Below are 57,671 nucleotides of genomic sequence, written 5' to 3'. Positions count from 1 at the left end.
GGCCAAATAATATGACACCTAAGCCGTTACCAGTAGGGTGTGAACAACTACCTGATACTGATGGCAATTTTAAAGAACTTAATACAAACATGAAGGCGCCGGATATAGCTAATAATGGTTTAGCTTCAGGATTATTTTTAAGAACTTTGTTTAAATTCATTATACCGTATCCTACAACAATAGCAGATATGATGTACCACACTATTGCCCATTCTACAGGTAAATAACCTTCCATAATGTGCAAAATTTCACCTCATTAATCTATATGCTTATTGCCCAAAAATAAAAGTTTAATATTAATTAGTTAATTAATTAACTAATTAACTTAAATTATTGATATTTTTTGGTATTTTTTATGTTATGTTGGTAATTAGGTTAGTTTGGTAACTATAGTCTATTTTATTCAATTCTATTTAAGTTTATAATATTTAACTTATCTTTAATACATTACTAGTATATAAATATTATTAATTAAATTTAATTAGAATACTATTAAAGTTAATTTTAATAACTATATAGTTTACTAAAAAAGTGAGAGTAAGACATATCGAATAAAAAATAGAAATAAAAAAATAAAAATAAAAATATAAAAATAAAGGATATACCCCTTATAATTAGTATTTTTCATGTTCATTGGTAATATAACCTTTGATGGCACTCATAGCAGCCACTGCAGGGGAAGAAAGATAAACATCTGAATTTAAATTACCCATTCTACCCTTAAAGTTTCTGTTTGTGGTAGATAATGCAACTTCGCCATCCCCTAAAACTCCTTGATGGGCACCCAAACAAGGTCCACATCCTGGCGTACATATCATTGCACCAGCATCTACGAAAGTATTTAATAATCCTTCTGCTATCGCCTGATTAAATATTGCTTTAGAGGCAGGTATTACTATCAATCTAACATTTCTATGAACTTCATTATTTTTTAAGTACTTTGCAGCAACCCTAAGGTCATTTATCTTACCATTGGTACAGGAACCGATAAATACTTGATTTATTTCAAGACCTTTAATATTTGAAACATCTGTGACGTTATCAGGGTGATGTGGGCAAGCTACCTGCTCTTCCATATCTGTTATATCAAATTCTACAACATCATGGTATGTATCATTTTGAATCTGTTCGTCATAATAATCGGAGGTTAACCTTTCTTTTTTTAATTCCGCTATTTTTGAATTATTAACTCCGGCATGAGCTAAATATTCATACGTGGTATCATCAGCCTCAATTAAACCAGTTTTACCGCCCATTTCTATTGCCATATTACTTAAGGTCATTCTGTCGTCCATATCTAAATTTTTAACAGCGTTTCCCCCGTATTCAAGAGCCATATAGGTTGCTCCACTTCTACCGATTTCTTTACACGTTTTTAAAATGATATCTTTTCCGTATATGCGTTCATTAAACCCTGAAACTTCCACACGTATGGTTTCAGGAACTTTTAGCCAGGTTTTACCCATTGCATAGATATAACCCATATCTGTTGCACCAAAACCTGTAGCAAACGCTCCAAACGCTCCATGAGTACATGTGTGGCTATCTCCACCTGCTATAACTGTATTTGGTAATACGTGACCTTTTTCAGGTAATAATTGATGGCAAATTCCTTCCCCGCCCTTGTAATAGTTCTTAATGCCTTGTTCATTTACAAAGTTTCGAGTCAATACCTGCATATTTGCAGCTTTTGAGGTATTTGCAGGTATATTATGGTCGAATACAATAACAACTTTTTCAGGATTCCAGACCTTATCTGCAATTTTTTCGAAGGTTTTAACGGTTAAGGGGGTAGTTCCGTCATGAGTCATCGCAATATCTACGTCAACTTCTACAGTTTCCCCCGCCACAACTTCTCTACCCATTTTTTTAGATATTATTTTTTCCGCAAGTGTCATAATTTCACCATACTCTATTAAAATAAATTTTAAATCTTAGAAATCTTAGATAACATTATTTATCAAAAATTAAATCTTTTTTAAACGATAAGTTATAAAATTTAAATTATAAGCCGTAACCTACAGATTTTTAGATTTTATAATTAATTGGATAATCTTTACAATGTTTATTATTTTATATTTGTTATATATTTATCGATTGATAATAAAATAGTATGCAGTTTAAACAGATTTAAAATTAGAATTTAAAGTCAGATTAAATCAAAAGATAATACTCAAAAAATTATGAAATACTTAAAATAAGTATAACCTAATTATAAAATAATTATAAAATAATTATAAAATAATTATAAAATAATTATAAAATAGTTATAAGATAAGTATAAATACACATACTTATTAAGAATTAGGCTTAAATTCAGCTAGTATTTCTCCATTATCGAATACACGTACTATTCCACCACTAGCGGATAATGTGATTGCCACACAATCTATATATTTGGTAATTGTTGCAGCAGAATAGTGCCTAGCGCCTAAACCATGGGGTAAATTAATTGTAGCACCACCACAATTTATATACCGCCCGCCTCCGAATACATTTCCAATATAATCTATTAAAAAAGCCCCATCGATTGTAGATAGTTCTTTTAACGTACCTTTGACTTTTTTATCAAATATTATTGCATCATGACATTCAAACGGATTTAATATTAATGGAGTAGTCATTTTTAATAATTCAGTTTTTTCACCAATTAAAAATGTGGTGCCAACTGGTTTACCTTCCCTGCCTTCAACAGAAAGTTCTATGCCAATATTTAAAGCTTCTAATATTACTTTTCTTTTTATGTCGTCTAATGAGCTGATATATTTATAAAATCTTACAAAATCGGGATAATCATCTACTTCTAAGACTGAAATGTTGTTACTTAGCGATATCTTGGAAGTTCCAAAAATTGATACAATTAGCTCCCCCATATTTAGTAGTCCATTTTCTAACAAAACAATCATAGCTTGATTAACCGTTGAGACCCTGCTATTTTTCCCATAATTCATTAATATTGGAATTATAGGTTCATTTTTAAGTTTAAAATACGTATCTTTATTTGGGGTAGCCACTATAACTTTAGAACCTGTTTTTACCAATTTGGGGTTTTCTAGTATAATTTTTTTATACTGTTCGTACGAAGAACCAGATTCAGTGAATATTAACACAGTATCTGCATTTAAATCATTAGATAGTTCCAAACCATGCCTTATAACATATTTAATTTTATCCATCAAAAAACACCAATTAATAGTTAAAATATTATTTGGAAGTTGCAATTTAACATTATAACCCATATTTAACTATTTACTAACCTATTTCTAACTATTTCTAACTATTTCTAACCTATTTACGAATTTAATTAATTAAATTATATTGTAATCTATATCCTATTTTTAATAAATTTGTCAATACATTGTATGAAATATATATTTAGTCCAATATAACCTTTATATTTGCAGATATATGTATTTTTTGATATAAATTAGTAAATAAGTTAATTTGTAATATCTAAAATAAAAAAATAAGAATTATTAAATGTAATTGACGAGTGAACTAGCAAAATATGGATTTCCAACGCAATGCTGGTGTGCATAGCCACCTAAAACTGTTTTATCTTCATTTAAAAGCCCGTCAAGATTATTGGCTATACCAACTCCACGATTAATTTTGTATGCAAATTTTGAATTTTCACCAATATTTACTAATTTGGAATAGTGGAATTCGTGCGCTCTGAATTTGAACCCTGATTTGCCAATAGGGCAATCTTCAGTAAATTCTCCTTTGACATAACTTAATCCTTGCACATTTTTAGTAGTCACTGCCTCACAATCTAACAATCCAAGTGATTCGTAGCCATCTACAGCTTTTGAAGCATACATTAAACCACCGCATTCTGCATAAATCTTGGATTCTTTGTTTTCAACACGTTGGCGAATTGAATTTAGCATATTTTTGTTATCACTGAGTTCTTTTGCAAATATCTCTGGATAACCGCCCCCTATATATATTATATCTGAGTCAGGCACTTCGTCATCATGTAACGGGCTAAAGAATTCTATTTTAGCTCCATTATCCCCTAAAGCATCTAAATTATCCCAGTAGTAGAAGTTAAAGGCTTCATCATGAGCAATAGCTACCTTACAACTATTTTTGTTTACATCCCATAATCCATTTTCTAAATTATAATACTCATCAGTTTCCATATTTTCCATATTTTCTGTATTTGTATCTATATTTTCATTCGCGTCTATTTCAAAATCTGCATCGCTTAACTCTTTTAAGAGATCCAAATCTAGGCTATTTTCAATAGTTTCAGCCCAAAGCTGTATTTGACAGGTCATTTCGTTTTTCTTTTCAGGGGTTGGCACTAATCCCAAATGCCTCTGTGAAACTGTTAATTCTTCGCTTCTAGGAATCGCACCAATTATTTTTATATCCTTATCGTAGTATTCTACTGCATCTTTTAGTTTTGCGTAGTGTTTTTCTCCCCTTACTTTATTAAATATAACGCCTTGAATATCTACATCACTATCAAAGCTTTTAAAACCTTTAATTATTGCAGCGGCGCTTCTAGTAAGGCTTCGTGCATCCATTAATAAAATTACTGGACTTTTTAAGCTTTTAGCAACTGATGCAGTACTTCCAATATCATTGTATGGCGATAATCCTTCGTAAAGTCCTCTGACTCCTTCAATTACACTTATATCAGCTTTCTTTGAGTTTTTAGCAAATAATTTTTTAATCTGAAAATCGTTCATAAAAAAGCTATCTAAATTTCTTGAGTGGTTTTCAGTGGCTGTAGTATGATATGTAGGGTCTATGTAATCAGGACCTATCTTATACGGTTGCACATTTAATTTCTTGCTAAGTGCTGCCATAATTCCTGTTGATACTGTAGTTTTACCCACCATTGAAGAAGTGCCTGCAATAACTAATCGTTTCATGTTTTTCACGCAATCATAGTGTTATAGTGTTATTATGAATAATATTAAGTTTAATCAATTATAATTTAAGTTATAAGTTCGATATTTCTATATTATTTTCCTACATCTATATCTTGTATTACTATTATAAAAAATTATAATACTAAATATTCATATATCCAAATTATATATTATTAATATCTATAAAAGTCATAGTTATTAATATGTTTAAGTAGTAATTAATGTTTAAAATAGTAAAATAATAAAGCAATATAATAATAAACTAATAGTTAAATAATATTTAAATAATAATTAAATAGCAATTAAAAGCTAGTATTATAATTTAAAAAGACACAAATAAGGGGAAATATTGTTAAAAAACACTTATAATTACGTAATTAATCAATATATAAAATTTTTGGATTTATCCTTCTCAAAAAAGTTTTTTGTGACCTATATTTTATGTATTGTGGGATATCTCTCAATAACCTTATTAGGAATGTATGTAAATTCGTTGTATTCTTTAAAAAACGCAGATTTTATTGCCACTAAAAAATTTGAAATTGTATCTAGTGCAGTAGTAGCTCATACCGGTCCTGAAGTGTCCTATTTATCATTGGCCCTTACTTATATAGTTAATAATTTTATAGCATGTTTTACAATATCTTCTGCAATAATTGCAGTAGCATTGCTATACAGACATGATATTAAGAAAGAAAATGATACTAATATATCTTATTTAAATGCTTTATTTATATTTTACCTACTAACAATTATAAATCCATTTACTGGACTTTCAGGTGCTAAATTAAGATATTTAGATTTAATAGCTGTTATACCACATGGTATTTTTGAATTTGGAGCTGTAGCTTTATCCATATCATTAGGAATACATTATGCTTTAAAGATATTACCTTTATCTTACACATTAAACTTAAATTCCAAAAAAGAAAACGTTTCAAATGAATTATTGGACAATAATGCTAATGGTGCAAATAATGAAAATAATGCCGATAATAACAATAAAAGTACGAATATATCGAATATCAAAAATCTTCCAAAGCTAAAATTAAGGGATTATATAAATTATATAATTTTACTGGCAACTATATTAACTCTTGTAAGTATTGCAGGCATATTGGAGCCATTAGATTGGGCTTTAAGAAATTATTCAATAGCCAATAACATAAATATGATTGATTTATTTATCGAATCTTATAAAAATCTTATATATTATATAATTCCTGGTTTAATTGGTGATTTATTGTCTAAATTTTAATAGTCCTTTCTATATAATATAAATATCTTAATAAGCAATATATTGAATAATATATTGAATAATACGTAGATAACATATCTATAATTAATAATTATAATTACTAGTTATAATTAATAATTTTTATTTTTTTTAAGGTGATGCTATTATGTTAATTGATAGTCATATTCATTCTGATACTCGCTCATTTGAAGATTTAGAAGCTTTATCGAAATTTTTAGATGCTGTAATTACGCATGCTCATGACCCTATGCCAGTTTACTCATTTGAAGTCTCTAGGGCTCATTTTGACAAATTGCTAATGTTTGAACCAAAGAGATTTGAAAAGGTAGGTTTAATATATTACGTTTGTATTGGAATTCACCCAAGAGCCATACCTCAAAAGATAGACGATATTGATTACCAGGTATTAAAAGAATATCTAAAAAATGAGAAAGTTGTAGGTTTGGGCGAAGTAGGGCTGGAATTAGCTACTGAAACTGAAATAACAATTTTAAAAAAGCAAATGGCTTTAGCAGAGAGTTTACAAAAGCCTATTGTACTTCATACGCCAAGAACTAATAAAAGAGAGATTACCAAAGAATTATTGGATGTACTAGATGAGAGCGATTTAAAAACCAATATTATTATAGAACACGTTGATTATGAAAATATTGATTTAATATTAGATTACATTGTAAAAACAAACGATTTAAAGCTTTCTGAAAATCTAGATTATAAAAACAACATTCATATGGGTTTCACAGTACAACCTCAAAAATTAACTCCTGAATCAGCAATGGACTTAATCAAATACGTATATGGGCGAGAAGATTTAAAAGCGCTTAGAGAGTCAAATAATTTAAAAATAATGATAAACAGTGACATTTCAAGTGCCCCTTCTGACATATACAGTCTTTTAAAGATGAAATTCATTTTAGAAAAAAATTCAGGATATTTAAAATCTGTAAATTATAGTGCAAATGATTTAATAAATAAAATGTTAGGGGATAATGCAAAAGAAGTATTTAATTTATAAATATACCCTTTATAGCGTATAATTTGTATTATTTTATTATATTTTATTATATTTTAGTACATTTCGTATATTATTTAATTTCTATTTTTATAATTCTCTTTCAATATTTTCAGCTTTTTTTTCAACTTTTTCAAGTTCTAAACCGTACATTAGTACATTATTTTCTTTTAATTTAGTCCTATAATTTATAATATTATTCATTTGACCCATACTAAGTTTAGCATACTCTAAATTAGAAATGGTTGTTAAAAAACTTCTCAAATTTTCCGGAGATTTTATTTGATACATATTTTTGGCACCCGTCGATATAGTAAACGGCGTATTGTATTTTTTGGCAAGTTTAATGTTTCTTTGGTATGAATTTACTAATCTAGCTATTTCGTAGCCTTTTTTTACCAAAAGATCTGAAAAATTTAAATTCAGACCCACTCTGTGTACACTACCTAATCTAGCGGTTATGTGGTCTATCCCAGAATCTAAACGTCTAAATGCAGGAGATGATAATAGATCGACATCATCTTTTTCGAGTGCAAACCTGTTAATGTCTAAATCTCCACCTTTTACCATTAATACGTCACATTTTCCCCTATATTTTCTTATATTCTTTTCTAAATCCTTAACACTAGAAGCATGCAATAAAATTCCTGAATAAACATTCAAACCTGCGTTATTGCCTAATTCTTTACATTCTAAATATTTTTCTTTACTATAATCCGTTTTTTCTGCTTCAACTTTATCCAATTTTCCAGCCATATTTTTTTCAGCTTTTTTTGACAGGTATACATTTTGGGTAAAAACAAAGCCTTTCCATCCGATTTTTTTTAAATATTCAATTCCTTCGGATGTATTGATGTAGTTTATATCAATATACTCTTTTTCGTCCTTTTTGAATTCGTTTTTAGTATTTTTAGTCATATTTGTCCTTTTTGAATTTTTATAACTTGTAAAACGTTATTATTGAATTTAATTTCAATGTTAAACACTATAAAATTAATATAATAAATTATGATTACTTTAAACTATTATAGAATATTATACTAGCCTGTATTTTAAATTTTAAAAATAATAATAATAATAATAATAAAATTAATATAAATTATTTATCTATCTTGGGGGGTTTTAACTTCGTCTACAATTTTAGTACCCGCAGCTACTTCGTCGATACTATGTATAACACCGTTCATTGTTTCAATTACGTCTTTTATAATGTCGTAATCTAAATCGTAGCCTTCTATGGTAATTTTAACACTTTCCGTGGATTTATCGATTTCATGTACTGTAATATTTACGCCATCAATCCCTTCCAAAGCACAAATTTCAAGTGCTAAATCTGTTAATTTGGGTTCGTGTGTTTTTAATACGTCAAGAACTACTCTTCTAAGTTTTGTCACGCTTTTCTTCCTCCAAAGCACGTTTTCATATTTTCATATTTTCATATTTTTGTCGTAATTATAAGTATGGGTATAACTTAATATATATAGTATATTTTATATTTCAAGCCACGCTTTTAAATGCTGTAACTAAGTTAATCTAAATTTAAATGTCTAACTAATAATATTGACTCTATAAATTTTAATATATCTTATAATATATAAAATATATTATATATCCCAAATCATCTTAGGAATTAATATTAAAATACTGAAAAAATCGTATAAAAATTATAAAATTATAAAATTATAGATATTTTAATGCAATGATAATTATTGATAAAATATTAATAGTGCATAACTGATATTATTACTAATAATAAATTTAATAATATTCTAGATTATGGTCTATATTATATTTTATTAAATCAAATTTAAATCAAATATTATAATAATTACAATAATACTAATGCTAATAATAATAACAATATTAAAAAATAGGAATATTAAAAAATAAAATAAAATAAAAATAGTAAAATAAAAAATAATAAATATAGCATTTATAAAAATACGAGTGATAACGTGATATTACACCCTAGACCTTCTCCAATAGCCGCAACAATGTACCAATTAAGAGATATGGGCGTAGATGCCATAATAATGCACGGACCTAGTGGTTGCTGTTTTAGAACTGCAAGACTTTTGGAAATAGATGGCATAAGGGTATTTACAACGGCCATGAATGAAAATGACTTCATATTCGGTGCAACTGAAAAATTAAAGAACGTAATTGATGACGTTATATCTTATTTGCGTGAGCAAGATTCAAAAGACTCTAAAAACTCTAAAAACCCCGATGAATCTAGGCAATTAAAAATAGGGGTTGTAGGAACTTGTGCTAGTATGATAATCGGTGAAGATATAACTGGTTTAAATGATGAATATGGGGATAATGAATTAATACTTGCTGTAGATATCCACAGTGGACTTACAGACAATACCATAGGAGCTATTAGGGCAATGGAAAGTGCTTTAGATGTAAATTTAATTTCTGAAGAAGAATTTACTAGGCAAGTTGAATTATTAAATAAAGCCACTGAAGTAGAAAAGACCAAAGGCATGGCAAAGAAAAAATATTTAAAGCCAACTTACGATGATGATATTGATGAAGTGATAAAAATATTCAAGGAAAAAATAAGAAATTTGGATACTTCAAATAATGTAAATAAGGTAAATAATTCTAAATCAAAACCTGTAATAGCTTGCGTTTTAAATGCAAAAAAAGAAACATCGTACTTATTTTCACATCCGATTGTGGAAATAAACAAAGCTTTCAAAGATGACGTAACTATAATAAATATTGCAAATTTAGATAGTAGTGTGGGATTCGAAAAGGTAAAAAACGATGCAAAAAATGTATTGTCCGAATTTAAGGAAAATGGTATACATATAGATTACATAACTGGAGGATTGGATGAATACCCAATTACAGGTTCTAAAGCTTCCGAAATATTGAATAAGTTGTCTAATTCAAACAATATTGACGAAATTCCGGACATAATCTTTGTTTCGGGAGTACCGCACGCTTTAGATGATAAAGTACTTAGTCAGATTAAGGAAAAAAATCCAAAAGTGGTTACAATTGGTATAAGTGACGGTCCTAGGCTTTATTATCCAATAAAAGACATGTTTGATTATGGAATTATTGAATTAGATGCCCACGCTAAAGTTTTGGGTAAGAAAAATATTGTAAAATCTCGCTTTGGGGAATTAGTAAAATATACATTTTCTAAAGAATAACTAAAATAACTAAAAAATAATCATATATTATACAAATACTTTAAATTAATTTATAATACGATATATTAAGCTATGATTATCTTATAATTAATTTATAAATATATAAATAAATCTTAAAAGATATTAGATATTATTTAACATTCTATAACGATTATAGCGTTATCTTTAATGTATTTCAAAAATTAATCTTTTAGTAATCGAGGGAAAACATGCAAAAGCCATGGGTTGAAAAATACAGGCCAAATACTTTAAGTGAAATTGTAGGTCAAAAAGAAATAATAGAAAGACTTAAAAATTATGTTGAAAAGCAATCAATGCCACACTTGCTATTTAGTGGTTCCCCAGGTGTTGGAAAAACTACTGCAGCGTTATGTTTAGCAAAGGACCTTTATGGTGAAGATTGGAGAGAAAACTTTTTAGAATTAAACAGTTCTGACGAGAGAGGTATCGACGTAATAAGGACAAAAGTAAAGGATTTTGCAAGGACAAAACCAATCGGAGACGCGCCATTTAAAGTCATTTTTCTTGATGAAAGTGACGCTTTAACATCTGATGCTCAAAATGCTTTAAGACGTACAATGGAGAAATATTCAGATATTTGTAGATTTATTTTAAGTTGCAACTATCCAAGTAAAATTATTCCTCCAATTCAATCAAGGTGTGCAATATTCAGATTTTCACCATTAAAAACAGAAGATGTTTTAGAATACATGGAACGCATTGCAAAAAGTGAAAATATAACACTAGAAAAAAGCGGTAGCGATGCAATAATTTACGTATCAGAAGGCGATATGAGAAAATCAATAAATGTTTTGCAGACTGCAGCGGCAGTTTCCAATGAAGTCACTGAAGATATTGTTTACAAAGTATCTTCAAGAGCTAGACCTGATGAAATCAAGAAAATGGTAGATTTGGCATTAAACGCAAGATTTATGGAATCCAGAGAACAACTTTACAAACTAATGATTGATTGGGGAATGGGTGGACAAGATATCCTTACTCAAATCTTTAGAGAAGTTCCATATTTAGATATTGAAGAACATGAAAAAGTATCGTTAATTGAAGCTATAGCAGAATGTGATTTTAGGATTGTAGAAGGCGGAAACGATAGAATTCAGTTATCGGCATTGTTGGCCAAATTAGGGACATTATAAGTTAATTTTACAATAAGTATAAATTAATTTCAAATAAATATATATCGTAGTAAGTCATAGTTTTGATTAACTTTTAGGATGTAATATTTAGACAATGTAACAATAAATGGTGTGAAAAAAATGGATGCAAAAAATAGCGAAAATAACGAATTTAACAACCCTGAATTTGAGATTATGGAAGTAAAAATCCCTGCAGGCTTACCTCAATCAGTAATTGGTAGATTATTATCAAACTATGAAGTTCAACATGAAATTAAAAAAGATGAAATAACACAACAAGAATATCCCGTATTATTTGGTTTTAAGAAAAATGTTGAAGAAGCTATGTCTAATGTGGTATTATACGCCGAAGTGAGATTTGCATTAAGAGATATTGCAAGATTATCAAAATTCCACAAATTACCTGTTAAATTATATTCAAAAGATGAAACTGTTCAACATATTTTAAGTGTAGCAATACAAGACTGTTTAAAAGCTGATATTGAAGTAATTAACAATGAATTAGAACAGGAATCTGAAATTATAAAAGTTTTAGATAATGAAATATATGTTTATATTTAATCTAATTCAAAAAATGAATTTTTACTTTTTTCATCATAATTTTTGTTTTTATGTATGGTTCCATTTTTTTATATTCAAAGATATTATTAACTAATTTAAAATTAATTTCCATATCTATTTATAATATTATTATTTTATAGTACTATAATAAATTAAACAATAATATAATTAAACATAACTTTAATATACACATGTGAAATGTAGTACAACCCCGATATAAATTTTAAAGTATAAACCTTTAGATAGCTGGTGAAATAATGTTTATGGGAGCAATTACGAAAGATGGATTAGATATTGCTGAAAAATCAAGGGAAATAGTAAAATTAAAGATAAAAGATGTTTTAGGGGAAAAATACGGAGATTATACTGAAGAACAAATGGGCATAATTGAAAGAGTTGTTCACGCTACCGCTGACCCCGAGTATGCAAAATTAATGGACTTTACCGATGATGCAGTAAAAAACGGCGTTGAAGCAATAAAAAATGGAAAACCCATAATTGTGGATATTTCAATGGTTGAAGCAGGAATTAGGTATGAAAATATTTACAACAATATAAAAAGTGAAGAAACAATCGAATTGGCAAAAAAAGAACAAATAACAAGAGCAGAAGCTGCAATGAGGTTATTGAAGGATAAAATTGATGGCGGAGTTGTTGTAATAGGTAATGCACCAACCGCATTAATCGAAATTGTTAGATTGACAAAAGAAGAAAATATAAAACCTGCTTTAGTTGTAGGAGCACCAGTGGGCTTTGTAAAAGCTGCAGAATCTAAAGAATTATTGAGGAATTCGGAAAATAGCGCTATTTCAACAATAGGTCCAAAAGGCGGAACTCCGGTGGCTGTTTCAGTTGCAAATGGGATAATTGCATTAAGTAGAAACGAAAAAGCATAATTAATTTAAATATACAAATATAATACATATTATCACAATATGACATATAATATACATTATATCTTTTTTTTTATTAAATTATTTATTTTAAATTTTAAGTTTTAAATATCTCAAAAAATGAAAAAAGTATTTTATTATTTTATTATTATTTTTAATACCTTATCTGAATATTGGTTGTACAGAACATTTAATAGGCAATGGCAATGGTCTAACCGGACAATCTTCAGTTTCTGATTTTATATTGCTTATTAACTCATCTAAGGTCATTACTTCTTTAACTGGTTTTTTGGTTGAAGATTTAGCTCTAATGGTTACGTTTAAGTTACCATTTTCCATTTCCTCGTCACCAATAACTACAACGTACATAGACCAGTCTTTACCAGCATTTCTGATTTTTTTACCGATACTTTCTTCTCTATCATCATAATCAGCTCTTATTCCGTTAGCTCTTAACGTTTCAGCAACTGAAAGTGCATATTCTTGATGTTTGTCTGAAACTGGTATAACTCTAACTTGAATAGGTGCTAACCAAGTAGGTAACATTGGAGGCACATCTTCTAGGGTGTTTAAGTAAGCTCCTTCTAATAAACCACATAATACTCTCTCAACACTACCTGTAGGTGAACAGTGTAAGATAATAGGGTTTATTTTCTTATCTCCGTCATTTACTGTGATATCGAATCTTTTAGCACTTTCTACATCGATTTGAACTGTAGGGTTCTCAATAGGTCTTCCAAAGCTATCTACAACAGCCATATCAACTTTACCAATCCAGTAGTGTTTTCTTGCAGGTAAAATCTCTAAAACTACGTCTTTTCCATATTTAGCTCTGTATTCTGTGATTATGTTGTATAACCAATCTTTGTGTTCATCGTAGAAGTCTTGTGTAAATCTAAATATGATTGAATAAGGTGTTTTTAAATCATCACCTGTTTTTAAGCCCATCCAGAACTGTTCTTCAAATGCTTGTTTTGCTTGTTCCATATCCATACAAACAGTGTGCATATCAGGCATTGTGAATGCTCTCAATCTTTTTAAACCTACTAATTCTCCTCTTTGTTCGTATCTGAAGCTGTATGTTGATAATTCGTACAATTTTAAAGGTAAGTGCTTAGGTAATAAGTACATGTCTTTTTTCATCATAAATTGACCAAAGCAAGCAGCAAATCTTAACATTAAGTCTTTATTGCTTTGTCTGAACCTATATTGTCTTTCTCCAAATTTATCAGCATGCTCTTTAATTGCTTTGTTTCCTAAATCGTACATTACAGGAGTTTCAACAGGCATAGCTCCGTATTTAACAACTAAATCGTAAACATAGTCTGATAATAAATCTCTGATTAATTTACCTTTTGGGTACCATCTAAAGTGACCTGCGTCTGAACTTGGTTCGTAATCGCAAATTTCTTTCTCTTTAATGTATGTAACGTGAGGAGGTTCGCTTTCACTTTTCTTTTTGCTTTTTTTATCTTCTTTATTTTCTTTAATTCCCAATTCGTGTTTTAATAATGCTTTTAAACCATCATCTTCAACGGTTTTAACACTTTCTTCATTCATTTCGATTAAATTAAAGTCTTTGTCTACAACATAGAAAGTGGTTTTTGATTTTTCCTTTTCCTCAGCGTCTTCCTTTCTTTCAGCACTGATTTGTCTTGAAAGTTCACTCAATGGGTGACCTTTACAGCTAATTTTAAATGCTTTGTACCATCCAAATGGTGACCTTAAAACATTGTATTCAGGTGCTAAAACTTCTTCAACATCTTTTAAAATCTTTTTAGCAACATCAGGGGAGCCCAAATTGCTTGAAAGGTGAGCATATGGGTATATTACAATATTTTCAACTTTTAAATTTTCAGCAGTTTTCTTTATTTCGTCAACAACGTTTTTAACAACAGCTTCAGGGTCAGATTCATCATCTCTTTCAACAGCTATAAAAACGGTTAAACATTCGTCCATTTTTCCGCTTAATTTTTCGGTTTCTTCAGCCATTTTGGTTTTTTGTTTAGCTTCATATTCTAAATAATCAGAGTGTATCATTAAAGTTTTCATTATGTCCCTCATTATGAATTTGAATTATAATTTTATTTTACTATTTTTTAATATTTGATTAATTGATACTAATATCATCGATATAATATTGTTATAGTTACTCGAAATATGATTTTTTCTATTCTGAGTTATGAAATTATAAATTGATATAATTCACATACTTATTTACTTACATATTATAAATATTTAATTTAAATAGTTAATTAACATATCAATATTATGATATTTTAGAATGATATTAGAATGATATTAGAATGATATTTTAGAATAATATTTTAGATAATATGAAGTTGAGAATTATGAATCAAAAAAGTAAAAAATTAGTTTGTTTGGGTTTAGAGGGGACTGCCGAAAAAACAGGTGTGGGTATAATCACCGAGGATGGTGAAGTATTGTATAATAATACAATAATCTACAAACCACCATTACAAGGCATAAATCCTCGTGAAGCTGCAGATCATCACGCGGAAACATTTGTAAAACTTTTAAAAGACGCATTTAAAACTGTGGATCCAAAAGATATTGATTTGGTGGCTTTTTCTCAAGGTCCGGGTTTAGGTCCAAGTTTAAGAGTTACTGCAACAGCAGGGAGAGCTTTGGCTCTTTCATTAAATAAGCCCATAATCGGTGTTAATCATTGTGTAGGTCACGTAGAGATCGGAAAATTGAAAACTCCTGCAAAAGACCCTTTAACATTATATGTAAGTGGTGGAAATACTCAAATTTTAGCTTATGTGGGTGATAAATATAGGGTAATCGGTGAAACTCACGATATAGCCATAGGAAACTGTTTGGATCAATTTGCAAGAAGTTGTGGATTACCGCACCCTGGTGGCGTGTATATTGAACAAATGGCAAAAAAATCAAACGATAACTCAAAAGATTATGGAAACTATCTAAAATTGCCATATACTATAAAAGGTATGGATTTATCCCTTTCAGGGTTGCTAACTGCTGCAATTAAGAAGTCAAAGGATACTACCAAAGATTATAACTTAGAAGATGTATGCTACTCTTTGCAAGAAACGGCTTTCGCAATGTTAACCGAGATAACAGAAAGAGCTTTAGCACACACCAATAAGTCAGAAGTAATGTTGGTTGGTGGAGTTGCTGCAAACGATCGTTTAAAAGAAATGCTACAAAAAATGTGTGATGAGCAAAATGTTGACTTTTATGTGCCTGAAAAACAATATTGTGGCGATAATGGAGCTATGATAGGCTGGTTAGGGATTTTACAATATATAAATGGAAAAAGAACTGATTTAAACGATACAAAAATCATGCCAAATTACCGTGCAGATATGGTAAGTGTAAATTGGATCGTTAAAAATGAAAAAATGAATGAAGCTCAACGATTAATTCCTGAAAATTTAATTGGAAAAGGTGCTGAGGCAGATATTGAAATTATTGATTATTTGGGTAATAAATCTATTAAGAAGACTAGAATTGTTAAAGGTTACCGTGTAAGTGATTTAGATACTCTTATAAGGCAAAGAAGGACTGTAAAAGAAGCAAGGTTTTTAAATAACGTTAAAAATTTAGGAATTTGCACTCCTGCAGTATATGATATAAATAAAGATGAAAATAGCATAATAATGGAATTCATTGATGGAGTATCTTTAAAAGATTTCATATTGAGCAATTACACTCCTAACAATCCTAATTTAAAAAATTTATTAATTAAAGTCGGCGAATCAATTGCTAAAATGCACAATGAAAACATAATTCACAATGATTTAACTACCTCTAATTTTATGGTTAGTCAAGACAATGATTTATGTAAATTATACGTGTTAGATTTTGGATTGGCAAAGTATACTGACGTTTTCGAGGATAAGGCAATTGATTTAATTGTTTTGAAAAAAGCGCTAATAAGTACGCATTACAAACAATTTGATGAAATTTGGAATAATATTCTCGAAGGCTACAAAATTTCTAAAGATTATGATAAAACTTTAAAAATGATTGATAAAGTTGAAAAAAAGGGTAGATATTTATAATTTTTAATTAAATGCAATAATTATCTTACCAATGGATGTAATAATGTAATTAAAATTTATAAGAATACGTCCGTATAAATGAATAATAATATAATTATATAAAATGTATTTTGATATGTATTAAAATTATAATGGAATTGTATTAAAATTTTAGATGGTGAAACTGATGTATATTATACCAGCTGTGGATATGAAAGAAGGCAAATGCGTGCAGTTAATACAAGGAGACCCTACAAAGAGACATGTGGAGTATGATAACCCTGACGAAATAGCTAAAATGTGGGTAGAAAATGGTGCAGAGATGCTGCACTTGGTAGATTTGGATGGTGCAATTGATGGAGAGCGCGTAAATTTACCCTGTGTTAAAAAAATAATTCAAGAGTCACAAGTACCTGTCCAAATGGGTGGCGGTATAAGGACTATGGAAGATGTGGAAGAATTAGTAGATTTAGGAATTAATAAAGTTATTATAGGTACTGTAGCAGTTCAAAACCCTGATTTTGTTGAAGAACTTGCTAAAAAAGTAGGTAGTGAAAAAATAATGGTTGCATTAGATGCAAAAGATGGTAAAGTAGTTATAAAAGGATGGAAAGAAAAAACAGAGTACACGCCCGTCCAAATGGGTAAAATTTTAGAAGAAAAAGGTGCTGGTAGTATATTATTTACAAACGTGGACTCTGAAGGTCTTTTAAATGGTATAAACATCACACCTACAAAAGAACTCGTTGATAACTTAAAAATACCAATTATAGCATCTGGTGGAGTAACAACAATCGAAGATTTAATTGAATTCAAAAAAATAGGCGTAGCTGGTGTTGTTGTAGGTTCTGCACTTTATAAAAATAATTTTAAATTACAGGACGCCATAACTGCAGTGAATAATTTTAAAATTTAATAATTTAATTTATTACAAAATATAGAATAAGATTTTGATATATATAATATTATAATACGAATAATATTTTTAATTATTATTTTTATTTTTTTTAGTAATTTACTTTTTTAATTATAAGTCCACTCGAACGGTAATTGTACCAAAAGTCCTTTTACTATCTTCAAATAACGCAAAGTCTGTAATAACTCTTTGTATTGCTGATTTTTCATTTACCATTGTGACGTGGTCAGTAATAACGATTTCTTCAAATTTTTCTTTTTCAATCGTTTTCATCATTTCTTTAATAACTTTAATACTCATAATATCCAATAATTTGGTGTCAATAGATATATGAGATAATTCTCCGTTATTATTTTTAACCAATTTAGCAAATGCGTCCCAATCTCTTGATTTTACTTCTACGTAATCTTCTTTTTCGGAAATTATATATCCTCTAGCACTCATAAGTATTATTATGCTATCTTTAAGCCTTTCAAGCTTTGTAATGTCTGTATCATAGAAGTAAAGGTTTGTAATATGCTTACAATCTTTTATTTTTGTATTTTTTTTACTGTATATTTCATTGGTTTTTAAAATATCGGTTTTACTTATAATGCCCAATATATTGTTTTCTTCATCTAAAACTATTAATCTACCAACTTTACTTCTTATCATTAATTTTTGAGCAGCTAAAGCAGATTCATCGCATCTTATAGTTACCAAATCCTTAGATTTGGTCATAATATCCTTTATTTTTGTTTTTCCCAGCACTGATTTCTTTTCAAGATCATTGAATGTAACAATTCCAACAAGTTCTTTGTCAGAATCTACGACGGGATAGCCCAAATGTTTATGCTTCCGTATCACACTATTTAAAAAATCTACAGAATCATTTTCATTAACTGTAACAACTCTTGAAGACATTATTTGACTTACACTAAGCTTATTTAATATTTTTAAGTCGTACAATTTTATTAAATCGCTTTCACTTTCCAATATAAATTTGTTTATGTAATTAAACAAATATTCTATTGAATCATGTTCTAATCCTATGTTGTATACTCTTTCTATTGTAGATAATTTATTAAAATACATATAATATCACCAAAATTCATTACTATTCTAAATATACCCAATTATTGTATTTATTCGCAATAAGGGCTAATAACAGAGTTATTGAAAATATTTCTATATATTATACTATATTTATTTATCTAATTGAATTTAGGTAGAATGATAACTATTAAAAATAACGAAATTACAAATAAAGAAATTAAAATAAGTTATATATGGATTAAATAATTTTACTAAATTTAACTCAAATATCCATACTTTAAAAATTAAAAATATTTAAAAAAAGTATATTATGAAATTAATGTAGTATAATACATTATTTAATCATAATTTTATATTTCGCGGTTACTTAGATTTTTTCTTCCTTTTTCAATACTTCTTTTGCAATTTCTTTAAATCTATCGTAGTTGAAACTGTCCCAGTCTTGAATTTTTTCCTTCCAAGGTACTGCAGTACATATGATTGAACCCAAAAGCATAGTGGGAATAACTGCAGCACCTAATGCTACAAATATGCTTTCATATCCGCCGTATCCTGTTGTAATTAAACTGTGAATGTGGAATCCTAAGAATACTAATAAGGATGCTGGTGTAATTATACCTGCAAATACTTTCCATAATGAACCCATTTTAATTGGGGACAATCTGTCGATGTATTCAACAAGTTTTTCACCTTTGAATAACCATATTGCAGCAATAGCTTCTAATATACCAACTAATGGTAATGTTACGTTTGAAATGAAGTTATCTACGATATCTAACCAGTATAAACCAGATTGAGTTACGAATATTAAACTTCCTAAAATACCTAATATTGTAACAATGAATGAAGTCTTTTTCCTATCGATTTGGAATTTATCGATAATTGCAGATGAAAATGACTCCATTAAGGACAATGCTGATGATATACCTGCAATAACGAAGCTTAAGAAGAATATAATACCAAATTCTCTTCCGAAAGGCATCAATGAAATTGCTGTAGGGAATGTAACGAATGCCAAAGTAATGGATTGTTGAACAACTTCAGTTATTGGTATGTTTTGTTGGAATGCCATGTATCCTAATGTTCCGAATACTGCAAGACCTACAATTAATGAGTAGAATGAGTTTGACAAAGCTACGATAAGTGAACTTTTTGTCAAATCGGTTTTTTCAGGTAAGTAACTTGAGTATGCTATCATAATACCAAATCCTAAACTTAAGGAGAAGAATATTTGACAGAATGCGTCAACCCAAATTTTTAAGTTGGTTATTTTTGAGAAATCCGGAGTTACATAGAGTAATATACCATCGATACCACCAGGTAATGTAAATCCTCTTATAACTAATGCAACAGTCATAAGGAATAATATGGGCATAAATATCTTGTTTGCTCTTTCCAAACCTTTTTTAACGCCTGAATTGATAATAACATAGGTTACAACCCACGCAAGAACAACTGATACTAACGATAATAATGGGAATGTACCTATTTCAGCAGGTCCACTTGAGATTTGTAATATCTCGTTGAAGAAGAATCCTCCAATATCTGCAGGTATTCCGATAAATAAAAGCTGGTATAAGTATGCAATACCCCAACCAAGGATTGCCATATAATAAGTAGTAATTACAAACGCAGTAAATACGGAAAGCCAACCTAGCCATTCAAATTTACCGTTTAATCTTTTCCAAGCAAGGGGTGCAGAACCCTTTGTAGAATGTCCTATAACGAACTCTAACGCTAAAACAGTAACACCAACAACAAATAAACCAATTAAATAAGGTATAAGGAAAGCCCCTCCACCATTTTCATAAGCCATGTATGGAAACCGCCATATGTTTCCTAAACCTACCGCAGAACCAATGGCTGCGATTATGAAGCCTAAATTAGAGCCCCATTGTTCTCTTGCACTCACAATATCTCCTCACAATATGATTTGATGTATTTAGTTTATATACAATATCACCACATCAGTTTTGTAAAAACATTAAGTAACATTATATTTTTGATGTAATTTATTTATTTTATTTAATTTATTTTATTTCATTTTATATTTTGTTAATATCATTATTTATAATTATAAATGTAATTTTTTCATTATTTATATATTTATATTCATATTCGTATTTCGATATATTATTTGTAATACGTAATATATATTTATTGAGATTTAAGTGACATTTCGCTTAATAATGTGCAATAAACCTTATATTAAAAATAATTTCTTAAACAATATAATAAAAGTATATCAATCGCTTAGAAGATATAATTTAAAAAAAATAATATAATTAAAAATATGTTAGATTAAACTATAATAATTTGAACTTAGATTATATTAATTTTGAAATAAATCTGATTATATCTCCATCAGAAATTATACCAATCAATTTTCCATCATCGTCAACTACAGGAAGCTGATTTATAATTTCTGAAGCAGTTCCGTTTATATCCATTTTTTGTAAGGCTTGTTTAATTGTCTCAGAAGGTTTAACAGATATTACATCTTTTGTCATTACTTCTTCAAGGGTAGTTTCTAAAGTGTAAACATCTTTTATTAAATTGTAGCCCACATCTGTGGTTGTTATAATACCCATTAAAACCTTATCGTCGTTTACTATAGGTAAACAACTTACTTTGTTTTTAAGCATATTTTCAAATGCGTCAACAACAGATTCGCTGGTTTTTGCAGATACTACATTTTTAATCATTATTTCTTCAATAGTGCTATTTAATTGCTCCATATTATCCCTATTTTTAGTATTATAATAAATATCTAGATATTTATTACCCTAACTTGAATTTAATTGTTTATTTCAATTTTATGTAAGTATATTACTATTATATCGATTTTATAAAGATTTTAAATATACTTATTTGCGTATGTCACCAAGTAATTAGTATATAATTATTAAATAATTATCAAATAATTATTATATTTTAGTTTAATTATTAACTAATAATTAAATACGACTTCATATTAAAATAACATTCATGATTATATCAAAATTCAAATTTATATATAAGACTATTGTTATTAAATAGAAAACTTTATATACTATTATTTTATCAACTGCTTAAAAAGTCTCCAATATTAAAATAAGCTCTTCAAACCCCATATTTTTAAAATACAATTTATTAGGGGTATTTTAGTTAACTATGAAAAAGTATTTAATTGAAAACTTTAGATATATGATAAAATAATAACTTGATATTTAATTGAAAAATAAAATAACAAGTAATTAGTTAATAACTACTAACTATAAAAATAAATGATAATAACTAATCAAAAACTATAAAAAACTATAAAAAAACTATATTTTATCGTAAAATACGGATAAAATAAATATATCTTTGATATCATAAGAAGGATAATTATGAAAAATGAGCAAGTAAAATTATCACACAATAACAAAGTGGCAGACGGAATAAAATTATTTGGATTTGTAAATATAGTCGATATAGAATTTAATGACTTTACAAAGGACATAAATACTAAAAATAAGGATAATAACACGAACAATAGCATCAATACTAATAATACTGATGACGGTAATACTAAAAAGGATTACACTTGTTTTATTTGGAATAAAGAGATATTGGATGATGAAGAATTACTTATTTGGGAAAAAACAATATCAAATGAGATTAAAAAAGGAAAGAAAATATTAAACATGGCAAGGTTGCAAAGAATCGAAAATAACGAAAGTTTGATTACACTTGCAAAAAAGCACAACGTATCAGTGAGAGATATTTCAGACCCTGAAATATATAAAAAAGTCGAAGATTACGCTTATAAAGGTTTAGAGGGTATAAAACCGAAAGTCCTTACAATAGTGGGTACTGGTAGACAATCAGGTAAATTTACCGCATGTATGACTTTAAAAAATGAGCTAACAAACAAAGGAATTAATTTGGGCGTTTTAGGTACTGAACCTCAATCTATGATATGTGGTGCAGATGAAATGGTTATCCCCCAACCAATACCAATATGTCATGTGGCACCTACCATATTGGGAGTTATGAAAAAAATAGAGATGGAAAATAACTTAACGGAAAATGATTTAATGATAGTTTCCGGGCAAACGGGTATTTTTGCAAATCCCTTGGAAGTTGGAACTGGAAGGGGTGGAAGTGTAATAAGTATTGCTCTTCTATTGGGGTCTAATCCGGATTACGTACTATTAGCTTCTGATTTGCTAGATTTAGAAGATATAAACAAGCATATCGTGGCTACAGAATTATTAACTGGTAAAAAAGTAATTGGGGTTACTGTAAATTCTAAAAAATTATTTGATTCTGAAAGTGACGAGGAAATATCTTTAATTTTACGAGATATCTCTAAAAAATTAAATCTACCAGTAACTGACGTAATTGGAAGGATTAACTTAGATGAATTACTCGAAGAAATCATAAAGTTATTAAAAAATAGCTAAATATTTAAAAATGCCAAATATTTAAAATACAAAAGAATAGAAATTAAATATTTTATTTAATTTTATTATTATAATTATTAATATATCTGTTTTATGATTTTTTATGGATTTTACAACTCTTTTAACGTGTAATTTAATTTTTCAGATAATCTATCGGTAATTTTATCCCATTTTGGCAAGTTTGTCTGACAACCTACTTTTTCAACCACATAAGATGCTACACAGGCTCCAACATAACCGCAATTTTCTAAAGAGTATCCTTTTAAGTAAGCAGATAAGAAGCCTGCCCTATAGCTGTCGCCTGCACCAGTGGGGTCCATAGCTTCAACCATAATTGCAGGAACTTTTATTTCTTTCCCATTGTGGTATATATGGCTACCATCTTTATTGTAAGTTACAATTAAGTAATTTAGTTTATTTTTCATATCTTCAGGTGTTTTATTTATTGTTTCCATTATTCTTCTAAATTCGTGATGGTTCATAAATAGGAAATCTACATAGTTGATTATTTCCTCTAAATTTTCAGCACTATATAATGTTAAATCTTGACCTGGATCAAAAGAAACCAGTTTGTTTAATTCTTTAGCTTTTTTAGCACATTTGATGTTATATTCTGGGTCTCCTGTTGATAAGTGTACGATATCCCCGTCAAAATCTGGTACAACTATCTCTTTGTAATGTTTAGCAGCTCCCCATAAAAAATATGTAATTTGATTAGCATCAGGATCGGTAAATATCCAAGCTTTTGGTGTTTCTTCTTCGGTTGATGTATATACAAAGTCTAAAGAGACTCCTAATTCTTTTAAATACTCTTCATATCCTGAAGTGATAAAATCAGTACCTACGCAAGATATTAATGATGAATTTACACCCATGTTCGCTATTTGTGCTGCCACGTTACTTGCAGCGCCCCCATAGTATTTTTTAGCACTAGGAATTTGCACTGACGTATTTAATTCTGGAAATTTATCTAAATCAAAAATATAATCAATTGCAGCGTGTCCAACAACGTTTATTTTACCATTGCCATTTAAATTGTTATTATTTTTTATATTCTCCAAATTATCACCAAATAGTATATAAAATAACAAGCATTTTTATCTTTAATTTTTATGTTATTATTTCTAATTACGATTTAAATCTATTAAAATTATTTGTTTGTTATTTTACATGTATTTTGTATCTCATAAAGATTATTATTTTAAATATATAAATTATTTTAGTCAACATTAAAACATTACTTTAATAAACGACTATAGATATAATTATACCCTTTACATTTGAATGTAATTTGATATATATTATAAATTACAAATATAATTATAAATTGTTTTATAGTATGGATTAACAAATAATATCATAAAATATTATAAAAATATTATAAAATATTATAAATATATACAAGTATAATAAAAAAAATGCAATATGTTGATTACACGTAATAAGCATAATTTATGATAGTTACAGTACGGTGATTATATGTATCAAATAGTTAGGTATGAAGGCGGAGTTTACAAACACAACGAGCTAAAAGAATGGATTGAAGACGTGGGCGGGTTTATAATTCAAGAGCACGTTATGCAATTGGATGTTTTTATGACTGTCGCATTTCCAGAAGATGAAATAGCGGAATTCAAAAACCTTTCAAAAAATTATAAGGGTAAGGTTGTAGAAACTCCATTGGCAGGAATAGAAATTGCAGTGGTTGCACCAAGTTTGTCTCGTCACCATTTGCCCCATATAGCTTGTGACGTTTCCGAATACGTCCGTAAATTTGGAGCTAAACCTAATATGATAGGATTATCACACGGTGCAGGAAAATCAATAAGTCAAATTAAGGAAAAGGAAAAAAGACTTATCGAAGAGCATGATCTTGCTATATACGTGATGGGTAATTTTAAAAGCTGTATTGAGGATAAAATCCACTTGTTTGATGTGGATATCCCAGTAATTGTCACAGGAGGTCCGGAACACATTGAAGTTGGTAAGACCTACATTGGAAATTTGGGTAGACGTAGCCAACGTTTAAGAAGGGGCTCTGAAATTAAAGCACTAGACAATATGATAGAGAATATCACTGAGAAAATCGGTGAAAAAAGGCTAGAATTATCCTACGACCCTCCTATAATACCGCCAGTGGTTTTAAAAGATGAAATAGAAAAAAATATTGCAGATGTGCACGGTATATTCGCACCTATGCCAATTGTGACTCAATTAGACGGTTTAAGAATAAAATTGGATTATGACAGGTCACACGAAAGAATTGAAAATTTAAAAATAGATAATTATGTATTAAAAGATATTGCATATATCTCTAAATCATTAATTAAGAATTATATTCTTGTAAAATTAAAATCAAAGTCCGAAGTACTTGAAGAATCTGAAAATAATATTTAAAATTATATTAATATTATATTAATATTATATTAACATTAAAATTTTCAGTTTCTTATCCTTCTATTTTACCATTACAATGTTTATTTTAAGAATAAATCTTTTAAAACATCTACTATAACGGTATCCACGCTTACAAAGCTAACTTCTGACGCATAAGTGTCGGTTCCTATTACTTTATTTGCACCGCCGTTGTATAACTTGTTTAAAGCGTCATTGATTAATACAGGGTGGACGCATGAAGCAATTACTTTATTTGCACCTTGCTCTTTTAACATACTTATTGCTGTAGCCATTGTACCACCAGTGGATATGATATCGTCCACGATTAATACATCCCTACCGTTTACATCTAAGTTTTTAGGTGCGATATTTACTTCTGTTGGGGAGTACCTAACTTTTTCTAAATAATCGTATTCGCAACCTATTATTTTTGAAGCTTCTTTTGCTAATTCTATAGCTCCTTTATCGGGGGATAATACAACAGGGTTGTTTAACTCTTCTTTAACTGATTCAGCTAGTTTAGGAATTGCATTTCCATATATGAATGGTATTTCAAAGAATTGTTCAATATGTGTTTCGTGAGGGTTAATTGTAACTATTCTATCACAGAATTGTGAGTAAATCTTAGCAAAAGCAATTATGCTGACAGGTTCACCCTTGTTGAACTTTTTGTCTTGTCTTGCATATGCTAAATAAGGAACAACTAAAGTTATGCTCTTAGCTTTTTCTTCTTTTAAAGCTTGGCATAGTAAAATAGATTCTATAATTGCTTCTTGGGTATTTTGTGTTTGAATTATAATTGCGTCTTCATTTTCCACATCGCTGTGAATTCTTACATATTTTTCCCCATCCGGGAAGCTTTTTGCTTCAGTTCTTGATAACTGCCAGCCTAATAGTTCAGAAACATTTTTAGCCAATTTTTGAGATTTTGAACCTGGAATTATAATCATATTATCACCATATTTTTTTATTCGAATTTCACACATACTGCCATTTTAAGCAATATCGTCTGATATTAAGTTAATTTCCACTGAAAGTATATTACTCCAAATTAAATAAAAATAATATTATAGGGTTTAACATATAATATATTATATAATATTGCTATTAATTTCAAAAACATTGATAAGTTTATTATAAAATTACCTATTTAAAATTATGCAATATCTAATATAAATTATCAATGCGGAAATATAAAAATAAAACAAAGAATAAAAATTAAAAAATAGAAAAGGGACATCATGACAAATTTAAAAAGGAATAGGAATATTCATAAAAATTGTGACGTAACCAAAAATAATATGCTGCTAAAATACGACGTTTTAATCATAGGGGCTGGCGTATCTGGAAGTTCAGTATATAACGAACTCAAAAAACAATTAAAAAATAATAGTACTAACAAAAACGATCTAAAAATAGGCATTGTAGAAATGGGTGGTTTAAAACCCGAATATGTAATCGAAAAAGAAGAAAATAATGTAGAAACTATATATGCTAAAGGAATTGGGGGTGCAGGTTCTTATTTCGTAGGAAATGCTTTAGAAGTTAGTATCGAAGGTTTAAACTTAGAAGAAGAATATGAAGAACTTAAAAAAGAACTTAACATATCCGTAGTTCCTGAAGAGTGTTTATCACGCTACGAGGTTGAATTAATAAATAAAGGATTTAAACAAACCCCTAAACTAATAAACTTCGATAAATGTGTAAATTGTGGACTTTGCGCCCATAAAGGTTGTGAAGCAAGAGCATATTTTTATGAATTTTTAGATGTAACCAATGATGAAGTTAAAGAATCTGAAATTATTTTGAATTCAAAAGTAATTGATGTATCGTTAAATGAGCAAAAAAATTATAAATTCGAAGTTATTTTGGAAAATAATGTTAATATTACCAATAATAATACAAATAGTAATAATAATACCAATAATAATAATAATAATAATAATAATAATTTTAGCATTTTAGCGAAAAACATAGTACTCTGTGCAGGTGGAGTTAATAGCCCTAGGATATTATCAAAGTTATATGCTAAAGAAAATATAACTAGTGAAGATTTGGGAAAAAATTTATTTATTGATAGTTTTGTAACAGTTGGGGGGGTTTTGATTGATAGCAACATCAATAAAGAAGTTCCAATGGCAATTTACAAAGATTATGGCAATTACATCTTAAGTAGCCACTATTCCGAGCTATTATATAATAGAATACTGGAAGAAAGTGAAAAGGATATAAAAATCAAAAAATCAGACGTATTTGGCTTTATGATAAAAATAAAAGATAGTGAAAATGGCACGGTGTCTGAAAATTCTATATACAAACCAATGTCTGAAAAAGACGTTCAAACTTTTATGGAGGCAATGGCTACTGCAACCCCCATATTAAGAGATTTGGGTATTAATAAAGTATATTCTACTATACCAAGAGGTTCTCATCCATCGGGTACTTGTAAACTTGGCAAAGTGGTAAATAAAAAATTTGAAACACCTATAAAAAATTTGTACATATGTGATGCTTCCATATTGCCCGAAAGTATTGGAAAACCTCCCATATTGGCTTTAATGGCACTATCTAAAAAATTATCCAAAAGTTTAATTAATAACTTAAAAAATTAAAAATAATATTAAAAATAATATTAAACATATATTATAACTTATTCCTCTTTAAATTATCTTAACTGCAGCAAATATGGCAAATAATCCCCCTGCGAGTGTAGCAATGAAATTAACGTACTCATTATTTAATAAATGTCTGCGTTCAAATGTAGCACCTACAAGACTATCTACAAAGTTACCAAATATCCCAGATAGTGTACAAATACCTAAATATTCTATTTTTCCGAATAATAGCATAGCAATTAACCCTATCGTAAAAGAACCAATCAAACCAAAGAATGTACCTCCAAAGGTTATACCACCATCGGTTCCAACATCTACTTTTTGAAATGTTGTAATTAATCTAGGACTTCCTCCAAATACCATGCCCAATTCTGATGAAAATGTATCCGAGTTAGCTGCAGCAATCGAACCTAAGTATCCTAAAAGTGCAGTTGGATAATCCAATATTCCAACAATGTACAATATAACGAATATTAAGGGCATTAACCCATTTGCAAGTACGTTTTTTAATGAACGGGTTTTTTCGCCCATTTTTAATTTATCTTTTTTCCCATATCCTACTTTGCTCATAAGACTACCTAAAATTAGGAAGCTAATTAATACTAAAAGCCAAGTTATATCAGTACCCATTATTATAATAAAAGCCATAGTCGAAGAGCCAATTATCCCTTTTGTATCCAAAAATTTCTTTTTGTGACTCATATATGCTATTAAACCAATTATAACTACTGATATGATAAATTTATACACTAATATCATTTTTACACCGATTTGATTAATATAAATTAGATATACTAGTATATAAAAGTATATTTAGTCGTTTTGTGTATTACTTAATGTTTTAAAATTATATATAAAATTATATAAAATAGTAAATTTAATAATAATAAGGAATGAATAACAAAAGAAAATGCTGGAAACATACTAAAAATATTAGAAAATATTAAAAAATACTAGGAATATTTTAAAAATATTAATGGGAAGTTAAACGGGTGAAATTATGTGTATATTTTGCAATATTGTGAATGGTAAAATACCTTCAAGAAAATTATATGAAGATGACGATTTTTTAGTAATTATGGATGCTTTCCCAAAGTCAAGAGGTCATACCTTAATACTTACAAAAGAGCATTACGAAGATTTTGATGATATGTCCGAAGAATTAGCTTCAAAATTAATAGTTTTAGTTCATAAAATGGTTAAGAAGCTTAAAGTCTTAGATATGGATGGATACAATATAATAAACAATAATCAACCTATATCAGGTCAAGAAGTTCCACACGTTCACTTCCACATTGTTCCAAGATATAATGATGAAAAGAAACCTGTTATAACCATATCTGAGCCAATAGAAATGGATTTAGACGAGATACATGAATTATTAACTAAAAATTAAGTAATTAATTAAAATAATTATATATTTAAAATAAATTTATTATTTTTAATATTTTTTTAATATTTTTTTAATTTAATAGTTTACCTTTTAGACCAAAAGTACCTGCATCAGTGATTTTAACTGTTTTAAATTCTCCAATAGGGCTTTTTGCATCATCGGATGAATCAAATAGTACTTTTTTACAATTATTGGTTATTGCTTCTCCTTTTTTGACAATCAAACATTCAAAAGTTTGACCAATATGTTTTTTATTATTTTCAAAACTTATTTCCCTTCGAAGTTTGTTAAGTATTTCAGAGCGTTCTTTTCTTATTTTGGTATCTATTTGTTTCATACGTCCTGCTACAGTATATTTTCTTTGTGAATACTTAGCTCCATGTGTGAAATCCGGTTTTATCTGTTTTAAAACTTCCAACGTATTTTCAAAAGCTTCTTCACTTTCTGTAGGGAATCCTACAATAATATCTGTCGTGAAGTTTAAATCTTTTACTTTACGCTTAAATTCGTCAAGAACTGATATAAATTCGTCAACTGTATATCCACGATTCATATCTTTTAATACTTCATTGTCACCACTTTGAATAGGTAAATGTAAGAATTTTGTAACTTTTTCGTTTGAATACGTTTCAATTAAATCATCAATAAATGTATTTGCATAATTTGCATGCATCATTCCAATTCTAATGCCAAAGTTATATGATTTATTTTCATCCGCATTATCGATTAAATTTTTATTATTTACAATATCATTTATTAAATTTGGTAATCTATAATTATCTTGCCTATCAAAACCATAGCAAGCTGTATCTTGGGCAGTTACTAATAAACATTTAGTACCTGACTTTATTAACTCTTCAGACTTTTTTACAATGTTTTCTGGTTCGTAGGATATTAAATTACCTCTAGCCACTTTTACAATACAGTAGGTGCAGTTTCCAAGACAACCTTCACATATCGGTAAAGCCATTATTAAATTTTTAACATTGTCTTTATTGCTATTATTACTACCATTATCGTACTCATTTTCATTATTTTTAGCCAAATAGTTCAATTTGTTGTCTATTGAACTTGTACTAGTTTTTACAACTTCTTGATAGTTTTTACCTTCAAAAACGGCTCTTACGATTTCTCCGGATAAGTGAGCTTCTCTAGGCATTATTAGAGCATCGTATAATCCTTCTATTTTTTTAGATAGTGCTTTTGCTAAACAACCGGCAACAACTACTTTCTTTCCCGATTCTTTGTATTTTTTGATTTTTGAAATCATTTTGTGCTCAGTTTCTTGCCTAACGATACAGGTATTTATAACAACCAAATTTATATTTTCGCTAGACTCGTTAAAATCTCCATTAGATACGTTAAAACCCTGTTCTATCAATGAATTTTTTATTATTTCCGTATCAGACGTGTTTAATGTACAACCATATCCTTCCAAGTGTACATTTAAGTTATTAACTAAATTTTCATTAATTTTGTTATCTTTATTATTATTTACAATATTATTTATTAAATTTTTATTTTCGTTATTATTTTCCTTATTTAATTCCATATTAGCACCGTTTTTCATTGAAATATTAGCTTTAAGTAGAAATACAATAATTTTATAATATTTAAATCTATTATTATATATCAGTTATTACATAGTAGATACTATCTTATATTATATAACTTATACGTGATATTATAAATTCTTATAAAAACATACCCTAAAAAGATAATAAATTATCTAAATTTAAAAGATAACCAAGTACGTTATAATTATATTTGTGATATTATGAATAAAAATGAGAAGAATAATTTAAACGCAAGTAATGCAGTTTTTAACGCAATCAAGTCTTCAGACGTAGATTTTATAGTAAGTGTGCCTTGTGCAAATTTAAAAAATTTAATTATCCTCATAGAAAATGAAATTGAGAATAATTTAAATCAAAACAATCCAGATATTGATTTTGAAGCCCAAAAAAACAAATTGATACATATACCAGTAACTAGAGAGGAGGAGGGTATCGGAATTTGTGCAGGGGCTCATTTAGCGGGTCGTAAAACAGCCCTATTAATGCAAAATTCCGGATTGGGCAACTCTATAAATGCCATAGGTTCCCTTTTAAAAGTTTATAAAATACCGCTCGTAATGATAATCAGCCATAGGGGAGATTTAAAAGAAAAAATATCTGCACAAATCCCAATGGGTCAATGGACTAAAAAACTTTTGGAAGTTGCAGAAATACCTTATTATTGCCCCAAAACACCTGAAGAAGCAGAAAAAATAATAAAATATGCAACAGATATGTCAGAGACTATGAAATATCCAGTAGCTATATTATTGGATGCAATATATTGGGAAAACGACTAATTAATAATTAATAATATAATAATATAATAATAAGAATACTGATTACTTAATTTTTTAATTCTTAATTTTAATTCTTAATCTTATTATTAAATTTTTCAATCCATTCCATATTATTGGCCAGTACACAACGAGCAACAGATACAAAATCACAATATTCTAACATTTTTTTTGCATCAGCCTCTGATTTAACTGAATTATTCCCAATAATTATGAGTTCGGGAAATTTTTGCCTTAATTCTTTTAAATATTCTAAATCCGGGTAATTATGGCCAGGATTAAAGCAATCAATATGAATACCGTCTATATAATCAACTATTTTACTTTCGTTAAAATTATCGATTAATTCTTTTGAAGATATGTAATTTGCCCTTATTTTTATAAATAAAGGTATTTTCTTTACATTAATTTTTTGTATAAATTCAAGAATTTTAATTAATTTTTTTATCTCTTTTTTAGTAATCAACTCCTGACCTAATCCCAATTTGGTAATTTCAGGCTGTCTACAATGGCAATTAAACTCAATTATGTCAGAATTTTCAATAACTGATTTTAAATTATCTACTAAATGAAGATTACTACCTAATTCTAAATCTTTGAACCGTATATTGGTAGAAACTAATGAATTTTCACTATTTGAGGATTTTTTAATTTCCTTAATTTCATTTTCTATATACTTACTAAATTCATCGAGAGGGATATTAAATTCTTTTCTACCTCTTTTTTCAATCTCAAAACTTGCTTTTAAGGTTTCCGAGTCAAGGTTGTATGCTCCAATACATACAATTCCAAAATTACTAAATTTTTTACAAAATTCCGCGTCTGTTATGCCGGCCATGGGTGCAAGAACTATTTTATTCTCTAAATCTTTTAAATTTTTCATAATATAACATCTCAATAAAAAAATAAAATTCGTAAATTATGTTAAAATAGATATTAGGGGATATATAATTATATTTATTTAAGTTAATAGTACGACACGAGCTATTTAAAATGAGCACGTGTAGTTATGGGGTACTTTAAGTGATTCTTCAGAGTTTTGTCTCAAGGTATATACTGAACCTTCACACTTTCCATCTCTGATTATTTCTAAACCGATATCTGCAAGATTTGAAGCATCTTCAGCGGTTTTTCCAATACCTAAGCCTGCTTTTAAACTAATTCCATCAGACTTTAAAATATCTTCAAACATGCAGTTTAAATCATTTTCATTCATTCCATTACATGGACACATAAAGTTATCTCCGCCTATAAAAAAGCCAAGAGCGTTGTATTTTTTTAAAGATTTAAATAATTTAACTTGTGCATCTTTTATTTGTAAATATGTGTCATATGCTGAATCTTTATCGGTCATAGTGCCTGTAACATCGTCAATATCAATGTGAGCCAATTGTACATATCCTTCATTTTCGGATACTAATTCGGTTGATACATCGAATACTTCTTTTCTAACTTCGTCTTGTGCACTACCGTATTCTTGTAATCGTTTTGTAGCAATTTTTTGAGCTTCATAAGGCGTCTCTGCAGAAGCTATCGACATACTCAATGTAAAAGGATATCTATTTTTAACGCTGTTTTGGATTCGCTTATGGGTTTCTAAATCAATACCATTAGTAACAGCAATTAAATTGTCAAATCTTGTATAAAATACGAGTCCTTTATGAGCTCCGAATTGTAAGCTTAAGTCAGTGTATAATCTTGATTGGAGAGCTTGTAAGTCGCTTTCCCTTCGAGGGTTTGGGGTTACTGTCCACGGTCCGTAATTATCAATTTGCATAACAGTTATTTGTATCATTTTTATCTCCTTCCTGAGATTATGTATTTATGCTAAACCACATATATTTTATAAATTTTATAAATTTTATATTATTTTGTTACTTTCATATATTTTATTTCCTATTATTTAATACCATAACATATTAATTATTTTTAATAACATCTATTATCTTTAATACCTTTAATAATTCAATTATTCCTTATTTGATACTTAATCTATTAAATCATTTTTTAATAATATCTTATATTATATATTGATTATTCTTTAAAATTCTTAACATAGTGGTTTAATATCTCTTTTGCAAGTTCTTTTTTATCATCAATATTCTTCATAATTGTATTACATTTTAAAATTTTAGGTTTTGAATTACCATTATCGTTATTAATATTATTAATATCGTCAATATTATCCATATTACATTTATTGTAATTAGAATCGGTGTTATCTATAATAAAAACATCCAATATATCCTTATACATTTCATAAACGCTTTTTGAGCTAACTTCATATCCTTTAGCCTGCATTAGGGTACCTGCAGGTCCACTAACTGGGTTATTGCCAATTATTGGAGATATAGCATAAACAACTTTATTTTTTAAACATTTTCTAATCTCTGGGATACTCAATATAGGATTTATGGAGGTTATCGGGTTTGAAGGTCCAATTACTATAATATCGCTATTTTTAATATCTTCAATAGCACCCTCCACAGCTTCTGCATAATTTGAATTTTCATAAAATACGTCAACTACTTTGGAATTTCCGCGCCTATTTATCCAAAAATCGTGGAACTTTATTAATAAATGCTTTTCTGTATCCCCTAAATTTGATTCATTATCACGTTCTTCATCAACGATTAAGATTTTTGTTTCAACTTTGTCATTACTCATTGGATATATTTTAGTACATATGCCGAGTCCTTTTCTTTCTTTATCGATGATATCTGATAGTTTAACACCTTTTTTTATCAAGTTGCTCTTATGTGTTTTCAATGCTCTATCTTTGTCTCCAATTTTTAGGACTTCATCAAATCCATACTTTTTTAACTGCTCATGACACTCGAACGTATCGTTTTTGACACCATACCAGGTTTCTTCATTAATAAGTCCTGATAGGGTATATAATACAGTATCTACATCAGGTGACAAATATATATCCCCAATCCAGTTATCTTCACCGGTGTTTACAATAACGGACATATTTTTTTTATCTAATTCTTCAATATTATTAAATCCTTGAATTAATTTAGGTGTTCCGGTTCCTCCGGATAATATTGTTATTTTTAAGTCTTTAAATGTCTCAGTATTAATTAAATTATTTTTAATAGTCATTTATTCACCTTAAAATGTAATAGTGTATCTATAAAATTATAATTCTAATTATAATTATAATTATAATTATAATTAACATACTAATATAATTAAATTATGAATTAATTGTATACTTAAAACGTGAAATATAAAAGATAATAAAAGATAATAAAATAAAAAAATAGTATTTATTGTATTTATTTAAAGTATTGAATTTTCAAATTCTTCAATTAGTTTTTCTTTTCCATCATAGTTTAAAGCAATTTTTCTAAGCTTTTTTGCGTTTTTAGAGTATGTTTTATCGTTCATAATCTTCATAATCGATGGTTCTAATTCTTTTTCAAGGATTTTATAATTAAGTGCTATACCACATTTTAGATTTTGAATCTTTAACGCATTGTTTTCCTGCTCAGGATGATCCAAATCTGGAATTGTTATTATTGGTTTTCCAAAACTAACCGCTTCCATAAGTGTTGAGTGACCACCATGACAAACTACCATGGAACATTTTTTGATTAATTCATCCATTTCAGTTGAAACAGGAATTATTTCGACATTTTCGCCTTTTTCTTTTTCAAGTTTTTTGGCTACTTCTTCACTACCGCAGACTAATTTTACTTTCAACCCTGTTTTTTTGGATATTTTGTTTATTAATTCTAATATCCTAAGTCTATATTCAAATCCACCAATTACGCTCAAAATGTAGTCTTCAGCATACTCACTTTCTTCGGTAGGAACATCATAACGGATTAAAGGACCACTAAATCGTAAATTATCAATCATTTTTAAATTGTACTCGCAAATGGTGTAAGGTAAAGGTAAATCTGGAATTATTAATTTTTCAGCAGATTTATTTACTGCATTTAATACCTTCATAACAGGGTATACGATGTATTTTTCCTTTTTTTGAGTTTTTGTAGCATTTTGATTTGTTATTATATAATATGGCTTTTTACTAATCTTAGATGCTAATATGGTACTGTATTTACAGTCTGAAATTACTAAATCTGGGTCGTAATCCTTTATTATTTGTAATTCTCTCTTAACTGCTTTTGCAGGGTGGTACTGTGTATTAAACATACTTTTAGTAATGTCAAATTTACCATTTTTTCCAGATAGTTTGATTTCAGGGTAGGTTTCTAAGACGTTATAGCCAGATAATTCTATAAAATCTTTGCTTTTGCCATATGCCACAAATTTAACGTCATGTTTCTTAGATAGTGCTCTTCCAAGGGCAATACACCGAGTGGTATGTCCAAATCCTTCACCGCAAACTGATATCAATACTTTCATAATATCCACCTTGGAATATGTTATAAAATAAATTAGGTTTAATCTCTAATATGTTTATTTTTTAAATTTTGTTTAAAGTTTATTTCAATTAATTAACTATGTAGTTATTAATTATTCAATTATTCTAATCTATTGATTTTACATATTCTTATACATACTCTTAATTTTCTTATAAATATCTACTTGAAGTATATAAAATTTCTGTTAATTCTTAATAAATTCATAATATGGTACTCTTAGCAACACAATCGAATTTAGATATAGTTTAAAAATAGAAAACAAATAACAGAATGAATATGAATGGAAAATATGAAAATCTAGCGCAATAATAAAAAAGATAATTTGGAAATATTAATTAAATTGAATTTAAGATATATCTCCCTTATCTTCAAAATTTTTAGATAGTTTAATTTTATTTAATCTACCTACTTTGATTTTTTCGACAATACCTCGTTGTTCAAGGTCTGAAATCATTCTTGAAATCTTTGATTTTGTATATTCTGTAATATCAACGATTTCTTTCTGAGATATGGTGCCATGTTCTTTAATTATGGTTATTATCTCTTTTTCTTCACTCGTTAAGATGTTCAACAAAGTTTCAGCTTTTCCAACGCTATATTTGTCTATTTTTACTTCCAAAGTATCAATATGTTCTTTTTTGGATGTAAGTTCTTTATTTAATTCAGAAATTGTTTGTTTCTGGTTTTCACACACTTCTCGATATTCTTCTAATTTTTTAAGTTTTTTATCTCGCTCAGATATTGCATCAGAAAGTTTTTCATTCATTTCTTTTTCAAATTTCAATTTGCTTTCCAAATTAGTAATTGTGTTGTTGCATTCTACATTTTTAATTTTGTAGAATTCTAAATCATCATGTAATTCTTTAAGCTCTAAATTTTGTTTTGAATTGATTTTTTCAAGTTTCTCAATTTCTTTATTACAATTTTTTAGATTAACTTCTGAAATTTCCAAATTTCTCCTTAAATCGTTAATTTCATCCCTTTTTTCTTCATCTAATTCTTCATCTTCCATAGATTTTTTAAGAATTATTTTAAGCCTATACATTAAATATACCACGATAATTAAAAGCAATACTATAACTGCAGATAATGATATCGTATATACATTTAAATACTCTGTACCATCAGGTATGGTATCTATAGGGGGATTTACGGGTGTTAATATTGCATAATTAACCGAAGAAGTAAAAAATTTTTCATCTGCATCCAAATCTTTAGCCCATTTTATGTATATTCTTTTACCATCAGTTTCTATGGAATAATCTCTTGGGGAGATACTTAATATACCTTCTGCGGGCGATACAATACTTGCACCTTGTGGTAGTGCTATTTCCATTGTAAATTTGGAATCATACGCAGGTACGGTTACAGTTACAAATTTTTTACCTTCATAGTCAATATCTATATCTCGTACAAATCCAATGGTTAAAGTTGTGGTAGCCCCGGGTTTCAACGGTTTTTCAAAATCCATTGTTAGTGACGTTACTCCCTCCATAGTGCTTAAACCATATGATTTGACACCATGCTCCGATTTTAAGGAAGGATTTGAGAATATCTGAGGAATATCAAAATTTACTTGCTCTATGTCTTCGCTTTCATTGTTGTATATTTTTAAAATTATAGTTTCATTGACTACATTGCTAGTATTTATTTTACAGCTTACATCGTAGTTTTGTATTTTTAAGCCTTCAACTGAGGAAACTGTACAAAATGCCACTAATGCCGTCAATATAATTACTTTAAAGATTAATCCTCTATTATAATAGGTACAATTTTTTAAATTCCTTTTTTCTTTCTTATTTATTTTTCCATCAAAATTATCTTCAAAACTTTTTTTCTTAATCATACTATCTCCAGTGTAAATTTGATAGTAATTGACATAATTTGATAGTAACAATTGGGGTTTGCTGTTTCTATCATTATTAATTTAGGCAGGGGACTTGATTATTTAGGACATTGTATACATCTATATAATCCATTATATTTAAAATGTTTAAGTTTAATTTTTGAATAGCATTCATTTTTAGGTAATTATTAGACCTTATATACTTTTGATTGTAAATTTAGGATTATGAGGCCTTATTTTTAAATTTACCCATATGGATTAATAGTTTTATAAAATTATACTAATACTATCGTTATTCTTCGTATCTCATTATTATTTTATTTTTTTTATATTTTTATTATTTTATTTTTTATTAAATAGTTCTTTTTCAATTTCTTCAGTAGCAATAACCATATTTTTTAATTTTCCAAAAGCTACGCTCTCAGGTAATAATCTCATACCACAATCTGGGTCTATAATTATATTGCTGTCTAAATCATCATTTATATATGGGTTCTGCTTAAGAATTTCAATTCCTTCATATAATAATTCTTTGACATTATCGACAGGGTCAATAGTTTTTAATTTAGTGTTTATACATCCAAAACCTATTTTTTTTCTACAACTTTCTAAAATATCCAAATTACCTTTATTGGACGCAAATTCATGGTCTAAAATATCCACATTAAATTCATTTAAGTCTTCGAATATATCTTTAACATTTCCACATACGTGAATTGCAATAGGGACTGATAAACTTTTAGTTATCTCATCAACTGCTTTTTTAGCAATTTTCATATCGTAGAGTCCCGTTGATAATATTGGCTCATCAATTTGAATTACTTTAACATAATTTTGTATTGCCAAAGCCTCTTTGTTTAGGGCTCTTGCTAGATCCATAATTAAATTTTCATCTTTATTATCTGAATAGTATTTTTCGACCCTAATGGATGATGCTATTGTACAAGCACCTGTTAAAATACCCTTTACCCCTACATTTGGGTTTTTTGATTTAACATACTCGTTAGTATATTTTAAATCCTTTAAAGTTATTGGTTTTAAGAATTCTATCTTATCGATAACTTTTTTGCCATCAAATCCATACATTTGGCTAGTAAATATATCCACCATATCGCCACGAACCTGACCATCGCTTATAATGTCGATGCCCGATTCAAGTTGTGCTTCTATAGCTCGGTCCATCGATTTTTTAAATCTGTCAAATAGTCCTAATTTATTGAGCACTTTTTCTTTAAAATTTTGGGGTTGCTGTTTTTTAAGAACAGGATAGCTTCCCACAACGGTTTTTATCATTTAATCACCCAATAATTAAATAAATTATACTTTAAAATACATAAAAGTTTTAATTTTTTATTTTTTATTTTTTAATTAATTAGTTTAGTTTTTCAATACCCTTTTATAAATTATTTCATACGAATAATTGAAATTACATATTACATTTTTTATTAATATGCGCAATATGTAATATATATTTTATGGAATATATGACAACATCAAAAGGTGATAATATTACTAACTTAAAATAAAAAATGGAATAAATCTAAAAATATAAAATATAAAAAAAAATTGCAATTTTCTAATCAATTGCTAATTAAATAAGTTTTTTATTAATCCTTTTTATGTCGAACTTAGCTGTCGAAGCTATTGTCATTACTGCAAGTACTCCTGCCTGAACAGGGTCTGATACAACTAAATCAACATGTTTAACTACACTACCAAACATATGTAATGAAATAATTGGTAAGTCGGTATTTTCTTTGACTTGTTTAACTGCTTCGGTTATTTTTCCGCCCATCAACGAGCCCGCAAGTACTAATATTCCCGCTCTTGGTAATCTTTGAAATGCCAATATTGCATTGTACAACTCTTCTTCGCCCACAATAGGTATGGTGTCGATACTTATACGTTCTCCTCGTATATTATGACGGTCCGCTTCACTAATTGCTCCGATTGCGACTTGTGTTACTTGGCTACCACCACCAAATATGATTACTCTTTTACCAAATATTTTGTCCATTGTATCATGGACTTGAACATTACTGACAAATTCCAAATTATTTATTTTTGAGACTGTTTTTTCGATATCTTTTAAGTTTTCAGCTTCCAAATGAATTAATTCCTTGCCATATTCTGTTTTAAATTCGTGAATATACGATGTACAACCTTTATCTTCCTTAATAATATTAAGAATCGATTGAATATTTTTATTATTCACGTCTGTTTCAATACTAAGTCCTAATTCGTTTTTATCCATTTTAATCCCTATTTTGACAATAATTATAAGTTTTAATCAATATTACAACATAATAGTATTATTTAATAAATTGTTTATTTAATTATTTAAATCTATACCTATAGTTCATATATACAAAATTGTAATACACTTATTTAAACGTTATTTAAATTTGGTAATATTTATTAATACTTTTAAACTAACTGCTTCAAATAAAAAATAAAATAAAAATAAAGTAAAAAATAAAATAAAAACATAAAGAATTAATAAAGAATTAAAAAAGGAAATAAATATATTTAAACTTTTTTTACAGTATAATACATTATCTTAAATATTTTGGATTTCCAGCCATTTCCATAAGTTTATTTATCCGATCTGCTGTAGCCGGGTGTGTTGAGAACAAATTAGCAAAATCTCTGCCCCTGAATGGATTTACAATAAACATGTGTGCTGTAGCTTGATTACCATTTTTCAAAGGATATGCTGTTACTCCTTTTTCTAGTTTATTAAGCGCATTTGCCAAATAAACTGGATTGGAATATAACGCACCCGCTTCATCTGCTTTATATTCATTCTGTCTTGAAATAGCCATCTGTATGATTGAGGCAGCGATAGGAGCAACGATTATTGCAAGTAATGAACCTACAAAACCGCCGGGATTGTCATTATCTCGTCCACCACCAAATATTAAACCCCATTGTAACATATGTGTCATATAAACAATAGCACCTGCTATTGTAGCTACAATTGAACCTGTAAGTATGTCTCTATGTTTTACGTGCCCTATTTCGTGAGCAATAACTCCTTCAAGTTCCTGTTCGTTTAATAATTCCATAATTCCCAATGTAACAGCTACAACTGCTTTTTTTGGACTTCTTCCAGTGGCAAAAGCGTTCGGGGTTTGCGTATTAATAAGTGCTACTCTCGGCATAGGTATATTTGCACGTTCTGCAACTCTTGAAACTATCCTGTAGAGTTCAGGAGCTTCCGCTTCTGTCACAATTCTTGCACCATACGATGATAAAACTATTTTATCACTGTAAAAGTATGCGATTAAGTTAGGGACTAGGGCAAATAATAATGCAAATACTGGAGGTATGTTGAATAAACTACAGACTGCATATAATAATCCTGTTAATCCTGCCATTAATATTAATAGTTTTGCTGTATTTAGCATAATTACACCTTATTTGAAATTTTATCAATGTAAATTAGTTAAAAATGTTAATTAACTTCTATTTTGTTCGTAAATTTAAATAATTGATTAATCGTTATTTTAAGATTAAATAATTGCTATACTGGTATATATAATTATTTGAAATTATTAATCATGTTATTAATCGAATGTAATTACTAAATAAATCTAAAACAATAGTGGTACAAATGGTAATACAAACATAAAATAAATTAAAATAAATTAAAATAAATTAAAATAAAAAAATAATGTATGGTATAATGATATATTAAAAAAGAAAATTATTCGTATATTTTGCAAGTTACTGGGTTTTTAAGAATTGATTTAACATCTTCCAATTCTTTTTCCATACAAATACAAAATATCGTGTTTCCTAACATTGCCTGTGAAGCACCAAGTGTAAACTTGAGGTCTTCACAAATTTCAATGATTTCATCTGTTGCAAGTCCCGTATTTTTTGCAAAATCATATGAAAGTTCCATAAGATAGTCTAAAGTTGGTTTTTTTAATAATTTTTCGAGTTTGGCGTCAGCAGTAATATTTATCGTTTCTATCCATTTAGGATTATTTATGATTGTATCTGTATTTTTATTACCTATTATGTCTACTACAACGTAATAATCATCAATATTATCTAATTTAAGCTTTTTAATATTTGCAGGTAATCCTGGGGTCGTGTTTATTCCAATACCCCCATATTCCTGAGCTACTACATCACCCAGGCCAGTATTACATTTTACTTCCGCAATATGTGCTATTTCAAGTGGTTTTTCATTACAATTAAATGTATCGTTTAATACATGGGCCAATCCTAAAGAACAACCGCCTGATGTTCCCATACCACAGCCAAGGGGGAAGTCTGAGGTATAATGTACATCAATATTAAAATTTTCTTCTCCTATAACATTTTTAAAGTGATGTAACACGTCTTTAGCAGGGCAAAGGTATATTTCTTCGCCATTAAAATAGATTCTCCCTTTACCTTCTTTTATTTCCGTTCTAGTCCCTTTATCAAGTGAAAAACCTGCACCTGTGGAACCTGTTTTTAAGTTTTCGTTTTTTCTGACTATTTTAAAAAATCCTGTGATATGAGCGGGTATATACATAATGACACCTAAAAAAGAACTGCCAACTAATAAATTTTAAATTTACTTTAATTTAATTTAAATTTATGATAGTATTGTTCACAATTATTTTTATTATTATAATTTTTCAAACTATTACTATATCTTATATTCATCATTATTATTAATTATAAATGATGTATCTCTTAAAATAAATACTTCCAAAAAGTATAAAAGTTTTATGCAATTTTGTATAAAAACTTATAAAGATTTATATGGATTTACAAAAATTTACTAAATATTATCAAACATTGTAAAAAAATAACTAGTAAAGAAAAAATTAAAATAACTAGTAACTAAAAGAATAAGAAATTAAAATAATTAATTAAATAATTAAATAATTAAATAATATAGTCAATTGAGGAATTCCCAATAAATTCCATAACTTTGTTTTTAATTTCTTCAAATTCATCAGTGTATTTACCTTGTGCTAAATTATCTTTACCGCCACCTTTTGCAACCTGTCTGATAAGAGTTTTCATGCTGATTTCTACATTATCTCCTCTTTTTAATAATATATTGCCATTATTATTGAGTAATACAACAATACTATCATCTTTTACGAGGTTATCTGCAGTATTCATCAATTCTTTAGCATCAGCATCAATTTTTTCAACTAATACGTCAAATTTACCAACTTTCACAAAACTATTGTTAAGTTCGTATTTTACAAGTTCTCCAACTCTCTTTTGAAGTTCTTCTATTTTTTTACGTTGTTCTTTCCACTCTTCAAAGAATCTTTCAGCTGTTTTGGGCAATTGTTCCATAGGAACGCCGAATACTGAAGCAGAATCTAATACTAAATCTTCAATGGTTGCAATTTCTCCAACGGAGTTGTTACCACTCGAATATTCTAGTCTTTCGACACCATCTTGAATTCTTTCGGTTTTTAAGATTTTAATGTATCCTACTTCAAGAGTATTTTCGCAGTGTGTACCGCCACAAGCCTCGGTATCTATGTCAGGAATACTAATAATTCTAAGTGTATCTCCAGGAACCACGCCACCTTGGTAGATGCTAAAGCCATATCTCTGTTCAGCTTCGTTTCTTTCCAAGAATTCACAGGTTATTGGAATAGCTTTAAGTACAATTTCATTTGCAACTTTTTCTATCTCCTTAATTTCTTCCCTAGTTATTCTTTCAAAGTGTGTAATGTCCAATCTTCCTTTTTCGGTATCGACATTTGAACCAGTTTGCCAAATATGTTTACCAAGCACTTTTGTAGCAGCAGCGTTTATAACGTGAGTAGCTGTGTGGTTTCTCATCAATTTAATTCTATTTTCCCAGTTGATTTTTCCATAAACCATATCGCCAACTTTAAAGCCTTTAACATCGCTTACTTTATGATAAACAACGTTATTTTGTTTTTGTACGTCAACAACATCAATACCGCTTAAAGTACCAATATCGTATTTCTGACCCCCACCTTCTGCATAGAACAAGGTTTTGTCGAGAATAACGTAATCTTCTACAACAGCAAGAACTTTTGCTTTAAAGTCGATCTGTTTACTATTTTTATGGAATAAGAATTCCGTAGCTTCAACGCTTTTACCATTTACGTTAACTACAGGGAGTTCTTTTTTACTATCAATATTTTCATTTTGAACTTCTGATTTTTCTTCTTCGTGCTTTTCAGCAACGATAGTGTAGAAATTGTCAGGAACATTTATTTTAATTTGCCTATTTTTAATTTCAGCTATTGCATCTTCGCTAATTTCTTCGCCTTTTCTTTCTGCAATTCTCTTATAATTGTTTATTTCATTTTCATTAATTTCAAATATGATATCTTGTACTAATTCAGGCGGTAATCCTTTACTATCGTATAGGTTAATCAAATCATCGAGTGTAATTTCAGAAACTTCTGATTTTTTGTTTGATTGCACCATTCTCTGAACCATGCCTCTACCTTTATTTACAGTTTGAGCATATTTTCTTTCTTCAGATTCTAATACATCATGAATGTATTTTTTCATGTTCATTAATTCAGGGTAGTTTTCTTTTAATTCTTCAAGCTGTAAGTCTACAATATCTGTTATACTCATTGTAATACCTACTTTTTCCATGTACCTGAGCGTTTTTCTTAACACTAATCTTGCCAAATATCCGTCTTTAACGTTAGAAGGTACGATACCATCACCTAACATAAAAGCAAGACATCTTGTGTGGTCTGTAATAGCGTAGATGTATTCTAAAGGAGATAATATTTTATCAAGTTCGTTTACATCCATATTCATTTTTTCAGCAACTTGTTGTCTTAATACTCTCAAGTCCCCTACGTTTTCAATATCCATTAAACCAGCTAATTTAGCGCTTTCATCCAATATTTTTTTGTTGATTTCGCCAAGTCCTGCGTTTTTCTTTAAGGTGTTGATTATATTGCTGAATATTGCTTCGTAAGTGTTTGAGGTACCTTGTGAAGCCCATACAAATCTTTCAATACCGTATCCTGTATCAACGATTTTAAGCGGTATCTCTTCGTAAGTGTCACCAACTTTTTTAAATTGCATGAAAACTAATGTAGCAAGTTCTACACCGTGTGTTATTACTTCGTAGCAAGGTCCAGCGTTTCCTCCACCTTCCCACCAGCTTTCGATAAAGGTAATTGATTTACCGTCTATTCCGATTTTTGTCATGAATTTGTAGCATAATTCAACGGTTCTGTCGGTCCAGTATTTGAAATCGTCAGTAGTGTTAAAAGCGTGGTGAGCGCCCATTGTAAAGCAAGTTAAGTGACGACCTGTCCTACCGACGTTATCAATATCGTTTAATCTAATACAAGGTTGTGCAATTGTAAGAGGATTTTCAACAGGTTTTACTAATCCACTTGTTACCCAAGGTTGGAATACTGCGATAGTAGCAATTGTGAGTAAAATGTCGTCTCTCCATCTTTTAGCCACCACAGGGGATCTTTTAATAGGGGTATGACCTTCCGAATGTAAAAATTCCCTGTATTCATTTAACATTTCGTTATATGTATATGGTTTTGAGGTAATAGGGTTACCTATAAAGCTATATTGGTCACAAGGGCTGTCGCCACAAGTAGTTCTTTCTTCATCTAACGTCCAAAAGTACTGACCGCATTCTGTACATTGTTTACGTACAAATCCTAAATCTTTAAACAATTGTACATTGTAATCGTGATTAATTTCCATATTTTCACCGATTTAATAAATAATTTTTAATTTTTTAATTTTTTAACCATTTTAATGTATTATAAAATAATGTATTATAAAAGTATTAATTTAACTATTATCATTATAAATCTATATTATTTATAACTTATTTTTATATTTTAAAATAACGGAAAATAATGGTAAACAATACCAATACAATAAAAATGAAATAAAAAACCAAATAATAAAGATATAATAAAATAATAAAGATATAAAAAACTAAATAAATAAATAAATTAAATAAAAAAATAATTTAATTTTTAGAACGGAATTTTAAAGTCTTTTCCAGCATATTTGGAGTATTCCAATTCTTCTTCAATTCTAAGTAATTGATTGTATTTAGCGGTTCTTTCCCCTCTTGCAGGAGCGCCTGTTTTGATTTGTCCAGCATTTAAAGCGACAGCTAAATCAGCAATGGTTGAATCTTCTGTTTCACCACTTCTGTGTGAAACTACAACGCTGTACCCATTTCTAAATGACAAATTAGCTGCGTCGATTGATTCGGATAATGTACCGATTTGATTTACTTTTAACAACAATGAGTTAGCTGAACCCATTTCAATACCTTTTCTAAGTCTTTCGGTATTTGTAACAAATAAATCGTCACCAACAATTTGAATACCTTTTAATTCTTTGGTAATTGTAGCAAAACCTTCGAAATCTTCCTCATCTAAAGGATCTTCGATTGATACGATTGGGTATTCGTTTACCATGTCTTTGTAGAGTTCTATTAACTTATCACTTGATAATTTTTCACCAGCAACTTCGTAAACTCCTTCTTTTGAGTTGTAGAATTCGCTAGCTGCGCAATCAAGAGCAAATACAATTTCGTCTTCATATCCTGCGCTTTTAACACCTTCCGACAATATTGCAAGTGCTTCTTCAATTGTTTTAACATTTGGTGCGAATCCTCCTTCATCACCGATGTTAACTGCATCTTTGCCGTATTTATTAGCAATTACTTTTTTGAGGCTTTGGTATGTTTCAGAGCACATTCTTAAAGCTTCTTTAAAGCTGTCTGCACCTACTGGCATAATCATGAATTCTTGGAAGTCTAAAGCGTTTCCTGCGTGTTCTCCACCGTTTATAATGTTCATCATTGGAGTAGGCAATACATAAGCGTTACTTCCGCCGATAAATCTGTATAAAGGCATTGAAGCAGTATCTGCACCAGCTTTTGCAATAGCTAATGATACTCCCAAAATAGCGTTAGCTCCAAGATTTGATTTGCTTTTAGTTCCGTCTAATTCTAAAAGTGTTTCATCAACTGTCCTTTGCATTCTTGTGTCCATACCTTCTAAACATGGAGCTATTTTTTCATTCACGTTGTTAACAGCAGTTAATACTCCTTTACCGCCGTATCTGTTATCTTTATCTCTTAATTCTAAAGCTTCATGAGTACCTGTTGAAGCACCACTTGGTACAATTGCAGAGCCGTAACCTCCACCACAAGTTAATACCTCAACCTCGATTGTAGGGTTTCCTCTTGAATCTAAAACCTCACGAGCTTGTATTTTTTCAATATCAAAATTTGCATTAATGTTTCTTAACATAAGTTCACCTTTTTAAATTACGGTATTTATTATGCAGATTCAACAAATCCAATTAATATATTCATTCAACATAATCAAATTATTAATAACTAAATCAATAATAAATAATACTAAATAACAACTATTAAATTATATAGTTTTCCCATAATCTAAAACATAAATAACATGATTTTATCAATATATAATATAATAATGATTAATAATTAATAATTAATAATTAATATATTGTAAAAAATAAAATAAAGAAATAAAGAAATAAAGAAATAAACTAAAAATAAAAATAAGGTAAAAAATAAAAAAATAATATAAAATAAGGGGATATATTGAAATCTGGAGAAAATGAAGCTCAAAATCAAATTGAAAATATTTCTGAAAAAGTCAACGAAAAAGTTGAAAACAAAGAAGTTAGCGAGCAGAAAACCGCTTGCAATAGTGTTTTAGTAGATGATAATATAATCATAAATTCAATGAAAAAAGTATTTGACGAAGAATTATGTTCTATATCCACTAAAATAGATGAAATATCCACTAAATATAATATAAAGGATAGTACAGAATTTAAGGAAAAGTACGATATTAATGAGGAAATTGTTAATTCTGTTATTAAAAATATTTTAGAAGTCGAAGAAGATATGGAAAATGCTATTACTAATATGGAAAACTCTAAAAAAATCAATGAATTACATAAAGATTTCATAAAAATGGTTAAATACGAATCTGACGTTAGGAAAGTAACGCAGTATATGAAAGAGTTAAAAAAACATTGTTAAAAGGGGTAATATGAAAGTTTTAATCACACGACCTAAGCAAAAAGCTAAATATTTTTCAGATTTGTTGGAAAAAAATGGTTTTGAGCCATTAATCTTGCCAACATTGGAATTATCCTTTAAAAATGTTGAAGTATCGCTCGATGGTTACGACTGGATAGTTTTCACAAGCCCTAGGGGAATTGAAGGTTTGTTTAGAAATTTAACCGATTCTCAAAAAAAGCAGATAAAAGATAAAAAAATAGGTGTAATTGGCGTTGAAACGGCAAAAGAGTTTAAGAAAATCTTTAATTTTGAACCTGACTTAGTTCCAAATAGTTTTACTGCTGAAAATCTTTTAGAAGCTCTTAAAAAAGTTGTAAAGCCTGATGAAAAAATATTGATTCCAACCACACCTGCAACAAGAGACGTTTTAGTTAAAAATTTAAACGCTGATCTGTTATTTGTTTACACTTCAGGAGAGCCAGAAGATATATATGAAAAATTAAACGATTTAAAAGAACTTTTAAAAGACACTGGTTCAGAAAATTTAATGTTAACATTTACGAGTGGATTAACTGCAAAGAATTTCTTCAAACATGCCGATAATGAATTAATGGATTTATTTAAAAAATGTACAATAGTTTCAATAGGTCCTATAACTAAAGAAAATGTTGACAAATTTGGCTTTGACTCAATAATGCCTGAAAAAACCTATACTATTGACGGAATGATGGATTTAATATTGGATTTGAAGAAATAAGTCTTAAAATAATAAAATAATTCTTTCATATTTTTAGGATTTTTAAACTACTTTTAAACTACTTTTAAAATAATTTTAAACTAAATTTATAATAGTCTAATATTTTAAATATTCATAAATATTTATATACTAATGTTGCATTTATAGAAATATGAATAACATTAAATATTAAAATATTGTAAAATTAAATATGCCCTAAAAAATATATTTTCTTAAATTGGGCGTAGATATATTATTTAAAATATTGTTTTGTTTTAAGCAATGTTTATAATTTTTTTGTTTGGTGAATATATGAAAATAGGTTTAATATCGGATACGCACGACTATTTACCTAATATTAGGAAAGCTATCCAAGTTTTTAATCGTTTTAATGTTGATTTAGTTGTCCACTGTGGCGATTTTGTTTCTTTGTTCGTAATAAACGAATTTAAAAATTTAAACGCTAAATTATACGCTACTTATGGAAATAATGATGGGGAAAAGACCCGTTTGAAAGAATGGTTATTGGACGCAAATCCCGAAAATAAAATCGAAGATTCGTTGTCTTTTGACGTGGAAAACTTAAAATTTTTTGTATTACATGGTCAAAACGCAGATATTTTGGATTCAGTAATTCGTTCAAAAAACTACGACGTGGTTTTACATGGTCATACTCATGAACAAAAGTTTGAAGAAGTGGACGGCGTTTTAGTAATAAATCCTGGAGAGGCTTTTGGAATGCTAACTGGCTTAGCTTCAATAGGTATTTTGAATACTACCACAAAAGAGTATACTGAAGTCGATTTAAACAATGTTGATATTATTGAAAATGAGGAAAATTAAATATTCGTTATTTATTTTCCTTTTTTATTTAACCCCCTATATTTGTAAATTTAAATATATAATATAGTGGTAACTTTAAAATATTATTAAGTAAATGGGTAATATGCTATATTTAATCTAATTATTCTAATTAGTAATAAATAAATCACAATTGTATATTTGAATAAATTTTGAATTGCATATTGAATTTTAGATTTCATATTTAATTTTTATAACACTATTGGTGATAATTTGAAAGTTTTACTCGTAGGTGGCGGTGCAAGAGAGCACGCAATAGCAATAGCTTTAAAAAGAAACAAGGATGTACAGTTATACACGCTTATGAAAATCAAAAATCCGGGCATAATAGAATTATCTGAGGAAGTTTCATTTAATCCCGAAACAGATGTTGAAGCAGTAGTTGACTTCGCAAAAAAAATAAAGCCTGTTTTGGCAGTAATTGGACCTGAAGCTCCATTAGGTGCAGGTGTGGCTAACGCATTAAGAGAATTAGGCATTCCTACTGCAGGACCTGACAAATTGCCTGCTCAAATCGAAACAAGCAAAGAATTCATGAGAAATTTATTCAAAAAATACAATGTAAATGGTTCTTTAAGTTATGCAGCTTTCAACGAATACAGTGAAGAAGTATTTGAGTTCATCGACCAAATGACTAAGGAAGGAAAAGAAGTTGTAGTTAAACCAGTAGGTTTAACCGGTGGTAAAGGGGTTAAAGTAGTTGGTGAGCAATTAAAAGATAACGAAGAAGCAAAAGAATATGCAAAAGAAGTATTTGACAAAAGTATTGGGGGAGGCAAGTTAATTATCGAAGAAAAACTTGTAGGTGTTGAATTTACGTTACATGGTTTCGTAGATGGTAAAAACATCGTATTTATGCCACCTGTTCAAGACCACCCTCACGCATATGATGATGACGAAGGTGCTATAACCGGCGGTATGGGTTCATATTCATGTCCAAACCATAAGTTACCATTTTTAAACGAAGAAATGCACGAAGAAGCAAAGGAAATAATGAAAAATACTGTAAACGCTATTAAAGAAGAAGTTGGCGAATACAAAGGATTTTTATACGGTCAATTTATGTTAACAGTAAATGGTCCTAAAATTATCGAATATAACGCGAGATTTGGGGACCCAGAAGCTATGAACTTATTGCCAATTTTAAAAACTGATTTTGTAGAAGTTTGTGAAGCTATCGCAAATGGAACATTGAATAAAATAAACATTGAATTTGATAATAAAGCAACTGTTTGTAAATATATTGTACCAAATGGCTACCCTATCGAACCAGTTAAAAACAAAGAATTAAAAATTGATGTCGAAGCAATAGAAAAAGCAGGAGCTACTTTATTTTACGCATCAGTAAATGAAGAAGACGGTAAGTTGTACATAACCGGCTCAAGAAGTGCTGCGGTTGTGGGAGTTGCAGATAAAATCGAAGATGCCGAAAAAATCGCTCAAAATGCTATCGAAAACTTCGAAGGAGAAGTATTTTACAGAAGAGATATCGGTACAAAAAAATTAATTCAAAAAAGAATTGATAGAATAAATGAATTATTCAATAATTAATCTTATTCTATCGTAAATTTCTATTTTTATTTTATAATTTATTTTATTTTTATTTTATAATTTATTTTATTTTTATTTTATAATTTATTTTATTATTCTATTATTTATTAGTACATTATTTTTATATTATATGTTATTTTATTAAAATTACCAGTTTTTAGACTCTTTTAATACGTTTTCTACGATTTCTGGAGCAAGACCTATGTATGTCGAGTAATCAAACATAGCATTAAGGTCTTCTAAGGTTACGTATTTCATAACTTCTTCGTTTTCCATAAGAACGTCTTTTAAGTGTCTGCTTTCTTCATGAGCTTTCATAGCGCAGGTTCTAACAACTTCGTGACCTGTCTGTCTACCCATTCCTTTTTTAGCTAAATCCATCATAACACGTTCAGCCATAATTAAACCTTTTGACATTTCAAGGTTTCTTTGAACGTTTTCTTTATTTACGGTGATTTTTCTGAATCCTTTGATTGATAAATTTAAGATGTGGTCTAGTAAAACACAGCTTTCAGGGAATAAACATCTTTCAGATGAGGAATTTGTTAAATCTCTTTCTTCCCAAAGTACCATGTTGTCAAATTCTGCAAGTGAATTAACTTTGATAACTCTTGATAAACCGCAAATTTGCTCAAATGTGATAGGGTTTCTTTTGTGTGGCATGGTTGATGAACCAGTTTGTTTTGAAGCGTCAAACTCTTCCTCGAGTTCTTTAATTTCACTTCTTTGCATACTTCTAACAGTTACGCCAATTTTGTTAAGTGTTTGAGCAATCATAGCAACAACAGCCATGAATTCAGCGTGTCTGTCTCTTTGAACAACTTGGCTGGATATTAAAACAGGTTCAAGACCTAATATTTCGCCAACTCTATTGTGTACAATCATTCCGTTTTCGCCAATTGCAGCCATTGTACCTACAGCACCAGTAATCATTGAAACAGCCAATCTTTTTTTAGCAGCTTGTAATCTTTCAACGTGTCTTTGTAATTCTGTAGCCCATAAAGCGAATTTCATACCGTAGGTTGTAGGAACAGCGTGTTGTCCGTGTGTTCTTCCAATACAAACTGTGTTTTTATGTTCTTCTGCTTTTTGGAGTAATTCGTTTCTTAAAATTACCAATTTTTGCTCTAAAACATCGCCCGCATCTCTAAACTGTAATGATTGAGCAGTATCAATTATGTCGTTTGACGTTGAACCAAAGTGAATGTATTCTCCTGCGGTACCTTCACAAACTTCTGCGAAAGCCTTAACAACTGAAACTACATCGTGTCTTGTAGCTCTTTCAATTTCTTTAACTCTTTCAAGTTTTACGAATTCAATAGATTTTTTACTGTTGATTTCTTCAGCAGCTTCTTTTGGTATCATTCCTATTTCAGCTTCAGCTTGTGCAAGTGCAGCTTCGACCTCTAACATCTTTTGAAGTTTAGTTTCTTCTTCCCATATATTTTTCATTTCAGGGGTTCCATATCTAAAATCTATTGGATGAATTGGCATTAAATCACCTTTTTGATTTTGAGTTTTTGATTTTTGAATAAATTGAATTAAAATTTAACATTTTGTATATTCATTATGTAATCACATATTCATTATGTAATTGATTATATATTTTTGATATATTGTTAAATTGTTTAATTTCATATATTTAATTAACATTCATATACTTTTACATACTTAAATGTAAATACAAATAGAATATATCTATTAATATGAATTTATAGTTTTAAAATAAAAAATAAAAAATAAAAAATAACTTATAAACTAAATTATAAAATAATAAAATTATTATGGTGATTCAATGTTATTAGTTAACCCTACAAAAAAAATAAGCGGAACGGTATATGCCCCACCTTCTAAATCATATACTCATAGGGCAGTGATATGTGCCGGTTTATCAAAAGGAACTTCAAAAATAATTCAGCCCCTGAAGAGTCAAGACTGTATATCTTCCTTAACTTCAATGGAAGCACTAGGGAGTAAAATAGATGTAAAATCTAGTATGTGGACAATAGAGTCAGACGGTGTTTTAAAGGTACCAAATAATGTAATAGATATTGGAAATAGCGGTACAACTCTTAGGATATTAACCTCATTAGTATCTCAGGTAAAAACTAAATCCAATCAGGATGGCAAAAGTGATAAAAGTGATAAAAAACCAATTGTAATTTTAAATGGTGACGATTCGATACGAAAAAGACCAATGGGTCCATTAATAGACGCTTTAAGTCAATTGAATATTGAAGTACTATCGAACGATAATAAAGCACCTTTGGTAATTAAAAGTTCTGAAATAGCAGGAAATGCTGTAAAAATACGAGGGGATATGAGTTCTCAATTCATAAGTTCTTTAATGATGTTACTACCTTTTAACAGTCAAGATAGTAAGATTTTAATTGAAGGAGATTTAAAATCAGAACCTTATTTGGATATTACAATTGATGTGTTAGATAAATTTGGTGTATCTATTAAAAAAGAAAATAATACTTACTTAATTGACGCTAATCAGTCTTATAAAGCTACAGATTATATTGTAGAAGGCGATTATTCTTCAGCTTCCTATTTAATAGCAATGGGTGTTCTCTTAGACTCGGACATAATCATTAAAAACTTATTTAAAAATTCAAAACAGGGCGACAAGGAAATTATAAATATTGTGAAAAGAATGGGTGCTAATTTAGAAGTAAAAGATGATGAAGTAATTATTAAAAATTCAAAATCAAATAATAATTCAAAACAAGATTCAAAGTTTAAATTAAAAGGTATTGACATTGATGTAAAAAATACGCCTGATTTGGTACCTACTATCGCAGTTTTGGGATGTTTTGCAGAAGGTACTACAACAATATATAATGGTGAACACGTACGTATAAAAGAGTGTGACCGTTTAATGGCATGTACAAAGGAATTAACAAAAATGGGCGCTAAAATAGAGGAAAAGCCTGACGGATTGATAATAACAGGCTTGGATTTAGAAAATGGCGAGACATTAAAAGGTGCAGAATTAGAAACCTACCACGACCACAGGTTAATAATGGCATTTACGATGGCAGGAATGCTCGCACAGGGTCAAACTAAAATCAAAGGTGAAGAAGCGGTTTCTATATCATTCCCGAATTTTGTAGATGTTATAAAATCAATTGGTGGAAATATAGAAATTGTTAATTAATTAACTAGTAAATTATTATTTAATAACCGCATACTACTTTTTTATTTTTTATTTTGGTATTATTTATTGTATTAATATCTCTTTTAGTCTAAACTCGAATAAAAATTATTATGGGCAATAACAAATATTATACTTATAAATATAATTAAGATTAATTTTATAGTGTTTAGATTCGGTAATATGTAAATTATTGAATTTGTATAATTTTATGGCTACTATGATTCTTTATAATAATCATAAGTAATTATGTAATATTGAAAATTTTCTTGCTGGTGTATGAATGATTCAGAGAACTAAAAGAGAAAAAATAGACCATTTTTTAAGATATATGGAAAATAACAGTATAAATAAAGCAGTATTTATAAAAAAAGAAAATATAAATTATTTTTTGGAAGATTATTCTCCAAATTTTTCAGTGTTAATATTTAATGCAAAGGAAAATCAAATAGAATTACAAGTATCAAAATTAGATTATGAATTGGCTAAAATTTATGAGTCTAAAGATATAATAATAACTAAATTTGAAGGATGGAGGGAAGCTTTAAATGGTTGCAACGGAGTTGAAGGGGATTTACCAGTAGGATTTTTAAAGTATGTTCGTTTGGGCTATACCATAGTGTCTAAAGAACTAACAAAGATGAAAATGGTTAAAAATAAAGATGAGATAAAAAATATTTCAAAAGCTGCAGAGATAAGTGACAAAGCAGTTGAATCTATATCTGAATATTTAATGGATAGCAGGGATGATTTAACTGACACGGAAAATTCTATAGCTGCCAAATTAGAGTATATCATGAAAAAAAGCGGGAGTATAAAACCTTCTTTTGACACAATTGCGATAACTGGTAATAAGACATCTTTGCCACATGGCATGCCTTCTAACGAACTATTAAAAGACATATGTTTAATGGATTTGGGGGCGGTATATAAAGGTTATTGTTCGGATATAACACGAACTGTGCTTCTAAATCCCACAAAAGAAATGGTTGACATTTACAGGATGGTTAACGAAGGAAAAAAAATTGCAGAAGATTCCTTGAGAAGTGGGATAACTTCAAAAGAGTTAGAAACAAGTGTTAGAAGTCATTTTAAAGAATATGATAAATACTTTATTCACTCATTGGGACATGGTGTTGGCGTAGAAGTCCATGAAAATCCTTCAATTTCCCAGAATTCTAAATTTACTCTTGAAGAAAATATGGTGGTTACATTAGAACCTGGATTATATATTGGTAAATTTGGAGTAAGAATCGAAGATTTATATCTTGTTAAAAAAGACGGATTTAAAAAATTAAGCTCTGCAAAAATAATTGAATATTAATGGGTAATTTAATGGATAATCCCCCATTTATCCAAAATTACGTAAATTTATATAATTATTTACAATATGATATTATTATCATTATTATTTTATTTTTTTTATATTTTTAGTCAATCATAATGTTTAATTTAATTAATTAATTTATTTATTTCAGTTTTTCTTTCTTTTTACGCGTTTCAGACAACTCTCTTTTCATACGGTCGCCTTCTTTTTCAAATATTCTAAATCTATTCTTGTAAATATAATACATCGCAAAAAGAACTGCAATTATTATAATTAATGGAACAATAATCCCGATAAGATCGTAAATTGTATCGATAAAACTTTGGAAAATTAAATTCATAATTCCTTCAACAAAACTATCCATTTTTTCACACAAATATATGTTATATCCCTTACAATATAATGAAATTTACAATAAAATATTTTACAATAGCTTACTTTAAAATAAAATAATTTAAAATATGGTGAATATAAAAAAACTTAATAAAACATATCTAAAACTTAAAAACTTAAAAAATACTCCGGGTATTGTCAAAATATTCTGCATACCCTGACTTATGAATTTTTTTAGATAATTTGCTGAAAAATAGCATATTCAATGGTCTTGATCTTGTACAGTTAAAAACCGTATTGATAGACTTGTTAGCTTTCGTTAAAACTTTTAAAAACTGCTTAGGATTTTCTAAATCAAAATCTTCGACTTCCATATAGGCGTTGCCGAGTTCCCATGAAAAGTGACTGTCACTACCGACACCAGCTAAAAGGTCGTACTTTTTTGCATACTCTTTGGCTTGTAAATTCGGCGTATTGTCGACACATCTGCTATTGTAGACTTCCACAGCATCGACTCTTTTAATAAATTCTTTATCATCTAAAATATTAAACTTAGCAAGTGTTCTCCTTCTCTTAACGTCGAAAGGATGAGGTAAATATACGAGACCACCTTGTTCTTTGACTGTATCTAATGCTTCAAAAATGTCTTTAGTATTAATTTGTTCCGTTAAAAATAAGCCTATGAACTCGCCCTTGGCTGTTGAAATTTCTTCGCCCGCTACGCCAAAGTTAACCTTAGTTAATTGGTCGTGGTCAGCTATAAACGGAGTAATGCCACTTTTCGTGCAAATCTTTTCCAATTTATCGATAGAATTCATAGAACATCTTGAATTTATCGTATGAACGTGCATATCAATTTTCATTTATTCACCATTTGGAGCTTTATAAATCTATTTTTCGTTGCAAAACTGTTTTATAAGTCTTAATTTTATAATTATACGCGATATAATTAATTTACAAATTTTGATAAGTTCTGTTATGTTCTGATAAATTTTGATATGATTATATTTGATAATACTATTGTCTTCTACATTTATATATTTTCCGTCAATTACTTAATTTTTCCCTCTCGACAATTGCCAAAAATAAATATTTATATTGTCTAAAAGCTTGATTTTATAATTAAATAATCCTTGATTTTAAAAATAAGCTTATTTTTAAAAGTAACCCATAGATTTATATACTATGTTTGCTATTCTTATGTGTTGACAAATGAAATGTCAGAAATAAAACTAATAATATAAAATAGAGAATAAGAATAAAATAATACACAAGAACATTAGCGAGGTAGGGTAGCCAGGCCTATCCCGTCGGGCT

General features: G+C 28.7%; 47 protein-coding genes (1 of these 47 running past the window's edge). 19 read left to right on the top strand and 28 right to left on the bottom strand.

Annotation, left to right across the window (positions count from 1 at the left end; all coding sequences use genetic code 11):
* The 4 genes from J2127_RS04435 to cfbB form a co-directional block, all read right to left on the bottom strand.
* Window positions 1-244, bottom strand: the 5' portion of a protein-coding gene (locus J2127_RS04435; protein WP_209732365.1) for an energy-coupling factor ABC transporter permease. It extends 425 nt beyond the left edge of the window; the window shows 244 of its 669 coding nt (coding positions 1-244); the start codon lies at window positions 242-244; its stop codon lies off the left edge, out of view.
* A gap of 370 nt (window positions 245-614) precedes the next feature.
* Complete coding sequence (gene hacA / locus J2127_RS04430; RefSeq protein WP_209732364.1) at window positions 615-1,898, bottom strand: homoaconitase large subunit; 1,284 nt, start codon at window positions 1,896-1,898, stop codon at window positions 615-617.
* A 399-nt stretch (window positions 1,899-2,297) separates the two neighbouring features.
* On the bottom strand, window positions 2,298-3,176 hold the full coding sequence (locus J2127_RS04425) for a diadenylate cyclase (RefSeq protein ID WP_209732363.1): 879 nt from the start codon (window positions 3,174-3,176) through the stop codon (window positions 2,298-2,300).
* A 300-nt stretch (window positions 3,177-3,476) separates the two neighbouring features.
* Entirely contained in the window at window positions 3,477-4,889 is a 1,413-nt protein-coding gene (gene cfbB / locus J2127_RS04420; protein ID WP_209732362.1) for a Ni-sirohydrochlorin a,c-diamide synthase, read from the bottom strand.
* A 349-nt stretch (window positions 4,890-5,238) separates the two neighbouring features.
* Between cfbB and J2127_RS04415 the strand changes: the two genes are divergently transcribed.
* On the top strand, window positions 5,239-6,147 hold the full coding sequence (locus J2127_RS04415; RefSeq protein ID WP_209732361.1) for a hypothetical protein: 909 nt from the start codon (window positions 5,239-5,241) through the stop codon (window positions 6,145-6,147).
* Window positions 6,148-6,292: 145 nt separating this feature from the next.
* Window positions 6,293-7,162 (top strand): TatD family hydrolase, encoded by an 870-nt coding sequence (locus J2127_RS04410; protein ID WP_245326462.1) that lies wholly within the window; start codon window positions 6,293-6,295, stop codon window positions 7,160-7,162.
* Between the two features lie 87 nt (window positions 7,163-7,249).
* On the opposite strand, the gene rnp3 is transcribed toward J2127_RS04410, so the two are convergent.
* Window positions 7,250-8,077, bottom strand: coding sequence for a ribonuclease P protein component 3 (rnp3, locus tag J2127_RS04405; protein WP_209732360.1), 828 nt, complete (start codon window positions 8,075-8,077; stop codon window positions 7,250-7,252).
* Between the two features lie 185 nt (window positions 8,078-8,262).
* Window positions 8,263-8,553: a DUF211 domain-containing protein gene (locus J2127_RS04400; RefSeq protein ID WP_209732484.1), complete on the bottom strand. Its 291-nt coding sequence runs from the start codon at window positions 8,551-8,553 to the stop codon at window positions 8,263-8,265.
* A 561-nt stretch (window positions 8,554-9,114) separates the two neighbouring features.
* On the opposite strand from J2127_RS04400, the gene cfbD reads away from it, so the two are divergent.
* The 4 genes from cfbD to J2127_RS04380 all read left to right on the top strand — a co-directional run bounded on the left by cfbD (window position 9,115) and on the right by J2127_RS04380 (window position 12,943).
* On the top strand, window positions 9,115-10,332 hold the full coding sequence (cfbD, locus tag J2127_RS04395; RefSeq protein WP_209732359.1) for a Ni-sirohydrochlorin a,c-diamide reductive cyclase catalytic subunit: 1,218 nt from the start codon (window positions 9,115-9,117) through the stop codon (window positions 10,330-10,332).
* A gap of 209 nt (window positions 10,333-10,541) precedes the next feature.
* Window positions 10,542-11,486 (top strand): replication factor C small subunit, encoded by a 945-nt coding sequence (locus J2127_RS04390; protein WP_209732358.1) that lies wholly within the window; start codon window positions 10,542-10,544, stop codon window positions 11,484-11,486.
* Between the two features lie 120 nt (window positions 11,487-11,606).
* Complete coding sequence (locus J2127_RS04385) at window positions 11,607-12,047, top strand: hypothetical protein (protein ID WP_209732357.1); 441 nt, start codon at window positions 11,607-11,609, stop codon at window positions 12,045-12,047.
* Window positions 12,048-12,304: 257 nt separating this feature from the next.
* The gene (locus tag J2127_RS04380; protein WP_209732356.1) at window positions 12,305-12,943 is read left to right on the top strand and encodes a cobalt-precorrin-8 methylmutase; all 639 of its coding nucleotides are present in this window, start codon (window positions 12,305-12,307) and stop codon (window positions 12,941-12,943) included.
* 159 nt (window positions 12,944-13,102) lie between these two features.
* Here J2127_RS04380 and J2127_RS04375 read toward each other — a convergent pair whose 3' ends face one another.
* Complete coding sequence (locus J2127_RS04375; protein WP_209732355.1) at window positions 13,103-14,992, bottom strand: threonine--tRNA ligase; 1,890 nt, start codon at window positions 14,990-14,992, stop codon at window positions 13,103-13,105.
* A 299-nt stretch (window positions 14,993-15,291) separates the two neighbouring features.
* Between J2127_RS04375 and J2127_RS04370 the strand changes: the two genes are divergently transcribed.
* Both J2127_RS04370 and hisA read left to right on the top strand, forming a co-directional pair.
* Window positions 15,292-16,992 (top strand): bifunctional N(6)-L-threonylcarbamoyladenine synthase/serine/threonine protein kinase, encoded by a 1,701-nt coding sequence (locus tag J2127_RS04370; RefSeq protein WP_209732354.1) that lies wholly within the window; start codon window positions 15,292-15,294, stop codon window positions 16,990-16,992.
* A 166-nt stretch (window positions 16,993-17,158) separates the two neighbouring features.
* Window positions 17,159-17,887 carry a 1-(5-phosphoribosyl)-5-[(5-phosphoribosylamino)methylideneamino]imidazole-4-carboxamide isomerase gene (hisA, locus tag J2127_RS04365; protein WP_209732353.1) on the top strand — a complete coding sequence of 243 codons (729 nt, stop codon included), beginning with the start codon at window positions 17,159-17,161 and terminating at the stop codon, window positions 17,885-17,887.
* A 111-nt stretch (window positions 17,888-17,998) separates the two neighbouring features.
* Here the strand turns inward: hisA and J2127_RS04360 are convergent, their stop codons facing one another.
* The 3 genes from J2127_RS04360 to J2127_RS04350 all read right to left on the bottom strand — a co-directional run bounded on the left by J2127_RS04360 (window position 17,999) and on the right by J2127_RS04350 (window position 21,660).
* On the bottom strand, window positions 17,999-18,961 hold the full coding sequence (locus tag J2127_RS04360) for a CBS domain-containing protein (RefSeq protein ID WP_209732352.1): 963 nt from the start codon (window positions 18,959-18,961) through the stop codon (window positions 17,999-18,001).
* 328 nt (window positions 18,962-19,289) lie between these two features.
* The gene (locus J2127_RS04355; RefSeq protein WP_209732351.1) at window positions 19,290-20,834 is read right to left on the bottom strand and encodes a sodium-dependent transporter; all 1,545 of its coding nucleotides are present in this window, start codon (window positions 20,832-20,834) and stop codon (window positions 19,290-19,292) included.
* A gap of 415 nt (window positions 20,835-21,249) precedes the next feature.
* Window positions 21,250-21,660: a CBS domain-containing protein gene (locus J2127_RS04350; RefSeq protein ID WP_209732350.1), complete on the bottom strand. Its 411-nt coding sequence runs from the start codon at window positions 21,658-21,660 to the stop codon at window positions 21,250-21,252.
* A gap of 633 nt (window positions 21,661-22,293) precedes the next feature.
* Between J2127_RS04350 and J2127_RS04345 the strand changes: the two genes are divergently transcribed.
* Window positions 22,294-23,352, top strand: coding sequence for a DUF1611 domain-containing protein (locus J2127_RS04345; protein WP_209732349.1), 1,059 nt, complete (start codon window positions 22,294-22,296; stop codon window positions 23,350-23,352).
* 110 nt (window positions 23,353-23,462) lie between these two features.
* Here the strand turns inward: J2127_RS04345 and J2127_RS04340 are convergent, their stop codons facing one another.
* Window positions 23,463-24,413, bottom strand: a complete 951-nt coding sequence (locus J2127_RS04340; RefSeq protein ID WP_209732348.1) for a carbohydrate kinase family protein — start codon at window positions 24,411-24,413, stop codon at window positions 23,463-23,465.
* 418 nt (window positions 24,414-24,831) lie between these two features.
* Here J2127_RS04340 and J2127_RS04335 point away from each other — a divergent pair, with 418 nt between their 5' ends.
* Window positions 24,832-25,749, top strand: coding sequence for a methanogenesis marker 7 protein (locus J2127_RS04335; protein ID WP_209732347.1), 918 nt, complete (start codon window positions 24,832-24,834; stop codon window positions 25,747-25,749).
* Between the two features lie 80 nt (window positions 25,750-25,829).
* On the opposite strand, the gene J2127_RS04330 is transcribed toward J2127_RS04335, so the two are convergent.
* Window positions 25,830-26,699 carry a ribose-phosphate diphosphokinase gene (locus tag J2127_RS04330; protein ID WP_209732346.1) on the bottom strand — a complete coding sequence of 290 codons (870 nt, stop codon included), beginning with the start codon at window positions 26,697-26,699 and terminating at the stop codon, window positions 25,830-25,832.
* 291 nt (window positions 26,700-26,990) lie between these two features.
* Here J2127_RS04330 and J2127_RS04325 point away from each other — a divergent pair, with 291 nt between their 5' ends.
* Complete coding sequence (locus tag J2127_RS04325; RefSeq protein ID WP_209732345.1) at window positions 26,991-28,361, top strand: GMC oxidoreductase; 1,371 nt, start codon at window positions 26,991-26,993, stop codon at window positions 28,359-28,361.
* 48 nt (window positions 28,362-28,409) lie between these two features.
* Here the strand turns inward: J2127_RS04325 and J2127_RS04320 are convergent, their stop codons facing one another.
* Window positions 28,410-29,123: a TIGR00297 family protein gene (locus J2127_RS04320; protein WP_209732344.1), complete on the bottom strand. Its 714-nt coding sequence runs from the start codon at window positions 29,121-29,123 to the stop codon at window positions 28,410-28,412.
* A gap of 241 nt (window positions 29,124-29,364) precedes the next feature.
* Between J2127_RS04320 and J2127_RS04315 the strand changes: the two genes are divergently transcribed.
* Complete coding sequence (locus tag J2127_RS04315) at window positions 29,365-29,760, top strand: HIT family protein (protein WP_209732343.1); 396 nt, start codon at window positions 29,365-29,367, stop codon at window positions 29,758-29,760.
* A 67-nt stretch (window positions 29,761-29,827) separates the two neighbouring features.
* Here J2127_RS04315 and J2127_RS04310 read toward each other — a convergent pair whose 3' ends face one another.
* On the bottom strand, window positions 29,828-31,309 hold the full coding sequence (locus J2127_RS04310) for a tRNA (N(6)-L-threonylcarbamoyladenosine(37)-C(2))-methylthiotransferase (protein WP_245326461.1): 1,482 nt from the start codon (window positions 31,307-31,309) through the stop codon (window positions 29,828-29,830).
* Window positions 31,310-31,534: 225 nt separating this feature from the next.
* Here J2127_RS04310 and comD point away from each other — a divergent pair, with 225 nt between their 5' ends.
* Entirely contained in the window at window positions 31,535-32,113 is a 579-nt protein-coding gene (gene comD, locus J2127_RS04305; RefSeq protein WP_209732341.1) for a sulfopyruvate decarboxylase subunit alpha, read from the top strand.
* Between the two features lie 67 nt (window positions 32,114-32,180).
* Here comD and J2127_RS04300 read toward each other — a convergent pair whose 3' ends face one another.
* The 11 genes from J2127_RS04300 to eno form a co-directional block, all read right to left on the bottom strand.
* Window positions 32,181-32,993, bottom strand: coding sequence for an MJ0144 family RNA dihydrouridine synthase-like protein (locus J2127_RS04300; RefSeq protein ID WP_209732340.1), 813 nt, complete (start codon window positions 32,991-32,993; stop codon window positions 32,181-32,183).
* A gap of 105 nt (window positions 32,994-33,098) precedes the next feature.
* Window positions 33,099-33,905 carry a GTP cyclohydrolase III gene (locus J2127_RS04295; protein ID WP_209732339.1) on the bottom strand — a complete coding sequence of 269 codons (807 nt, stop codon included), beginning with the start codon at window positions 33,903-33,905 and terminating at the stop codon, window positions 33,099-33,101.
* Window positions 33,906-34,144: 239 nt separating this feature from the next.
* Entirely contained in the window at window positions 34,145-35,218 is a 1,074-nt protein-coding gene (gene cofD, locus J2127_RS04290) for a 2-phospho-L-lactate transferase (protein ID WP_209732338.1), read from the bottom strand.
* 180 nt (window positions 35,219-35,398) lie between these two features.
* Complete coding sequence (locus tag J2127_RS04285; RefSeq protein ID WP_209732337.1) at window positions 35,399-36,490, bottom strand: MJ1255/VC2487 family glycosyltransferase; 1,092 nt, start codon at window positions 36,488-36,490, stop codon at window positions 35,399-35,401.
* Window positions 36,491-36,856: 366 nt separating this feature from the next.
* The gene (locus J2127_RS04280; RefSeq protein WP_209732336.1) at window positions 36,857-38,356 is read right to left on the bottom strand and encodes a DUF7343 domain-containing protein; all 1,500 of its coding nucleotides are present in this window, start codon (window positions 38,354-38,356) and stop codon (window positions 36,857-36,859) included.
* 342 nt (window positions 38,357-38,698) lie between these two features.
* The gene (locus tag J2127_RS04275; RefSeq protein ID WP_209732335.1) at window positions 38,699-39,649 is read right to left on the bottom strand and encodes a methionine synthase; all 951 of its coding nucleotides are present in this window, start codon (window positions 39,647-39,649) and stop codon (window positions 38,699-38,701) included.
* A 298-nt stretch (window positions 39,650-39,947) separates the two neighbouring features.
* Complete coding sequence (locus J2127_RS04270) at window positions 39,948-40,610, bottom strand: DUF5612 domain-containing protein (RefSeq protein WP_209732334.1); 663 nt, start codon at window positions 40,608-40,610, stop codon at window positions 39,948-39,950.
* A 301-nt stretch (window positions 40,611-40,911) separates the two neighbouring features.
* Window positions 40,912-41,766: a zinc metalloprotease HtpX gene (locus J2127_RS04265; RefSeq protein ID WP_209732333.1), complete on the bottom strand. Its 855-nt coding sequence runs from the start codon at window positions 41,764-41,766 to the stop codon at window positions 40,912-40,914.
* Window positions 41,767-42,065: 299 nt separating this feature from the next.
* The gene (locus tag J2127_RS04260) at window positions 42,066-42,890 is read right to left on the bottom strand and encodes a pantoate kinase (RefSeq protein ID WP_209732332.1); all 825 of its coding nucleotides are present in this window, start codon (window positions 42,888-42,890) and stop codon (window positions 42,066-42,068) included.
* Window positions 42,891-43,249: 359 nt separating this feature from the next.
* Window positions 43,250-46,060 carry an alanine--tRNA ligase gene (locus J2127_RS04255; RefSeq protein WP_209732331.1) on the bottom strand — a complete coding sequence of 937 codons (2,811 nt, stop codon included), beginning with the start codon at window positions 46,058-46,060 and terminating at the stop codon, window positions 43,250-43,252.
* 281 nt (window positions 46,061-46,341) lie between these two features.
* A complete protein-coding gene (eno, locus tag J2127_RS04250; protein WP_209732330.1) occupies window positions 46,342-47,634 on the bottom strand; it encodes a phosphopyruvate hydratase in 1,293 nt (430 codons plus the stop codon).
* 323 nt (window positions 47,635-47,957) lie between these two features.
* Between eno and J2127_RS04245 the strand changes: the two genes are divergently transcribed.
* The 4 genes from J2127_RS04245 (at window position 47,958) to purD (ending at window position 51,534) form a co-directional block, all read left to right on the top strand.
* On the top strand, window positions 47,958-48,404 hold the full coding sequence (locus J2127_RS04245) for a hypothetical protein (protein ID WP_209732329.1): 447 nt from the start codon (window positions 47,958-47,960) through the stop codon (window positions 48,402-48,404).
* 10 nt (window positions 48,405-48,414) lie between these two features.
* The gene (locus J2127_RS04240; RefSeq protein WP_209732328.1) at window positions 48,415-49,143 is read left to right on the top strand and encodes a uroporphyrinogen-III synthase; all 729 of its coding nucleotides are present in this window, start codon (window positions 48,415-48,417) and stop codon (window positions 49,141-49,143) included.
* A 291-nt stretch (window positions 49,144-49,434) separates the two neighbouring features.
* Window positions 49,435-49,965 (top strand): metallophosphoesterase, encoded by a 531-nt coding sequence (locus J2127_RS04235; RefSeq protein WP_209732327.1) that lies wholly within the window; start codon window positions 49,435-49,437, stop codon window positions 49,963-49,965.
* A 231-nt stretch (window positions 49,966-50,196) separates the two neighbouring features.
* The gene (gene purD, locus J2127_RS04230) at window positions 50,197-51,534 is read left to right on the top strand and encodes a phosphoribosylamine--glycine ligase (protein WP_209732326.1); all 1,338 of its coding nucleotides are present in this window, start codon (window positions 50,197-50,199) and stop codon (window positions 51,532-51,534) included.
* A 147-nt stretch (window positions 51,535-51,681) separates the two neighbouring features.
* Here purD and purB read toward each other — a convergent pair whose 3' ends face one another.
* Complete coding sequence (purB, locus tag J2127_RS04225) at window positions 51,682-53,028, bottom strand: adenylosuccinate lyase (protein WP_209732325.1); 1,347 nt, start codon at window positions 53,026-53,028, stop codon at window positions 51,682-51,684.
* A 301-nt stretch (window positions 53,029-53,329) separates the two neighbouring features.
* Between purB and aroA the strand changes: the two genes are divergently transcribed.
* Complete coding sequence (aroA, locus tag J2127_RS04220) at window positions 53,330-54,697, top strand: 3-phosphoshikimate 1-carboxyvinyltransferase (protein ID WP_209732324.1); 1,368 nt, start codon at window positions 53,330-53,332, stop codon at window positions 54,695-54,697.
* Between the two features lie 280 nt (window positions 54,698-54,977).
* Window positions 54,978-56,018 (top strand): M24 family metallopeptidase, encoded by a 1,041-nt coding sequence (locus J2127_RS04215; protein ID WP_209732323.1) that lies wholly within the window; start codon window positions 54,978-54,980, stop codon window positions 56,016-56,018.
* A gap of 145 nt (window positions 56,019-56,163) precedes the next feature.
* Here the strand turns inward: J2127_RS04215 and J2127_RS04210 are convergent, their stop codons facing one another.
* The gene (locus J2127_RS04210; protein WP_209732322.1) at window positions 56,164-56,385 is read right to left on the bottom strand and encodes a hypothetical protein; all 222 of its coding nucleotides are present in this window, start codon (window positions 56,383-56,385) and stop codon (window positions 56,164-56,166) included.
* A 145-nt stretch (window positions 56,386-56,530) separates the two neighbouring features.
* Window positions 56,531-57,217 carry a PHP domain-containing protein gene (locus J2127_RS04205; RefSeq protein WP_209732321.1) on the bottom strand — a complete coding sequence of 229 codons (687 nt, stop codon included), beginning with the start codon at window positions 57,215-57,217 and terminating at the stop codon, window positions 56,531-56,533.
* Window positions 57,218-57,671: the final 454 nt, after the last annotated feature.

It is taken from the genome of Methanococcus voltae (assembly GCF_017875395.1).
GTDB classification, from domain to species: domain Archaea; phylum AGJL01; class Methanococci; order Methanococcales; family Methanococcaceae; genus Methanococcus; species Methanococcus voltae_C.
This window is presented reverse-complemented; position numbering and strand designations above follow the sequence as displayed.

Coding starts and splice junctions, on each gene's coding strand:
- J2127_RS04270 (WP_209732334.1), bottom strand. CDS start 40,610: ATGGATAAAAACGAATTAGGACTTAGTATTGAAACAGACGTGAATAAT.
- J2127_RS04205 (WP_209732321.1), bottom strand. CDS start 57,217: ATGAAAATTGATATGCACGTTCATACGATAAATTCAAGATGTTCTATG.
- J2127_RS04380 (WP_209732356.1), top strand. CDS start 12,305: ATGTTTATGGGAGCAATTACGAAAGATGGATTAGATATTGCTGAAAAA.
- comD (WP_209732341.1), top strand. CDS start 31,535: ATGAATAAAAATGAGAAGAATAATTTAAACGCAAGTAATGCAGTTTTT.
- J2127_RS04280 (WP_209732336.1), bottom strand. CDS start 38,356: ATGATTAAGAAAAAAAGTTTTGAAGATAATTTTGATGGAAAAATAAAT.
- J2127_RS04265 (WP_209732333.1), bottom strand. CDS start 41,766: ATGCTAAATACAGCAAAACTATTAATATTAATGGCAGGATTAACAGGA.
- J2127_RS04320 (WP_209732344.1), bottom strand. CDS start 29,123: ATGATATTAGTGTATAAATTTATCATATCAGTAGTTATAATTGGTTTA.
- cfbB (WP_209732362.1), bottom strand. CDS start 4,889: ATGAAACGATTAGTTATTGCAGGCACTTCTTCAATGGTGGGTAAAACT.
- J2127_RS04260 (WP_209732332.1), bottom strand. CDS start 42,890: ATGTATATACCCGCTCATATCACAGGATTTTTTAAAATAGTCAGAAAA.
- J2127_RS04285 (WP_209732337.1), bottom strand. CDS start 36,490: ATGAAAGTATTGATATCAGTTTGCGGTGAAGGATTTGGACATACCACT.
- J2127_RS04375 (WP_209732355.1), bottom strand. CDS start 14,992: ATGAAAACTTTAATGATACACTCTGATTATTTAGAATATGAAGCTAAA.
- J2127_RS04360 (WP_209732352.1), bottom strand. CDS start 18,961: ATGTATTTTAATAAATTATCTACAATAGAAAGAGTATACAACATAGGA.
- aroA (WP_209732324.1), top strand. CDS start 53,330: ATGTTATTAGTTAACCCTACAAAAAAAATAAGCGGAACGGTATATGCC.
- J2127_RS04425 (WP_209732363.1), bottom strand. CDS start 3,176: ATGGATAAAATTAAATATGTTATAAGGCATGGTTTGGAACTATCTAAT.
- J2127_RS04315 (WP_209732343.1), top strand. CDS start 29,365: ATGTGTATATTTTGCAATATTGTGAATGGTAAAATACCTTCAAGAAAA.
- J2127_RS04345 (WP_209732349.1), top strand. CDS start 22,294: ATGAAAAATGAGCAAGTAAAATTATCACACAATAACAAAGTGGCAGAC.
- J2127_RS04310 (WP_245326461.1), bottom strand. CDS start 31,309: ATGGAATTAAATAAGGAAAATAATAACGAAAATAAAAATTTAATAAAT.
- J2127_RS04210 (WP_209732322.1), bottom strand. CDS start 56,385: ATGGATAGTTTTGTTGAAGGAATTATGAATTTAATTTTCCAAAGTTTT.
- purB (WP_209732325.1), bottom strand. CDS start 53,028: ATGCCAATTCATCCAATAGATTTTAGATATGGAACCCCTGAAATGAAA.
- J2127_RS04240 (WP_209732328.1), top strand. CDS start 48,415: ATGAAAGTTTTAATCACACGACCTAAGCAAAAAGCTAAATATTTTTCA.
- rnp3 (WP_209732360.1), bottom strand. CDS start 8,077: ATGACTAAAAATACTAAAAACGAATTCAAAAAGGACGAAAAAGAGTAT.
- J2127_RS04300 (WP_209732340.1), bottom strand. CDS start 32,993: ATGAAAAATTTAAAAGATTTAGAGAATAAAATAGTTCTTGCACCCATG.
- cofD (WP_209732338.1), bottom strand. CDS start 35,218: ATGACTATTAAAAATAATTTAATTAATACTGAGACATTTAAAGACTTA.
- eno (WP_209732330.1), bottom strand. CDS start 47,634: ATGTTAAGAAACATTAATGCAAATTTTGATATTGAAAAAATACAAGCT.
- J2127_RS04325 (WP_209732345.1), top strand. CDS start 26,991: ATGACAAATTTAAAAAGGAATAGGAATATTCATAAAAATTGTGACGTA.
- J2127_RS04330 (WP_209732346.1), bottom strand. CDS start 26,699: ATGATTATAATTCCAGGTTCAAAATCTCAAAAATTGGCTAAAAATGTT.
- J2127_RS04215 (WP_209732323.1), top strand. CDS start 54,978: ATGATTCAGAGAACTAAAAGAGAAAAAATAGACCATTTTTTAAGATAT.
- J2127_RS04235 (WP_209732327.1), top strand. CDS start 49,435: ATGAAAATAGGTTTAATATCGGATACGCACGACTATTTACCTAATATT.
- J2127_RS04255 (WP_209732331.1), bottom strand. CDS start 46,060: ATGGAAATTAATCACGATTACAATGTACAATTGTTTAAAGATTTAGGA.
- J2127_RS04275 (WP_209732335.1), bottom strand. CDS start 39,649: ATGATAAAAACCGTTGTGGGAAGCTATCCTGTTCTTAAAAAACAGCAA.
- J2127_RS04390 (WP_209732358.1), top strand. CDS start 10,542: ATGCAAAAGCCATGGGTTGAAAAATACAGGCCAAATACTTTAAGTGAA.
- J2127_RS04410 (WP_245326462.1), top strand. CDS start 6,293: ATGTTAATTGATAGTCATATTCATTCTGATACTCGCTCATTTGAAGAT.
- J2127_RS04350 (WP_209732350.1), bottom strand. CDS start 21,660: ATGGAGCAATTAAATAGCACTATTGAAGAAATAATGATTAAAAATGTA.
- J2127_RS04335 (WP_209732347.1), top strand. CDS start 24,832: ATGTATCAAATAGTTAGGTATGAAGGCGGAGTTTACAAACACAACGAG.
- J2127_RS04295 (WP_209732339.1), bottom strand. CDS start 33,905: ATGATACAAATAACTGTTATGCAAATTGATAATTACGGACCGTGGACA.
- hisA (WP_209732353.1), top strand. CDS start 17,159: ATGTATATTATACCAGCTGTGGATATGAAAGAAGGCAAATGCGTGCAG.
- hacA (WP_209732364.1), bottom strand. CDS start 1,898: ATGACACTTGCGGAAAAAATAATATCTAAAAAAATGGGTAGAGAAGTT.
- J2127_RS04385 (WP_209732357.1), top strand. CDS start 11,607: ATGGATGCAAAAAATAGCGAAAATAACGAATTTAACAACCCTGAATTT.
- J2127_RS04370 (WP_209732354.1), top strand. CDS start 15,292: ATGAATCAAAAAAGTAAAAAATTAGTTTGTTTGGGTTTAGAGGGGACT.